A 44634-nucleotide genomic window follows, 5' to 3' on the forward strand; every position below is an offset into this window, starting at 1 on the left:
CGCCCAAGACCGCGCCCACCGCGTGGCCGCCGAACGCCGCCAGAATCGAAAAGAGCGCATCGCCGCCACCGGCCCCCCCGACAACGAACCCCCACCCTTTTAGCTGGGCGGCCGGTCTCACGAGGCGACGGTGAACAGACGCCAGTCGCCCGGTACACCCTTGACAGCACCGGGCGTCAAGCAAGGTATGCCAGTCACGGTCGCCCACCTCCGCGGCCCGGCGCGTCGAGTCCACGATGTCGGTGAACAACGCCGTAGCCAGCACCCGATCATCAAGCAGCTGAGCCTGCTGACCAGTGAGAAACTCCGCGACCACCCGGAACGAATCCCGCCGACGCCCTATATGCGACGCGCAAACCCCAGTTCAGCGCGTAGCGCGTCTCGGAGAGCATTGCGGAAGTGCAATGGCCCGCGGAAGTCGCTACGCCGTTTGCTCAGCGGCCCGTAGGGTACCCCTCAGGCATGGCACGGTTCGGTTATACCTTGATGACGGAGCAGACGGGCCCGAAAGAGCTTGTGCGCGATGCAATTTCGGCAGAGCAGCGGGGCTTCGACTTCGAGGTCTGCAGCGATCATTTCTCACCGTGGCTGGCTTCGCAGGGCCATGCACCCAACGCGTGGGCGGTGCTGGGGGCGGTCGCGCACGCCACCGAACGTGTAGACCTGTACTCCTACGTGACGTGCCCCACCATGCGCTACCACCCCGCGATCGTCGCGCAGCAGGCGGCCACCGTCCAGATCCTCGCCGACGGACGATTCACCCTCGGCCTGGGCAGTGGTGAGAACCTCAACGAACACGTGGTCGGCCAGGGCTGGCCGACCGTCGAGCGCCGCCAGGACATGCTCCGCGAGGCCATCAAGATCATTCGCGAACTGTTCGGCGGCGAACTGGTGGACTGGCGGGGCGACTACTTCCAGGTGGATTCGGCGCGTTTGTGGGACGTGCCCGACGTGCCGCCTGGAATCGGCGTGGCGATGGCCGGCCCCAGGGGCGTGGAAAAGTTCGGCAAACTGGCCGACCACCTCATCGCGGTGGAACCCGACCAGGAATTGGTCGATGACTGGCGGACCGCACGTCAAAGCGCCGGCTGGCCCGGCGTGGGTCGCGTCGTCGGGCAGCTGCCGGTGTGCTGGGATCCTGACCGCGACAAGGCAATCGCCCGTGCGCACGATCAATTCCGGTGGTTCGCCGGCGGATGGACGGTTAACGCGGACCTGCCGACGCCTGCGGGATTCGCCGGCGCCACGCAGTTCGTGCGACCCGACGATGTCGCCGAGAGCATTCCGTGCGGGCCGGATCTGGACGCGATCGTCGAAGCCGCAAAGTCCTACTGGGAAGCGGGTTTCACCGACATTGCCCTCATCCAGATCGGCGGGGAGTCCCAGGAACAGTTCCTGAAGGAGGCCGCCGAACCCCTGTTGGACGCGCTGCGAAGTGCCGCCGGTTGAGGCGCCGCAAACGTTTGGGTGACCGCCGCGCGGGTATGTGGACAGCACCCGACGAACGTCGCAAAAGTACAGCGACGCAAGGAGTTTGACCGATGAATGATCCCGCAGCTGGCAAGACCGTGACGCTGGTCAAAGGGCTGGGGGTAGCAAGCCTGACCCTGGGCCTGTCCGAACTCGTGGCGCCCGGGAGGATCGCGGCGCTTGCCGGCGTCGACGAGACTCCGCGATCGCGCGCCGTCATCCGCGCCCTGGGCATGCGCGAATGTGGGCACGGCGCAGCGCTGTTGGCCGGTCCAGACCAACTGGTCTGGACCCGTGTCGCCGGCGACGTCCTGGACGTCGCCTTCCTGGCGGCCGGAGTGATCCGCCGTGCACCCGGCAGGCGCCGGCGCGGCCTCGTCACCGCCGCCGCGCTCACCGCGATCGGCGGGGCGGACCTGTATGCCGCTCTGCGTACCACGCGCACAGATACCGCCCGCCACGCGGGCGCTCAGCCGCACCGCACCCTGCGCGCCGCAATCACCGTAATGCGTACTCCGGAGCACGTTTACGGCTTCTGGCGGAATCTGGAGAACCTGCCTGAGTTCATGTATCACCTGCAATCGGTCACCAACGCCGATGACGGGCACTCACATTGGGTTGCCAACTCACCCGTGGGGCAGCCCGTGCAATGGGACGCCCAGATCATCGAAGACCTGCCCGGCAAGCGAATCGCCTGGCAATCGTTGCCCGGCTCGGGAATTGAGAACAGCGGAAGCGTCGACTTCACACCTGACCACTCCGGCAAGGGCACCGAGGTGCGCGTCACCATGGCCTACCGGATGCCCGGCGGCGCACTGGGCAAGGCGGCAGCCACCTTGATGGGCGAGTCTCCGGAGCAGCAAGTCAACGATGACCTCCGCCGCTTCAAGCAGATCATGGAAACGGGCCAGGTTCTTCGTTCCGACGGCTCTCCGGACGGCACCGTCGCGCGGCAACAGCTTCATCAACGGGCGGCTCAGCCGTCGGGCAAGGAGGCGTGACCATGCGAGCGACTGTCTGGGCGGGACGCAATAGTGTTGAAGTGCAATCGGTTTCGGACCCGAAGATCCTCAACGACCGGGACGCGATCGTGCGGGTAACCTCGACCGCGATCTGCGGTTCGGATCTTCACATCTATGACGGCTACATCCCGACCGTCAAACACGGCGACATCCTCGGCCACGAATTTATGGGTGAAGTGGTCGAAGTCGGCAAGGCGGTCGGCAATCTCGCCGTCGGTGACCGAGTAGTCGTGCCGTTTCCGATCTCTTGCGGCGCGTGCTCGGCTTGTGACCGCGACCTGTATTCGCTGTGTGAGAACTCCAACCCCAACGCGGGAATCGCCGAGAAACTCATGGGCCATTCCCCGGCGGGTCTTTTCGGCTATTCCCACATGCTCGGCGGATTCGCCGGTGGGCAAGCCGAATACGCCCGCGTCCCGTTCGCCGACATCGGCCCGCTGAAGATCGAGGACGACCTCACCGACGATCAGGCGCTGTTCCTCTCCGACATCCTGCCGACGGGCTACATGGGCGCCGAGATGTGCGGCATCACTCCTGAAGACGTGGTGGCCGTGTGGGGCGCCGGGCCGGTCGGCCTGTTTGCGGCGGTCAGCGCCCGCTTGTTGGGAGCGTCGCAGGTCATCGTCATCGACCGGGTGCCCTACCGATTGGAGCTGGCCGAGCGGCTGGGTGCCACGCCGCTGAACTTCGCGGACACGTCGGTGCTCGGCGAACTGCAAGAAATGACCGCCGGACGGGGCCCGGACCACTGTATCGACGCGGTGGGCATGGAGGCACGCAACGGATCGACCGTGGTGGATGTCTACGACCGGGTGAAGCAGGCAGTGCGAATGGAAACCGAACGGCCGCATGCACTTCGGGAAGCCGCGATGAGTTGTCGCAACGGCGGCACCATCTCGATCGTCGGCGTCTACGGCGGAATGATGGACAAGTTCCCGATCGGAGCGGTGATGAACCGTTCGTTGACCATCAAGGCCGGCCAGTGCCACGTGCAGCGGTATATGCGTCCACTGCTCCAGCGGATCCGCAACGGCGAAATCGATCCGACGGCGATCATCAGCCACCATTTGCCGCTGGATCAGGCTCCGCAGGGGTACGAGATCTTCAAACACAAGCGGGACAACTGCACGAAGGTTGTCCTCAATCCCTAAGGAGTTGGTACCAATGAATCTGGCCGGCAGAAGAATTGCCATCCTGGCAGCCGACGGCGTCGAAAAGGTGGAACTCGAGCAACCTCGCGACGCGCTGCAACAGGCCGGTGCGCGGATAGACATCGTGTCGCTGAAAGACGGCGAAATCCAAGCCCGCAACCACGACCTCGAGCCCGCCGGGACAATAAATGTCGACCGTAAGGTGTCCGACGCCTCACCCGCGGATTACGACGGGCTGGTGCTGCCCGGTGGCACCGTGAACCCGGACAAGTTGCGTGCGGACGAGTCCGCAGTGGCGTTCGTGCGGGACTTCGTCGACAGCGGAAAGCCGGTTGCCGCAATATGTCACGGTCCGTGGACCTTGGTGGAAGCCGGTGTCGTGGCCGGACGCAGACTCACGTCATACCCGAGTATCCGCACGGATCTTCGCAACGCGGGTGCGCGGGTGGTCGACGAGGAAGTGGTGGTCGACAAAAACCTGATCACCAGTCGGTCCCCAAAGGACTTGCCGGTCTTTTGTTCAACGATTTTGCGGCTATTCGCTCAAGTGTCCACTGATTCGTCCAGTTAACGACAAACTCCTGAATTCGGTTTCAACGCACCATTTTGGGGGCATTAAAGTGCCGAGCCGTGATCGCCACGGCGCGTTCCTCCGACGGGTCGAGAAAGGCTTGACGTGACGACCACATACCCAGCGCCAGCCGAATCTCTGGTCGCGGAGCGGGTTTACCAACCCCAATACGACTCTTACCTGCTCGTCGACACCATGCGACGAACCGGTCTGATCCCACAGCGGCGGGTGCTCGATCTGTGCACCGGCTCTGGATTCGTCGCGATAGCGGCTGCCGAGATGGGTTGTGCCAGTGTGACGGCCTACGACATCTGCCCGTCCGCGGTCAGCTACTCGCGCGGCAATGCCGCCGGCGCTGGCGTGGATGTTGATGTGCGGCAAGGATCCTGGGTCAAGGCGCTGGGCCACGGCCCGTTCGACGTCGTGGTATCCAACCCGCCATATGTGCCGACCCCGCCCCTGGACGACACGGGCGCGATCGCGTCCATCGCCGGGCCGTCCCGTGCCTACAACGCCGGCCCGGACGGCCGGCTGGTCCTGGACCCGCTGTGCGGGTCGGCCGGCAAACTGTTGGCCGACGGCGGATCGCTGTTGCTGGTGCACTCGGCTCTCGCCGGTGTCGAGCAGACGCTGGAAGCCCTGCGGGAGACCGGACTGCACGCCGATGTGGTTGCATCGCAGCTGATTCCGTTCGGACCGGTGTTGACGGCGCGCGCACAATGGTTGGAGCAGACCGGTCTGATCGCGCGCGGCTGCCGGAAGGAGAAGATCGTGGTGATCCGGGCAGACAAGCCGTGAGCACGACTCGCGTCCAGGTGATACCCAACGGGCCGGTGCTGGTTTCTGGCCCGGCCCGCATCGAGACACCCAGCGGTGAGGTGGTGGAGTCCGACCGTTTCATGGTGGCGGTGTGCACATGCCGGCGCAGCCAGGACTACCCGCTGTGCGACACCAGTCACCGCAGATGTCGCGGCCCCAAGGTCGAGCGCTTACTCAACGCCGAGAGCTGAACTCAAATCGGCCGCCGCAGCGACGACCGTCCCTGCTGCCAGGCCGACATCAGCGCTTCGGCCAGCCGGTCCTCGACCGCCGCGTGGGCGCGAATCCCGAAGACCACGTCGCTGTCCAGATGCGGTTCACGGGCCAACAGGTCGCCGACCACGTCGATTCGCACCACATGCTCATGCACGGCGTCGGCTTCTACATGCTCGCGGTAGAACTTCGCGCAGGCCGCCGGCGCCTGCATCCGCTGCAGCGCATCCACCATCCGCCGGGAACCCGGCGGCGAGGTGATCTCGATGGACGCGAAGTGTCCCACCGCCGCCCCGCGCAACCGCCGGTGCAGCCCGAACATCGACATCAGATTGACCGCCGCCAGCGACTCGGCCGGTACCGCGTCCAGATAGCCCAGATAGGTTGAATCCAGGTCCGCCGCGTCCAGCAGGTCCGCGAACAGCTGCTGATGCATCTCCGGGCCCCGCCCGGCGCCGTACTCGTCGAACTCGATCGCGACGAATGCCGCCTTGGCGGTCCCCATCAGGCGCGGAATCGCAAACGCGTGCGGATCGCCCTCTTTGAGGTGGTACAGCGAGCGGTGCACGAAGTACTCCCGCATCTGCTCCCACGTCCCGCTGTCCCGTAGGTACCAGGACGGACCGGAACCATCGCGCGGTTCTATGGTCAGCGCTTCCATCTCGGCCGCGGCGGTGTGGCCCGCATCGATCGGCCCGACGTCACGGCGCACGCCCGACAGGAAGACCCGCTCCAATTCGGCGCGCAGCGCCAGCAGCCCCGGATTCCACTCCCAGTTCGGGTCCACCGACGCGAAGCCGCGGTAATGCAGCTCGTAGCACATGTACAACGCCAACTGCAGGTCCAGGCCGTAGGGATCGGAGTCACGCACCGACGCGCCGACGCGGCCCGACGGCTCACGTGAGGCCGGCGTGGTCAGAATGCGGCGCACAGCCGTCGACAGCGGACCGTGTGCCGCCGGCAGAGCCGGTTCGACGGTGATCGACGTGTGGGTCACCACAATCTTTTACCCCGCTAGCCCCTAGGCAAACGAAAGATGATGTCGATGGTGGTGCCGTCCGGGCGGTCGTCGATCCGCATGGACTCGCTCATGACCTTCATCAGCGGCAGACCGCGGCCGCCGTTGCCGGGATCGGCGGCCGGCGGCTTCCATGTCCCCGAGTCGGTGATTCGCGCCCTGATCTCCCCGTCCGTCGCCGTCATCTCGAGCAGCATGGTCCCGACCTCATGTCCCTGGTAGGCGTGCTCGACGCAGTTGGTGCACGCCTCGCTGATCACCAGCACGATGTCGGCCGCTTGCAGGTCTGAGACGTCGGCGGCGCGCAGCCAGGACGTCAGCGCCCGCCGGACAGGCGCCAGGTTCTCCGCGGTGGCCTCGGCCTCGATACGCAGCGGCGCCAGCTGATGCCGATATACGACCATGGCGACGTCGTCGTCGTAACCCCCGGCCGGCGCCAGCTGTTCCAGCACCGCATCGGCGACGGCACTGATCGGCAGTCCGATCGCATCGGTCAGGACGTCGGCGACGCGGGCGAGCCCGTCGTCGATGGACTCGTGCCGGCGCTCGACCAACCCGTCGGTGAACCACATCAGCATCGACCCCGGATACAGCGCCTCGGCTGCTTGCGGCCGGGTTTCGTTGCGCCGCACGGCAAGCGGCACCGAACTGGCGTTGGTGAGCAGCAAGGTCTCGGGTGGCGAGCCGGCTTCGGTCCGGACGAGCACGGCGGGCATGTGACCGGCGTTGCTGTATTCGAGCACGCCGGTGCCGGTGTCGAGGATCGCCAGGAACACCGTGGTGCAGTACGCGTCGGGAATCAGCGACGCCGCGGCATCGAGTTGTTCGAGCAGCACGGCCGGTTTGGCGCCGGTGAGCAGCAACGCCCGCGCCGAACTGCGCAGCTGACCCATGATCGCGGCGGCCGGCAACCCCCGGCCGACACAGTCCCCGACGACGATGCCGATCCGGCGGTCGTCGATCGGCAACACGTCATACCAGTCACCGCCGATCTCCAGCGGCGGCACCGCGGGTTCGTACCGCACCGCAAATCCGGGGGGCGGCGTCATCGGCGGCAGCATCGCCCGTTGCAGCGTCATCGACGTCACCCGCGCGGCCTCGAACTGCCGGACGTGCTGGATGGCCAGACTCAGGTGGCCGATGAGCATCGTCACCAGCAGCTTGTCCTCCGCGCTCACCCAGCGGGGTGACCCGAGTTCCAGCCACAGGGCCACGTCCCCGGCACCGGAGAGCATGGCGACCAGACCCCGTGCCCGGCCGGGACTGTCCGGAGACCCGACTGTCTTCGCGGTGAGCGGCAGTTGGTGACGAGCGTCCTGGAAGATCTCGCGCAGCGTAGGTTCCATTGTGCGCCAATTGGATTCAGGGGGATCGCCGGCCACCACGACAGTCGGTTCACCCTCGCCGGCGGGCCACATCACCGCGACCACGCGATGCACGTCGACGGCGCTGCGGCTCTCTTCGAGGGTGATCTCGAGCACCTCGGCCACGCTCTTGGCCACACTGACGGACGTGGCCAACCGCATCACCGCGCTTTCCCGGGCGGCGAAGGCCCGCTGCGCGGTGACGTCGCGGACCGTTCCGACGTACATGTCCGCCCCGCCGTCAGGCTCGCGAACGGCGTTGATACTCACCGCCACCCAGGCCAGATGTCCGTCTTGATGGCGGACCGGGATCTCGTACTCGGCACTGCCCTGGTCGCGCACCCGCTGCTGCTCGGTGTAAGTGCCCTCGCGATCCACCAGCCACGGCTGCGGCCACGGATACGGTAAACCGTCCTCGCCGTATCCGAGAATATCGGCGAAGGCGTTGTTGACCTCGACCACGGCGCCGTGCTCGTCGGCGACGAAGAATCCCTCCTGCAACGAGTTCACCAGCGCCGTCCGGAACCTGTCCCGGTCGGCAAGGTCTTCGGCGCGTGCCCGTTCCTGTGCGTATCGCCTTGTGCCGTCGATGAATCCGCGAGTCGCGACGTCCAGGGGCGCCAGCGTCTGCAACACGAATTCCAGCGCGGTGCCGCGGTCGACCGGTTCGGTCTTCGAGAATTCGTCGAGTAGCCAGAATGTGTTCTCGATGATGTCGAGCATGCTGATCTGTTCCTGCAGAGCCCTGCGACCGAGTTCGTGCCCGACCGCCAGGCTGTCCTCGTCGCGCGTTGCGAGGTAGTTTCGCAGCGCCGCCCGGTACTGATCGTGGAACTCGTCGGTGTAGGTCATGTCGAGATACCCCGGTGACGTGCGGTCAGCACCATGGCGTCGTCAGTTTCCTTGGCGTGCTTCTCGAGTACCTGCTCGGCGATATCGGCAGCGGAAGCGGCGAAGTCGATCTGGTCGACGTAGTCGTCGGAGATGCCGTCGCTGGTGATCACCACCAGATCGCCGGTGCGTATCGAAACCACCTGCGCGGGCCTGGGTTCCGGGATCCGGTAGCCGACGATGCCGCCCACCAACCGGGCGCTGGAACGGACTTGTACGCCACTGACGCTCTTGGCCACCAGGTTTGCGCGCACATTGCCGATCCCGGTCCAGGTCAGCTTGCTGGTCTGAAAATCTATGCGGGCCAGCGACATCGCGGCGCCCCGCGTGCCTGTCAGCACCCGGTGGCAGAGCGCGACCAGCACCTCCAGCCGCTCCGCACGAGCCTTCGTGAGCGCCTCCACGCCCGCCAGCGCGGCACCGGCGGCAGCAGGACCGTGGCCCAGACCATCCAGCACGCCGAACAGCGCAGCCACGCCGTCAACGTCGACCGCGACGGCCTGGTCGCCGCACAGTTGCTCGCCCGGGCGGGGGCGACTTGCCGTCGCCCACTCGATCGGTCCGAACCGACCCGCCGACCGGGCTCGGTCAGGCACGGGCCGGAACCCATTTCCACATCTCGATCACCGTCCCGCGACCGAGTGTGGACTCGACGATCAGGCGATCCATCAGCCGCCGCGCTCCCGGCAGTCCCATGCCGAGACCGCGACCGGTGGTGTAGCCGTCCTCCATCGCACGGTCTATGTCGGCGATCCCGGGGCCTTCGTCCTCGGCCCGGACCACAAGTGCCCGGCGGCCTTCCCGGTCGGCCACTGCGACGCGAACCTCGCCGTGTCCGGCATAGCTGGTGATGTTGCGGGCGATCTCGGAGATCGCGGTGGCGATCATCGTGACGTCGGTAAGGGTGAACCCCAAGTCCATAGCGAGCTGGTGGCCGGCTTTGCGGGCCGCGACGATGTCGTCGGAGGTGTTGATGGCGACCACGGTCTCAGCCGCCACCGTCGCGCCCGATCATCGATTTACCCAGCCCCAATTGCTTGTTCAGCAGCGCTATGCCCTCTTCGAGATCGAGCGCGGTGCTCATATCGTCGAAGGCCAGCCCCAGCTGCACCATGGCGAACGCCACCTCTGGTTGCAGACCGACGATCACTGTGGTCGCCCCGCGCAACCGGGTCATGTGCGCGATCGTGCGAAGTGACCGGGCCGCGAACGAGTCCATCACGTCGATGGCCGTGACATCGACGACGATCCCCTGAGCGCGGAACCGGCTGACCCGCTCCATCAGGTCTTCGCGCAACCGCTCGGTGTCGGAGTCAGTCAGGGCGGCTTGCACGGTGGCGATCAAGATCGCGCCCTGCTTCAAGATGGGTACGGGCATGCGTTACTCGCCGGGCTATTCGCCGGTGCGGGTGACTTCGTAACCCAGCAGGCGCTCGGCCTCTTCGATGCCGCCCTGCAGGTCGCCGACGGCGTTCATCTTCGACAGGTCCAGCCCGATGGTCACCAGGGTCAGCGCGATTTCGGAGGACAGACCGGTGATAATGACGCTCGCACCCATCAGCCCCGAGGCATCCACCGTCTGCACCAGGTGGTTGGCCACCGTGGAGTCGATAGTGGGGACACCGGTGATGTCGATGACGACCACCTTGGCGCGGTTGGCGCGGATGGCACGCAGCAACTGCTCGGTCACCTGACGGGCCCGCTGGCTGTCCAGCACGCCGATGATCGGCAGAATAAGTAGCTGTTCGCGGACCTGCAGCACCGGCGTGGACAGCTCGCGGATGGCTTCCTGCTGCTGGCGGATGATGCGCTCGCGCTCCTGCACGAAGCTCACACCCACGGTGTTGGCGATCCGGTTGGCAGCCGGCTCGTACGCGTCCAGCACCCGGTTGAGCATGTCGAATTCGGCCTGGTACTTCTCGAACAGCGACCGCGCCAGCACGTCGCGCAGCAGCAGCACGATGCCGAGCACCTCGTCGGTCTCCACGCCCCGCGGGATGATGCGTTCGGAGAGGTCGCGCGCATAGTCCTGCAGCGCCTCGACGCTACCGGTCTCGAGCACCTCGACGTAGTTGTCGTAGACGGCGGTCGCCTCGGAGAAGATCTCCTCCGGCGTCATCGCGGTGAGCAGTTCGGCCTCGGTGATCCGGCGGGCCCACTCCTCGCGCAGCGCGGTCCGGTTCCGCCGGAGGTGCTGGACCAGCTGCGGTAGCAAACCCTCGGAGGAGACGCTGTTGCCGGTGCTGCTGGATTCTGACGGCAAATCTGACATGTGCCCCTCCAAGCCGCTACAAGCCCACCGCAGGCCCTTATGGGGAGAGTAGCTTGAGCTGTGACGAGGGACGTGTTGAGGTCTTCCACTTCTTGCGGTAGGCACGGCAGGTTAGGCTTGCAGCACACTCGCCGACTCGTGAGGCCCGGACTGAAGGATCGCCAGTTGTCAGCTCCTGATTCGATCACCGCCACGGTCGCAGACCATGACGGAGTCGTGGTACTCAGTATCGGCGGCGAAATCGACCTGGTCACGGCACCGGCCATGGAAGAGGCCATCGGCGGCGTCACGGTGGACAACCCCTCAGCGCTGATTATCGATCTGTCTGCCGTGGAGTTCCTCGGATCGGTCGGATTGAAGATTCTGGCGGCGACCTTCGAGAAACTGGGCGATTCGGCGGAGTTCGGTGTGGTGGCGCGCGGGCCGGCGACCAGACGGCCCATTCACCTGACCGGCTTGGACAAGACGTTCCCCTTGTATCCGACGCTGGACGACGCCCTGACCGGTGTGCGGGAAGGCAAGCTCAACCGCTAGCCGGCGCCCCTGCGGATAACGTTTTCGTCACGAAGCAGATCACGATCTCTTAAGAAACTGCAGCGTTCTCTAAGCGTTCTTACGTTCAAGCGACTTTTCTAGGATATTTGCTCGACTAAATATGCCTCTTGAGTTTCTTGCGTCACACGGTTTTCGCACTCCGCCCAGGGCTTCGTTTGGTGTCCGAAAGCGGCGCCGGAGAACTGTTTTGGCTTTTCGCTACCTTGGATTTCAGGGCATCGGGACCCTCACGACCGGTTCACTCATTCGGAGGAACAAACATCATGAAATTCAGCAGTATCGTCGCTCGCCACCGCGTTGCCGGTATCAGCGCCGGTTGTCTGCTCGGGGGAATCGCCATGGGTATCGTCGGCGCGCCTTCGGCAGCGGCGGCACCTGACTGCAGCCCGGAAGGCGTCAACTCCACCGTCATGTCGGCGCGGGGCGCGGCAGAGCAGTACCTCGCCGGACACCCGGGTGCCAACCAGGCGGTAACCGCGGCATACGGGCAGCCGCGCGGCGAAGCCGCCGCCAACCTTCGCGGTTACTTCACCGCGCACCCCAACGAGTACTACGACCTGCGGGGAATTCTGGCGCCGATCGGCGACACCGAGCGGCAGTGCAATGTGTCTGTCCTGCCGCCGAACCTGGAATCGGCCTACCACGAATTCATGGCCGGCTGATTCTGCCGTCACGCTCGTAACGACCCGCCACAACGGAGTGGCGGGTCGTTCGGCATTCAAAAGTGCAATGATCACCGATATGGATGTCGATCATCCAGAACGCGACCAGCAATGGGATCGCCGCGAGCGGGGAGAAACAGAACTCGAACGGCTGGACCGTAACTGGGCGAGTCTGCTGCAGGAACTGCGCGTGGTGCAGACCGGTGTGCAACTGCTGACCGGTTTTCTCCTGACGCTGCCGTTCCAGGCCCGTTTCCAGGTGCTGGGCCCGGACATGCGGGTGGTGTATCTGGTGACGGTCGGTTGTTCGGTGGCCGCCACGGTTTTCCTGATCGCGCCGGTGGGTTTGCACCGCTTGCTGTTCCGGCGGCACCGGATCTCGGTGCTGGTGTCCGCGGCGCACCGGTGCGCCTACGTCGGTCTGCTGCTGCTGGGTCTGGCGCTCACGGGCGTGACGGTGCTGATTTTCGACACGGTGGCCGGCGCCGTGGCCGGGCTCATCGCCGGTGCCTGTGCCCTGGCACTGTTCGCGGTGTCCTGGTTGTTCGTGCCACTGCTGCTACGAACCCGTGGCCGGAAGGTGTGAGTGCTCACCGAGCGGGTTATCCACCGGTCAGCCGACGTGACGTCGGGGACAGCGGAGGATTTCGATGCGGCTGCGCCGCAGTGTGCTGACCAAGCCGGGTATCACCCGCAAGCGCCGGGGCAAGGGCTTCGCCTACTACGGTCCGGACGGCGAGCGGCTGACCGATCCCGCGGCGCTACAGCGGATCAAGGACCTCGTCATCCCGCCGGCGTGGAAGAAGGTGTGGATCGCGCCCTATCCGAACGGACACATCCAAGCCGTCGGCACCGACGCGGCGGGGCGCCGGCAATACCTCTACCACCAGAGTTGGCAGCAGGAACGGGCGGAAGAGAAGTTCGACCGGGTGCTGGAGATGTCCAAGGAACTGCCGGCGTATCGCGAGCGCATCGCCCGCGACCTGGCGGGCCGTGGCCTGACCCGCGACCGGGTTCTCGCGCTGGGTCTGCATCTGGTCGACCTCGGGTACTTCCGCGCGGGCGGCGAACAGTACGCCGAGGAGAACGAGTCCTACGGTCTGGCCACCCTGCTGTGTGAGCACGTGACCGTACGCCGCAACGCGGTCGCCTTCGATTACCCCGCCAAGAGCGGGGTGCGCCGCCAGTACGAGGTCGAGAACGCCGAGGTGGTGCGGGCGGTGCGCGCGCTGTTGCGCAGAACGGAATGCAGCGGACGTTTTCTGGTGTGGCGCAATGCCTCGGGGTGGGTCGACGTGCACAGCGACGACCTCAACGCCCGGTTCAAGGAGCTGGTCGGCTCCGACTACAGCGTGAAAGATCTGCGGACATGGCATGGCACCGTGCTGGCCGCGGTGGCCTTCGCCGACGCCGACCCTGCGGTATCGCAGCGGGTGGCCAAGCGCGTGGAGGCCGCGGTGATGCGGGAAGTCTCCGAGGAGCTGGGCAACACGCCCGCGGTGGCGCGCAGTTCCTATGTGGATCCGCGGGTGGTCAGCGGCTACCGCGAAGGCGTCACCATCGCGGCGGCGGTGCGGCGAGCCGCGCGTTCGGACCGCCCGGACGCCGCGCAAGGTGCGCTGGAGAAGGCCACGCGGGAGATGATCCGCCGGATAGCCAAGGGTGATAACAAGACTCGGTCATCTGCGCTGGCCAAGACGGCCTAGCCTCGTCACTTTCGCTTTCTGGCTTTTATCCGGAAAGCGAACCGAGCGGCCACCGAAGTTCAACCATGGCGCGCCGGTCGGAATATCATGAGCATGGTGTGCGCAGATACGCGGCGAAAGAGGGGTCGCCGGTGGCCACTGGTGGGGAGATTTCGCTACCTGGCCCGTGAGGACCGTTGGGAGTGGTCGGAAGAGGTTGCCCGAATGCACGGCTATGAGCCGGGCAGCGTGCAGCCGACGACGCAGTTGCTGCTCAAACACAAACATCCCGACGACAAGCCGACCGTCCCGGAGCTCATCGAGCAGGTGCGCCGGCATGGCGCCGCCTTCAGTAGCAGGCATCGGATCGTCGACACCCGCGGTGAGACACATGTGGTTGTTGTGGTGGGGGACCGGTTCGGCGGTCCCGACGGCCGGCTGCTCGGTATCGGCGGGTTCTACATCGACGTCACCGATCAGTTCGACGCTGACCTGCAGAAACACCTGAGCGAGGCGCTGCTGGCCGTCGATTCGCGGCGGGCGGTGATCAACCAGGCGATGGGGATCCTGATGCTGCGCTACGGCGTCAACGCCGAGTCAGCGTTCGATCTGCTGGTCAAGCTCTCGCAGGAGTCGAACGTCAAGTTACGCGACGTCGCCGAGCGGGTGGTCGACGAGATCACCGCTCAGGACGTCCTGCATGACAACGCCGCCGACCGGGTCGACCGGCTGCTTCGTGCCCGGGACGGGCTCTAGCAGCGGTTACTGCTGAAGCGTGGCGTGCGGGCTCTGTCCGTAGGTCTTGCGATACAGGGCGGCGAACCTGCCGGTATGGGCGAAGCTCCACCGGTGTGCCACTTCACTGACGGTGGTGCTGGACCGGTCGCTGTTGATCAGTTCCTGATGTGCCCGGTGCAACCGGACGCGGCGCAGGTACTCGGTGGGCGTGGTGTCCAGGTGCTGCCGGAACAGGTACTGCACCGCGCGGGAGGTCATGCGCAGCGCGTCGGCGATGTCATTGACCCCGATGCCGTCACCGGCGTGGCGGTGAATGAACGAGATCGCGCCTTTGAGGGTCGGTGGCACCGACGGGTTGCGAAGCACGTCCTGGCCCTCGCTCATGTTGGATGGCCAACCCTCGAGCAATGCGGCACCGAGCAGCTGGGCCGCCGCATTGACCATCAACGGCTGCTGTGCGGTTTCGGCGTAGGAGAAGCTGGCGATCACGTAGTCCAGTGCCTGGCTCCAAGCCCGCGCAACGGCAGCCGAGCGGGGCCGGCAGTTGGCGAACCGGATCTGCTGAGGTAGTGGCCCGGTCTTGTCTGCCGCGACCTGCGTGAGATGCCGCAGATCCATCCGCACGACGTTGAACCGCGCCGTGTTGGCCTGGATAGCGCACGGTAGGCCTTCGGCGGCGATCACCGGGGTGTCCATCCTGTTCCCGGGGTCACCGGCCAGCGTCAGCGAGCCCGCTCGCGGGTGGATCACCAGAACCGCGTCGTGGGCGTGGATTTCGCAGCCAACCCGGCCCTCGATCAGCACCTCGTCGATGGTGACGGCGTCGGACTCGAAGCGTTGATGGGTGACCGACGAGCCACCGGTCAGGCTGCTGGTCCGCCAGCCTGGCTGGTATGCCTGGGCGAAAAACTTCCTGGCCGCCTCGGATTCGCCGGTATGGAACTTCGCGTATCGGACGGCGTCCGGCGCGCGTGTCTCCGCCGACCGGTCGGCGGTCTCCTCGGGGTGGTAAGGCGCGGTTGTCATATTTTTCGGTGTCCTAGGCTATGGCGCTGGTTTTCACGTGACTCGCCTGTTGATAGATGCTCAGCGCGTCTTGGGCGATCCGGTCCCAGGTGAAACGTGACATCGCCCGGGAACGACCGGCCGAACCCATGCTCTGGCGTGCAAAGCGTTGCTGCTGCATGCTTTTCAATGCGCCGGCCAGCTCATGCGGTCTGGTCGGGGACACCAGCAGGCCGGTGACATTCCCGATCACCGCGTCCCTCAGGGCGCCCACCGCCGTTCCCACCACTACGCGTCCGCTGGCCATGGCCTGTAACGCCGCGGTGGCGCGCGGGGCCAGCCGCGGGGTGCAGGCAACGACATCGGCGGACCAGAGCAACGGCGGAATATCCTCGGGCGCAACGCAACCCGCGAAGTGCACCCGGTTGCTCACCCCCAGCTCGGTGGCCATGCGCTTGAGCTTGGTCCGCTCCCTCTTGTTGCGGGCGTCGGTGGCCGACGTCTCGGCGATCACCAGCTCGCTGTCCGGCACGTGCGGTAACACCCGGATGGTTCTGTCAAAACCATTGCAGGGCTGCAGGTTCGGCGCGCATTGCACTATGCGGTAGGTATCGTTGTTCACCCATTTGGGATCGGTACAGGTGTAGCGTTCGGCGTCGATTCCGGTCGACAGGACCGAGGTGCGGGCCCGGTTGCGACGCAATCTGGTCAGCACATCGAGTTCTTCGGTGCTGGCGCCCGTCACCCAGGCCGCGCTGCGAATCAGCAACGGTTCGAGGCGGGCGCGTTCGGAATCAACCTGCGGCGCCGCAGCCACACCTGAAGCCGCTGCGGCCAGACCGTAGAAACTCTGGACGGTAACCAGTTGGTTTCTGCGTGCCGCCAGCTGTGCGGCCAGGCCGCCCAGCCACCCGAAACTGTGCACGATGTCGGGTGGTTCGCTGGACCAATGTCGCGACAGCTCCGCCGCCCAATCGCCGACGAACGGCAACACCTTGGCCGGTGTTACCGGCGCGGACGGTCCGACACCCTCCCGCGGGTAGACCGTCACGGTGTGACCTTGGGCGACCAGCGCCGCGCAGAACCGGACGAACTCGTCCCCTATATCATTTCCGACGAGATCCGGGTAATCAGCACAGACGTCGTCGCCCCAGACAATGGCGATCCTCACGAGTGGTTGGGTTGCCTGGCCCGGTACCCCGCAAACGGCGCGGAGCAAGCGATTCGCTTACTGGACAGGGCGTGCGGAGGCCGGACGGGCCCTGAATCAGGCCGGCATCAGCTCACGACTTCCATCAACAGCAGCGACCCGCCGACACCTCCGTCGGTGTCGGGAAACGGCGTGCACGTCACTCGCACCCGCGTTTGACGGCCACGCCTGTTGACCGCATCCACCACTATTTCGCCTGCGCTGTCGGGATTGACGAACGCTTGTCCGATCAGTGGCTGCACCGTTTCCACTGGCAAGCCGATATCCAGCGCGGACAGCTTCTTGCCGATCGTTTCATCGGATCGAAGGCCCCAGAGATCTTCACAGGCCCGGTTCCACACCACTACGCGCAGCTCGCGGTCCACCAGAATTAGTCCGCGCCGTACAGCGTTGATCAACGCATCGAGGAAATTCTTCGCCTCGTCGAGTTGACCGCTGCGTTCGCGTAACGCGTCGTTGGTGGTCTGCAACACGTCGTTGGTGGATTGCAGCTCCTCGTTCATCGTCTCGAGTTCTTCGTTGGTGGACTGCAACTCCTCGTTGGTGGTTTCCAATTCCTCGACCGTCGACTGCAGCTCTTCGTTGGTGGTTTCGAGTTCTTCGTTGGTGGACTGCAGTTCTTCGTAGGCCGCTTCGAGTTGCCGATTGGTATGCACGACCTTGTCGAGCAGGGTTCGGGTCGCGGTGACGTCGAAGAAGGCGATCGAAACGCCGAGCAGGCCGTTGTCGGCGTCGACGAGCGGATTGACGTGGATTTCCAGCCACACCGTATCCATTGCCGGCCGTTGCCATTTGATGTCTGGGATGCGTGCCGGACGCCGCTCGACCTTGGCCTGCTCGAGGTAGAGGCGCAATTCGACTGGGCGATAGGACACCTCGAGATCACGGAGCAATCGGCCGATGTCTCGCGCCGACACCCCCAGCAAGGTCTCGGCCTGCTGGTTGATCATCGCGACGGTGTCCTCGCCGGTGACCACGATCTGAGCCACTGGGCTGGCGCGATAGGCAATCTCGCGCAATCTCGTCAGGTCCGACACGTCGCCCTGACGTTCGTAGAAAGCCACGGTGGGGTCCTGGCGGTCCAGCGTGTTGCGCGATCCGGCGGCCTTCACGAACAGCCGGTTTTCCAGGTTCAGCGGGGTGAACTTGTGGGTCTGGCTCAGCAGCATCTCGGCCCGCCCGAGGAACAGGATCCCATGCGGCGCCAGGGCAAAGTGCAAGCGGTTCAACACATTGCGCTGCGTCTCGGCATTCAGGTAGATCAGGGTGTTGCGGCAGACCAGCAGATCCACCCGCGAGATAGGTGCGTCCTTGACGAGGTCGTTGCGCCCGAAAATCACCGACCGGCGCAGGTCCGTGTGAAACACGTACCGGTCATCCACGCGCTCGAAATAGCGGTCCAGGAACTCCGGGGGCACCGACTCGACGGCCCTGGCGTCGTAGGACGCCAGGCGCGCCTGGCGAAGCGCGTCCTCGTCGATGTCGGTGGCGTAGATCTTGACGCGTTGCCGGAAGGCGTCGGCGCCCATCGCCTCGACCAGCAGCATGGTCAGCGAGTACGCCTCCTGTCCTGACGCGCAACCGGCACTCCACACCCGAACGGGGTCGTCGGGACCGCGGTTGGCCAGCAATCGCGGAATGACGTCGCTGGCTACGAAGTCCCATGCCGGTGGGTCGCGGAAGAACGCGGTGACGTTGATCAGGATCGTGTTGAACAGCGCAGCGAACTCGTCGGAACTGGCCTGCAGCACGTCCAGGTAGTCCTCGAAGCTGACGCAGCCTGCTTGTTCCATCCGGTAGCGGACGCGACGCATGAGTGATGCCCGTTTGTAGCCGGTGAAGTCGAAGCCACGGGAATCGCGCAGGTAACGCAGCAGCGCTTCGAAAGACTCGTCAGTGGGGTCGTTCATCGAAGTGCCGTCCGTCTAGCGTTTGCCGAAGGATCTGAACACTACCCGCGTGCGTCACAGTTCATTTTCGGATCCCACCAGTGCCCACACCGTCTTGCCCGACGATGTCGGCGTGCTGCCCCAGCGGCGGCAGAGAACCGAGACGATGGCCAGGCCGGATACGACGTCCGCGCCGTGGCCGGTGTCTTCGTGGTGGGCCGCGGGAAGGTGGCTGCAATCCTCCACGGCGACAGTCACGGTGTCTTCACAGTTCTCCACGACCAGGACCGGTGCGCTGTCGGTGTGCTCCAGGACGTTCTCGATGAAGACGGTCGCGACGGTGCTCGCCACCGGTATCAATCGCTCGCACGACCACGCGGTGAGCCATTCTTCGATCATGGCGCGGGCCAGACCGATGCTGACCCGGCTGGACGGGAGCTCGGTGCGTCCCCGTCGGCGACTGTGCCGGGTGAAATCCGCGGCGGCGACAAGGGCGGCAGCACAGGTGGGGTGCACCGGGACGTATCGCGCCACGCCGCACTGGGCGATGGCCCGGCGGTGATGAATGTCAGCGGAGACCAACAGGATCGGTACGTCCGGCCAGATGTTGACATGCCAGCGGGCGCTGGTGAATACCGACCAGGCGGACTGGCTCGGTACCGCCAACCGATTGACGTCGACGATGACCGCTCTCGGCTCGTCCAGCGCCGCCTTGATCACGCTGTCGCGCAACCCGCGGTAGGTAGAACTGTCCAGCACGCCTACCGCCCGCAGGATCGACGCGTCACCATGGCGGTCGGTGGCGATCAGGACGGCGGGGCTGGGATCAGCCAACTGCGTCACCGTGGTTCGTGGTCAACGAACCGAGTCGCTCGCTGAGCACGGCCAGTGCCCGGTCCGCTTCGTCGGCGATCTGGGTATAGCGCCGGTGCATCAGGCCATGCCCCACCCGGTCAGCCAGCTTCCTGGCCAGGCCGGCCTTTTCCCGCAGGCTTCGTAGGGCCACCCAGAGCGCGGTTTCGACTTCGTCGTCGCGGGCGGCAAGTAGTGACTCGGGCGACCAGGCATGTCCGACCCGGCAGCGAAAGTGGTGATCCCCTAGTGCGGACAGCGACCCATTGCAGTCCGGACACGTATACCCAGACGCCGGACCCAAATCCGCGGCGTCGAACTGGGTGGCTAAATGCGAGGCCATGGCGATCCGGTTCTCCAGCTCCAACGTTATGTCCGGTTCGGTGTTCGTGCGGGTGGTGTCGCGCCGCGCCAGTTCTTTTAGCAAGGTTCCGACATCCGCGGCGCTGACCTGGTGATCGAGTACCCCCGCGGTGGCGGCGTTAGTCGGCATTGCGGGGAAGAGTGCGTCATCCGGTGTCTGGCCGATCGTCACGCCGCCGCGGGCTTGGATCGTCCCGAGGCCCGACACCCCGTCATCGAGTACCCCGGAGAGCAGCACCCCGATGGCACGCGGACCGAAAGACAGGGCCACGGAACGAAACAACGCGTTGATTGCGGGCCGGTGTCCGTTCTCGGTCGGCCCGCGCGACAGCACTACCCGGTGGTCGTCGACCAGCAGATGGTAGTCCGGGACCGCCACATAGATGTGCGCCGGTTCCAGTTCGGTGCCCTGCTCGGCGGTGACCGCCGGCAACGGACCGCGACGGTCGACGATGCGCGCCAGGACGCTCGGCGCCGTGGGAGGCAGATGCAGGGTCACGAGAAACGCGTAGGGGAGATCGGCGGGCAGCCCTGCCGCCAATTGCGTCAGTGCTTCGACGCCTCCCGCAGACGCGCCGATCGCCACTACGCCGGCGAGGCCACCGCTTTCATTACTCACGCGCATTGCACATGTCGTACCCGCTCAGAACAAGGAAAAACTGGGCGAACAGAACCGTTTAGCGAATCACCTTTAGGGTATTTCGCTCGCCATGCCCGAGGCTAGTGGCGCAGCGTCAACGATCAGGAACGTGCTGTTGTGGCACGTGCACGGCGCCTGGACACAGTCGTTCGTCTCGGGACGGCACCGCTACCTGATACCCGTGTCCGCCGAGGGCGGTGCCGACGGGCGGGGCCTGGCCGGGCGTCGCTGGCCGAACGCCGTCGAGATCCAACTCGATGAACTGGGCCGTCAGGACATCGATCTGGTGGTGCTGCAGAATCCGCACGAATCGACGCTGCTGCACAGGTGGGCGGGACTGCGGGCCGGGGCCGACGTACCCGCGGTCTATGTCGAACACAACGCGCCGCGTCCGCACCCCGTAGCGAGCCGGCATCCGCTCGCCGACCGCGGCGACATCCCACTGGTGCATGTCACCGATTACAACCGGCTCATGTGGGATAACGGTCAAGCGCCCACCACCGTGATCGACCACGGAATCGCCGATCCGGGCCAGCTGTACACCGGGGAAATCCTGCGCGCGGCAACGATGATCAACGAACCACAACGCCGCGGCCGGGTGGTGGGTACGGATCTGCTGGCGCCACTGTCACGGTACGGAGCCATCGATGTCTGGGGGATCGGCAGTGCGGCATTACGCGGTGACCGCGGCGCAGTGACCGGACGTGGCGACGTCGCCACGCCCGAACTGTGGAACGAGGTGGCCCGTCGGCGGGTGTATCTGCACACCGCTCGCTGGACGTCGCTCGGCCTTTCGCTCATCGAGGCGATGTTCCTCGGTATGCCGGTGGTGGCGGTGGGTTCGACCATGGCGCCGTTCGTGGTGCCCGGCGAAGCAGGCGTGGTCAGCGCGAACCTCGACAGGCTCGGGCTCGGGTTGCGCGACTTCCTCAATGACCATGCCAGGGCGCGGGCGGCGGGCAAAGCGGCGCGGGACTACGCCGTGGCCCGCTTCGGGCTCGGACGCTTCCTCGCCGAATGGGACGACGTTATCGAAAAGCAGTGCCGCTAACCACGAAAGGAGCCCGCATGAGGATCGCCATGATCTCCGAGCATGCAAACCCTTTGGCGCACCTGGGGGGAGCGGACGCGGGTGGCCAGAATGTGCATGTCGCCGAGTTGTCGGCCGCCCTGGCCCGGCGGGGCCACGACGTCGTGGTGTACAGCCGGCGGGACGACCCCCGTCCGCCGGAGCGGGTGCAGACCGAGCAGGGCTACTGCGTCGTGCATGTGCCCGCCGGCCCGCCTCAGGTCCTTCCCAAAGATGCTCTGCTGCAATACATGTACGCCTTCTCCTATCACCTGCGCGTTGCCTGGGCCGAACAACCGCCTGACGTGGCGCACGCGCACTTCTGGATGTCCGGTGTGGCCACTCAACGCGCGGCCCGACAGCGGCGAATTCCGACCGTGCTGACATTCCACGCGCTGGGATCCGTGAAGCGCCTGCATCAGGGCTGGCAAGACACCAGCCCGGACTGCCGGTTGAGGATGGAAGCCGACATCGCCCGAGGAGCGAACTGGGTCGCCGCGACCAGCACCGACGAGGTTTTCGAGTTGGCCAGAATGGGACGCGCCCCGGCCCGCACCTCGGTGGTGCCGTGCGGCGTCGACACGGATGCTTTCACCCCGGACGGCCGAAAAGCGCCCGGCGGCGAGCGTCCGCGTATCGTCTCGGTGGGGAGACTGGTGCAGCGCAAGGGATTTGACACCATTATCCGAGCCCTGCCCAGCATCCCGGCCGCCGAGTTGGTGATCGTCGGGGGCCCCGACCGCGCGGCGCTGGCCGAAGACGCGGAGGCCCAGCGGTTGAGCCGGCTGGCCGCGGACCTGGGCGTGGCCGACCGGGTGCGGCTACTCGGATCGGTCACCCGGGAGCAAATGCCCGCGATGTTGAGGTCCGCGGACCTGGTGGCCTGCACACCGTGGTACGAACCTTTCGGCATCGTGCCTCTCGAGGCCATGGCATGCGGAGCACCCGTGGTGGCAACGGCGGTCGGCGGAATACGCGACACCGTCGTCGACGACGTGACCGGCCGGCTGGTGCCGCCCAAGGACCCGGTGACGCTGGCCGAAGCGATCAACGAACTGCTGGCCGACCGGGCGCGGCGGCGGGCGCTGGGTACCGCCGGCCGGGGACGTGCCCGGGCCCGGTATACCTGGGATCGGGTGGCCGCCGACACTGAGCGAATTTACGAGAAGTTAGCGCCCGTCCGGCGCGGTATGGCCGCCCCCAGTAGTCGCTCGGGGTGAGCGGTGTTGGCGATCAACGGGTTTCCAGCAGGCGCACCGATTGCTCGACGTGGTCGGGTAGCCGGTGGCGCGCGCGGATCACATCCGGTAGCGCGGCTGCCGCCTCGCGCAGCGCCTGCGTGTAAGCGCCGTCCTGGTTGTGGCGACATGCCGCCCAAACCAGGGCCGCGCCGGAGCGCAAACATCGGCTCAGCGGCCTGCGCAAACCTGCGGAGAGAGCGGTATTGCGCAGCACCCGTGCCTGTTCGGTGTGGCTGGTCTCGCGCACCGTGGACGGTTCGTGGTAGGCCACCAGCGCCCGGCAGAAGCACAGGTCCCAACCCCCCGCGGCGAGATCCCAAGCAAGCAACTCTTCTTCGCCGCGGAAGTGCAGGATCGGGCTGAACCCGCCGGCCGCCTCGAAGGCGGTCTTGCGTACCATCGCCGAGCAGGCCTGGAAACCAAGAATCGACGGGCCGGGCAACTGAGGGTCGCGCCCGAGAGGGCTGTCGGCAAGCTGGGCGACCAACGGGTCGTCGCGGTGCTGCGGATACACCACGGTGCGGGCGGCGAGCAACGCCACGGTGGCATAGCGGTCGAATACGGCCTCAGCCAGCCCGATGGCGTCGGGATCCCACCAGGAGTCGTCGTCACAGAACGCGACGTACGGTGTGTTGCATTGGGCTACACCGATATTGCGGGCCACCGCGCCTTCATTGCTGTCGAGGCACACGGTGGTCACCCGCCCGGGATGCTGGGCCGCCACGCGGCGGACGGCGGCCACCGAATCATCCCGCGATGCGTTGTCCACCACGATGATCGGACATTTCGTGGTGCTCAGCAGCCGGTCCACCACCACGCGCAATTGCTCGGAACGGTCGCGTGTCGCGATGACGAATGAGGTTCGGGGCCGGCCCTTCATGCTCGCGGCGGCTACCCGGGGAATCTTCGCTCGAAACCTGCGTTTCAGTGGGCGACTGCCGGGTACCACAGGCCGGTGCGTCCAATCTCGCGTGTTCTGGTCACCGGTGGTGCCGGATTCCTGGGCGAGCACCTGTGCGACCAGTTGCTCGGCGCCGGGGTCGAGGTGGTCAGCGTCGACGACCTGTCCACCGCGCGCGCGGCCGCCCCGCGCAGCAAGGCGCCGGGCTATCGTTTTGTGCGCCATGACATCTGCGATCCGGCGATCATCACCGAAATCGGGACCGCGTTCGACACGGTGTTCCACCTGGCGTCGCCGGCCTCGCCGGTTGACTACTACCGGCTGCCCATCGCCACGCTGCGGGCCGGCTCGGCCGGCACCGCCACCGCGCTGGAAATCGTGCAACGCGGCGGCGGGCGGCTGATCCTGGCGTCCACCAGTGAGGTCTATGGGGACCCCCAGCAACATCCGCAAAACGAACTATATTGGGGCAACGTCAATCCCGTCGGCCCGCGCAGCGTCTACGACGAAGCCAAGCGGTACGCCGAGGCGCTGGTATTCGCCTATCTGCGCGAGGGGCTGGCCGACATCGGCGTGGCGCGCATCTTCAACACCTACGGTCCCGGGATGCGCGCGCACGACGGCAGGATGGTCCCGACGTTCTGCCGCCAGGCGCTCAGTGGTGAACCGCTGACCGTCTCCGGGACCGGGCGCCAGACCCGGTCGCTGTGTTATGTCGACGACACGGTCGCGGGTCTGATTGCGTTGGCGCGCAGTAGTTTCAGCGGCCCGGTCAACATCGGTAACCCGACGGAGGTGACGGTATTGGAGATCGCGGAGTTGATCCGGGACTTGGCGGGCAGCTCGGCACCCATCGAGTTCACGGCCGCGGCGGTCGATGACCCGCAGCGCCGCTGTCCCGATATCACTCTGGCCCAGGAACAGCTGGGCTGGGAGCCGACGGTTGAGTATCACGCGGGGCTGGCGACCACACTGCAGTGGTTCCGGATGACGACCGGGGCCGACAGTGCCCGGTTGGTGATGTAGGGGGCGGCATGCGAATTCTGGGTGTCAATGCGGTATTTCACGACTCGGCGGCGGCGCTGGTCGTCGATGGGCGGGTGGTGGCGGCCGCCGAAGAGGAGCGGTTCTCCCGGCGCAAGCATGGTAAGCAGGCGGTCCCGTTCTCCACCTGGGAACTGCCGGTAGCGGCCATCAACTGGTGTCTGGCCGAGGCGGGGCTGGACGCCAACGACATCGACGCGATCGGGTACTCCTACGATCCCACATTGATGTACGAGGAGTTGACAAATACCGACGGGTTGGACCGGGACTGGGAGTTTCTGCGCACCTTGTATGCCCAACGGGCGCCGCGGTTCCTGGCTTCAGCGGTGCCAGGCCTGAACCCGGCTCTGGTGCGTCATGTCCGCCACCACGTCGCCCACGCCGCGTCCACGGCCTTGGCCTCCCCGCATCCCGACACGGCGGTGCTGGTGGTCGACGGCCGCGGCGAACGGGCGTCGATGCTGGCCGGGGTGTACCGCGATGGCAAGCTCGATGTGCTGGCCAGTCAGGAGCTTCCGCACTCACTCGGGCTGCTGTACGAAAGCCTCACCGAGCACCTGGGTTTCGTCCGTTCCAGTGACGAGTACAAGGTCATGGCGATGGGCTCCTATGGTCGCCCGCGGTTCGTAGACGACGTGCGTCGGTGTGTATACGCCTGTGCTGACGGCGGATTTCGCACCGAACCGATCGACTGGGAGGCGCTGGCACCGCGGCGCCACCCGGGCTCCGAAGAGCTCGACCCGATACACGCGGATCTGGCCTGCAGCGTGCAGTGCGTGATGGAAGAGGTGTTGCTGGACCTGGTCGCCTGGCTGAGAAGCCGCACGGACGAGGATGCGCTGTGTCTGGCCGGTGGAGTGGCGCTGAATTGTGTTGCGAACACCCGTATTCACGCCGAATCCGGGTTCGACCGGATCTGGGTGCAACCGGCTGCCGGTGACTCGGGCACCGCGCTGGGTGCGGCGCTGAGCGTGGCCGCGTCGTGTCGGGAGCCGATCGTCGCGATGCCGACGGCGCAGCTCGGCCGGGGCTGGAGCGACGATCAGATCAGGGCAACGCTCGATGAGGCCGCCGTGAAATATGAACGGCCGCAGGATTTCCCGGGGGCGGTCGGCGACTTGTTGGCCGACGACAAGCTGATCGGCTGGTTCCAGGGCCGAGCCGAGTTCGGCCCGCGGGCGCTGGGGGGTCGCTCGCTGTTGGCCGACCCGCGGCGGTCCGCCAACCTCGAGCGGCTCAATGCGGTGAAGGGGCGCGAGCAGTTTCGCCCGGTCGCGCCCATGGTGCTGGCCGAGCGGGCCGGCGAGATCTTCTCCAGGGGCCCGCTGCCGAGCCCGTTCATGCTGTTCGTGCACGACGTCGCGCCGGGGTGGCGGGACCGCATCCCGGCGGTCACTCACGTCGACGGCACCGCCCGGATCCAGACCGTCGACCGGAAGGACAACCCGCGCCTGCACGCGACGATCAGTCGCTTCGCGCAGCACACCGGGGTGCCGGTGGTGGTCAACACCAGCTTCAACACGGCCGGCCGGCCGATGGTGGACACCCCCCGCGACGCGCTCGAGGTGTTCGGGTCGTCGCCCATCGATGCGCTGGCCATCGGCCCGTACCTGGTGAGGAGGCAGTGGTGACGCTCGACTACGCGATCGTGATCCCGAGCATCGGACGTGAGTCGTTGCGCTGCCTGCTGACGGCTCTGGCCAAGGGGTGCGGGCCCCCGCCGACCGAGGTCGTCGTGGTGGATGACGGGCGGGAGCCGGGCTCCGTTGCCGCCGTGGCCGGCGAATTCCCGGTGCGGGTGGTCTGCAGTGGTGGGCGGGGACCGGCGGCGGCCCGCAACGTCGGTTGGCGCGCAACCACCTGCCCGTGGGTGTGCTTCCTGGACGACGACGTGGTGCCTCATCCGCTCTGGAAGGCGGTGGTGGTTGCCGACCTGGAGGCGGCCGGGGCGGTCGGGGCGGCGGCCTCCCAGGCGATCATCGAGGTCCCGCGGACGGGTTCCGGCAGGCCATCCGATGACGAGCGACGCACCCTGCAGCTGGCCGAGGCGCAGTGGATCACCGCCGACATGGCTTACCGCCGCGAGGTGCTGATCGCCGTCGGCGGCTTCGACGAACGTTTTCCCCGCGCGTACCGCGAGGACTCCGATCTGGCGCTGCGGGTGGTCGCGGCCGGCGGCACCATCGTGGGCGGAGATCGCCGCTGCACACACCCGGTCGCCCCGGCGACCCGGTGGTCGAGCGTGCGGGCGCAGATAGGCAACCGCGACAACGCCCTGATGCGGCGCAAGCACGGACCGGCCTGGCGCACACTTGTCGGCGAGGGACCGGGCAGAATGCCCGAGCACCTGGCCACCACGACCGCCGGTGCCCTCGCCCTCGGAGCCGCATTGTTGCGTCGTGGACCACTGGCGCGCCGCGCGGCCACGGTGTGGTCGCTGCTCACGGCGGATTTCGCGTCGCGGCGCTGGCTGAACGGGCCGCTGACATGGCGCGAGGCCGTCCGGATGTTGGTCTCGAGTGCGGCCATTCCGCCGGTGGCAGTATGGCACCGGCTGGCCGGTGAGTGGACGTTCCGCGGGGCCCGCCGCGATCCGCCGCTGGCAGTGCTGCTCGACCGCGACGACACGATCATCGTCGACCGGCCGTATCTCAACGACCCGGCCGGCGTCGAGCCCACTCGCGGCGCCGATCGCGCACTGGGCCGCCTGCGCCGGCGCGGTCTGCTGCTCGCCGTGGTCACCAACCAGTCGGGCGTGGCCCGCGGCCTGATCAGTCCGGAGCAACTCACCGAGGTCAACGCGCGAGTCAACGAGGTGCTGGGCCCCTTCGATTCGTGGCAGGTCTGCGTGCACGGCGAGACCGACGGGTGTCGTTGCCGCAAGCCGCAGCCCGGGATGGTGCTGGCCGCCGCCGAAGCCCTGGCGGTGCCCCCGTCGCGGTGTGTGCTGATCGGCGACACGGGTGGGGACGTGCAGGCGGCACTGGCCGCCGAGGCTCAGGCGGTGCTGGTGCCCACCCGACGCACTTTGCCGGCCGAAATCGAGCACGCGCAGACGTCGGCCCGGGTGGCCGCGTCGCTGAACGACGCGGTCTCCCTGGTACTGCGGGAGTGCCGGTGAGCACGGCGGTGGTGGCGCGCCTCGACAGCGCCGGCGACGTGCTCATCGCCGGCCCGGCGGTGCGCGCCGTCGCGGCCCAGCACGACCGGGTGACGTTGCTGGTGGGTCCGCGCGGCCGGGCCGCCGCGGAACTACTGCCGGACGTCGACGAAATCGTGGAGTGGCAGGCGCCGTGGGTCGACTTCGACTCACCGGAACTCACCGCCTCCCACGCCGAAGCCCTGATCAAACAGCTGCGCGACATCGCGCCGGCGCGGATGTACATTTTGACGTCGTTTCACCAGTCGCCGCTGCCGCTGGCGCTGCTGGCCCGGATGGCCTCGGTGCCGTGGGTGGGCGCCATCTGCGTCGACTACCCCGGCGCTCTGCTGGACCTACGGCACCAGGTGCCCAGTGGTGTCCCGGAGCCCGAGCGCGCGCTGTCCCTGGCGCATGCCGCCGGGTGCGCGTTGCCGGCGGGCGACGACGGCGCCTTGCGGATCCGATCCCTGGATCCGTTGCCGCCGGAGCTGGCGGCCGCGATCGGCACCGACCCGTTCGTGGTCTTCCATCCCGGAGCCGCGGTGGCGGCGCGGCGGCCCAGTGAGCGGCGCAGTGCGGCGATGGTGGCCGCTCTGGTCGCCGACGGCTATCGGGTGGTGGTAACCGGCGGCGCCGATGAGGCCGAGCTGACCGCCGCGGTCGCGGCGGACCTGGCCGTCGACCTCGGCGGGCGAACCAGCCTCGCCGAACTGGCGGCGGTGTTCGCTGCGGCTGGCGTCGTGGTCGTTCCGAACACCGGTCCCGCCCACCTGGCGGCGGCGGTCGGGGCGCAGATCGTGTCGCTGTTCGCCCCCGTGGTCCCGGCGGCGCAGTGGGGCCCGTACGGGCGGCGGGTCACTCTGCTGGGCGACCAGGACGCGCCGTGTCGAGGCAGCCGCGCGCGGGAGTGCCCGGTATCAGGTCATCCATGTTTAGACGGAATCACCGATGCAGAACTGCTTGCGGCGGTGCGGCGTAGAGGAGGACAGCCATGATCGAAGCCCATTTCGGCGCCTTGCGCGAAGCGGTCAGTCGTACCAGTGCGGACGCGACCCGGTTGCGTTGGTGGGGGCGGCAGCTGGCGGCGGTGCTGTCCGGTGGCGGCCGGTTGCTGGCGTGCGGCAACGGGGGAAGCGCCGCCGAGGCGCAACACCTGACCGCCGAACTCGTCGGACGATTCCAAGGCGAGCGAGTTCCGTTGTCCGCCATCGCGTTACACGCGGACACGTCGGCGTTGACGGCGATCGCCAATGACTACGGCACCGAGGAGATTTTCGCCCGTGGCGTTCGTGCTCATGGCCGGCCCGGGGACGTCCTGGTGGCCTTGTCCACCAGTGGCAGCAGCCGGAACGTGCTGGCGGCGGTGAAGGCCGCCCACGACATCGGGATGGTCACCTGGGCGCTGACCGGTCCGGCGCCCAACCAGCTGGCTGCCATGTGTCATGAGGCGATCTGCGTCGACGCTCCGTCGTCGGCCACCGTGCAGGAAGTTCACCTGGTGCTGGTTCACGGCCTGTGTATGGCGGTCGATGACGTAATGCTGGCATCGGAGTCATCGTGACTTCGCTTGTCATCGTGGGTGATTCGATGCTCGACATCGACATCGAGGGATCGGCGAGCCGGCTGAGTCCGGAGGCGCCGGTTCCGGTGGTCGATGCCGAGCGCGTCGCGCAGCGCCCGGGTGGGGCAGGCCTGGCCGCGCTGCTCGCAGCCCGGACCGAAACCGGGGTCGTGCTGATCACCGGCATTGCCGAGGATGATGCGGGCCGGCAACTGCGCGCGCTGCTGAGCACCGCCGGAGTTCGGGTACTCGGACTGCCGGTGAGTGGAAACACGGTGACCAAGACCAGGATTCGGGCCAGGGGCCAGTCGATGCTGCGACTCGACCGCGGTGACGGCACCGCGGTCAGCCGTCCGCTGTCTCGCGAGGTGTCCGAAGCGCTCGCCGGCGCCGGGGCGATCTGCGTCGCTGATTACGGCGCCGGAATCACCGCGCTGCCCGAGATCCGGGAGGTGTTGACCCGGCTGGCTGCCGAGATTCCGGTGGTCTGGGATCCGCATCCGCGTGGTGCCGCACCGGTGCCCGGTTGCGCGATGGTGACACCGAATCAGGATGAAGCACAACGCTTTTGCACAGAACAGCGACCCGGCGAGATGGGCGAAGTCTTGCGGCGGCGATGGGACGCCGACGCGGTATGCATCACCCGCGGCTCCCGCGGCGCCGAGCTGCACCGCCGGGACGGGGGTGCGCACCGCATCGGTGTCGGACAACTCGCCGCGGCGGGCAGCAGTCCCTCCGATGTCTGCGGAGCGGGCGACCGGTTCGCAGTCGCCCTCGCCACGGCGTTGGGCGGCGGCGCCGATCCGGAGGCGGCCGCGACGACCGCGGTAGCCGATGCCGCCCGGTTCGTCGCCACCGGCGGCGCCGCCGCGGTCGCGACTGCGGTACCCGCACGAGGGCCCGATCTTGTGGTCGCGCAACGTCAACGACAGGACCCGATGGAAGTCGACGCGGTCGCTCTGGCGGCACGGCTGCGCCGGGAGGGTCGCACGGTGGTCGCCACCGGCGGTTGCTTCGACCTGTTGCACACCGGGCACATCCGGCTGCTTCGACAGGCCCGTGATCTCGGTGACGCCTTGATCGTGCTGGTCAATTCCGACGCGTCGGTGCGCGCCTTGAAGGGAGCCGGGCGCCCGGTGATGGGTGACGCTGACCGCGCCCGGGTGCTGGCGGCCCTCGCGTGTGTCGACGCGGTGGCACTGTTCGACGGTCCCACCCCGGAGCACCCGTTGGCGTCGCTGCGTCCTGACATCTGGGTGAAGGGTGGCGACTACACCGCCGACGATCTGCCGGAGGCCGCCGTAGTGCGCCGGTTCGGCGGCGAGGTCGTCATCCTGCCCACCGTCGCCGGCTACTCCTCATCCCGATTGATCGCGGCGGCCAGTGCGCCGTCCACCGACGAAAGGCAGTGACATGAACGTACTCATCACCGGGGGCTCGTCCGGGCTGGGCGCCAGCGCCGCGGCCGCAGTGGTGCAGCGCGGTGGAGTGCCGCTGATTCTCGACAAGAAGCCGCCGGCCGCCGACGTCCCCTATGTCGCCTGCGATCTGGCCGACACCGCGGCCGTGGAAGCCGCCGTCGAGTCGCTGGCCGATCTCGTCGACGGCCGCATCACCGGGCTGTTCACCGCGGCCGGAATCGATTCGTGCGGCACGCTGGAACAGGTCCCGGCCAAGGAGTGGGAACAGGTCATCGCCGTCAACCTGGTCGGCACGGCCGCCGTCGTCCGTGCCGCGCTGCCCTACCTGAAAGCCACCAACGGGCGCATCGTGACCTGCGCCTCCACCCTGGGCATCAAGGCGGTCAGCGATGCGACCGCTTACTGCGCGTCCAAGTTCGGGGTGGTCGGATTTACCCGGGCGCTGGCGGCCGAACTCGCCGGCGAGGTGGGCGTCACCCTGCTGATCCCCGGCGGCATGCACACCCCTTTCTTCGACGGGCGCACCGAGCAGTACAAGCCACCCGCCGACGCCAAACTCAACCAACCCGAAAACGTCGCCGAGACGGTACTTTTCGCGCTGTCTCAGCCAGCCGGTTGTGAGATCCGTGAGATGGTGGTGTGCGCCCCGACGGAGTCGTCGTGGCCGTGAGTCTGCGCGACACCGTCCTGGTGCTGCGCGCTCTCGGCCTCGGTGACCTGTTGACATCCGTCCCGGCCTTGCGTGGCCTGCGGCGGCACTATCGCGACGCCACGCTGGTTCTGGCCGCTCCCGCCCGGTATCGCGAACTGGCGCTGCTGACCGGCGCGGTCGACGACGTGCTGCCCACCGAATCTCTCGGCGACCTGGCGACCCTGCCCGCCCAGCCTTCGGTGGCGGTGAATCTGCACGGCTGCGGCCCGCAGAGCCACGACCATCTGCTGGCCTGGCGGCCCAGATCCGTGATCACTCACTCCCATCCCCGGTACCCGAGATTGTCCGGGCCGTCGTGGTGCGCCGAAGAGCATGAGATCAACCGTTGGTGCGCGTTGCTCGAATGGTCCGGGATCCGTTGTGAGTCAACTGATGTGTTGATCAGCCGGCCCGAGGTAGAGAACGGTGAAACCGATGCGGTGGTGATCCATCCGGGCGCGTCGGCACCGGCGCGACAGTGGCCTGTGGACAGGTTCGCCGCGGTGGCCGCCGCGCTGCGCAATGACGGGCACGACGTCTTGATCACCGGATCGGCAGCGGAATTCGACCTCGCCCACGCAGTGGCCCGGGCCGCTGGCCTACCCCGCACGGCGGTGCTGGCCGGATTACTGGACCTGCCCGCACTGACGGCGCTGGTGTGCGACAGCACGTTGGTGATCTGTGGTGACACGGGCATGGCGCATCTGGCCGCGGCCACCGGCACCGCGTCGGTGGTGTTGTTCGGCCCGACCGCTCCGAGCCGATGGGGTCCGCGCGGACCGGCACCCCATGTCGCGCTATGGGCCGGCAGAACCGGTGACCCGCACGGGGCTGTTCCGGACCCGAACCTGTTGCGGATCGACACCGCCAGCGTGCTTGCGGCAAGCCGCCGCATGCTGAACGAGGCCGCATGAGCACCACCCCGCGGGTAGGCGTAGTGGGAGTCGGCTACGTCGGTCTGACCACTGCGGTCTGCATGGCGGGCCGTGGTCTGGACACCGTCGCCGTCGACGTCGACGCCAACCGGGTCGCCAAACTCGCTGCCGGGACACCAATCATCGACGAACCCGACCTGCCCCGCCTGCTGCGCGACGGATTGTCCGCCGGCCTGCTGAGATTCAGCGTCAGCTTCTCCGACCTGGTCGACCGCGACGTCGTCTTCATCTGCGTTCCCACACCCACTGGCGAGGAAGGGCAGGCCGACCTGACGGCGGTGTGCTCGGTGGTCGATCGGCTGGGCGAGGTGCTGCGCCGCGGCGCCATCGTGGCCATCAAGTCGACCGTCCCGGTAGGAACCACCTCCGCAATGGCAAAACGACTACAGGGCAGAGGCATTCGGGTGATATCGACGCCGGAGTTCCTGCGCGAGGGCCGGGCGGTACATGACTTCCGGCACCCGGACCGGGTGGTGATCGGCACCCACGACGACGGTGCGGATCAGGTGGTACGCCATGCCTACGGCACGGATGCCGAACCGGTTATGCGAATGACTCCGGAAAGCGCGGAACTGGCCAAGTATGCCAGCAATGCCTTTCTGGCCGTGAAGCTTTCCTACACCAATTCCCTGGCCGCACTGTGCGCACGGGTCGGCGCCGACATCAACGACGTGACCGGCTGCATGGGCGCCGACAGCCGGATCGGGCCCGAGTTCCTGCGTCCGGGCCCGGGCTGGGGCGGATCGTGCCTGCCGAAAGACACCGCCGCACTTCTGCATACGGCACGCCAGCATGGGCTGTCCGTCGCCGAGGTCGACGCGGCACGCATGACCAATACCGCCCAGGCCGATCGCATCGCCTCGACCCTGCAGCACGCGGTGGGCCGCAGCCTCGAGGGCTGCCGAATCACGGCTCTTGGGCTGACATTCAAGGCCTCCACCAGCGACACCAGGGACTCACCGGCTCTGGCCGCCTGCCGTGAGCTGTCCCGGCGCGGCGCGCAGGTGCTGGGTTACGACCCGAGGCTGCACAACATCGATCCAGCGGAATTGCACGATGCCGGGGTGACTGCCGTCGACGAACCCTACCGCGCCGCGAAGGCCGCCGACGCCATCGTGCTGTTGACCGAATGGTCCCAGTTCGCGGAACTCGACTGGCAGCCGATCGCACGCGAGGCGCCGGGCGCGGTCGTGTTGGACACCAGGAATCTGCTCGACCCGGCGACGGTCCGGTCGGCCGGACTGAGATATCTGGGAAATGGTGTGGCGTAGGGCGTCTCAGAATGGGTGCGGCCCTGGCCGACTGGCCAGGGCCGCTGCAGGAGAGCCCGCTTACTGGTTGGACTTCTGTCGTTCCTCGGCAGCCTCGGCGCCACCGCGTGCGGATTCGGCTTCCGCCTCTTTCTTGGCGACGTCGCGCTGCGCGTCGGCCTTGTCCTGCTGAGCCTCGCCCTCATTCTTCAAGTCGTCGCTGCCGGTAACGGTGCCGACGGCTTCCTTGGCCTTGCCTTTGATTCCCTCGGCGACACCTTTGACGCCTTCTTGGGGTCCACTGTCCTTGTCGCTCATTCGCTTTCCCATCTATCGGTAGTCACCGCGATTGCGCGGCAACGCAGCTTCGGGTTCCCGGTATCCGCTACCTGAAACAGTGGCGGCCGCGTCGGACGACGCAATTGGCCAATGCGCGAAAACAATCGGGCTCTACGACCGTATACGTTTGGCCCCGCCTGCCCCGGGTAGCACCACGCTAGCGCGGACCTGGGAGACTGTTGATGACTGCAAGATTAGCCTTGATTACCGGTGCCAGCTGTGGCGTGGGCTTCGCATTGGCCGAACAGCTTGCCCGGCGTGGTTACGACCTCGTCATTGCCGATCGATACGACGAAATACACACGGCAGCAGCGGCGCTCACCGTGTTCGGCACCGAAGTGCAGGCCGAGCAGATCGACCTGTGCGAGGCCGGTAACGCTTACGTGCTGCACCGGCGCGTGATGGCGGCCGGCCGGCCGGTGGTAGCGGCGGCGCTGACCACCGCGGTCGACGATGCCTCGTTCTCCGACGGCACCCTCGATGGCGCGCTGGGAGAAGTCGACAAGTGCGTGCGTGGGATCATGGCGCTGGCCCGCCGTCAAGCCGAGCGGATGGCGATGTTCGGGCGCGGCCGCATCGTCTTGACCGCCTCCCCGGAAGACCGGAAGCCGGGCATGGACACCGCGGTGCACTTTTCCACCGCCGCGTTCCTGCAAGCGTTCGCGGACCAACTCAATACCGAGCTCAGTGACGCCGGCGTCGAAGTCGTTGCACTGATGCCGAAACCGAACACTCGGGACATCGCACCGCTCACCCGACAAGCCCTGGAGGCCCTCACCGGCGACGACAAGCAGGGAATCGCGGCCCGGGCAACCGGCGCCATGACCGCGCTGGCCGAACGATTCGTTCCCGACCTCGTCAAAAACCCGGTCCGGCAGATCATTTCACCGACCGGGCAGGCGGTTTGATAGAGGTCGATTGGGGAATGCACTCAGCGAGATCAATGTAGGAGGTGGCTGCTATGCCGAATTCGTCGATCAAGAACGAGAAGCTGTACAAGGACTTGCGGAAGAAGGGTGACTCGAAAGAGAAGGCCGCGCGGATCTCCAATGCGGCCGCCGGCCAAGGGAAGTCCAAGGTCGCGAGCAAGGGCGGTAAGTCCGGATCGTATGGGGACTGGACCGTTCCGGAGCTGAAGAAGCGGGCCAAAGAGCTGGGCATTTCCGGCTATTCCGGCCTGACGAAGGACAAGTTGGTCCAGAAGTTGCGCAACCACTGATCAGCCGGGTCAGTCCGGAGGCTCGTCCTGCGGTCCCCGCACCGGAGCATCTTCCCGCTCGGTCGCATTGCCGGGCACCTGTTGGTCCCGGCGTTCGTCGACGACGTTCTGCTGGAGTTCGTCGACCACATCTTCGAGGTCCTCGTCACGGCGGAGTCCACGACTCGGTTGCGGTTCCATGGTTTTGGGAGGTACCCGTAATCGGCGGTTTTACCCACGCCCCTCAGTTCCGCAGACCGAGGCGGTCGACGAGCACCAGGAAAGCCGCGGCGAAATGGTTCTCCGCCGTCTCGCGCGCGATTCGATCCCAGTCAAGCTGCTCCCTGACGGCCCTGGCGGCCGGAATCAGTTTGGTGAAATCGCAATAGTGCTCGGTGAGGGCACGGAGTTTCTGGATGAACACGGTCGTGGGCGGCAGCACCGGAATCGAGATCGCCAGCACCACGCGCTGCTCGGCGCACGACAGCGCCTCGGGAGTCACCCGCACGCCGTTGACGCGGTGCAGCACATCGACCATCGTCTCGCCGAGGTGGGCCTTGAACAGCCAGTCCTCCGGCGGACGTGCTATCCGGAATCCGGCCTTGCCCAAAGTGGTGGCCGCGAGCGGCACGTCCGCTTCGGCCACCACGATGTCGACGTCATGCGTCGGCTCGGGGGCGCCGTAAGCCCACAGCGCGTAGCTGCCCGCCAGCGCGAATGGCGGGCCGTGCTCTTTGAGTGCCGACACCGCAGAACGCAGTGCTTCGCGAAGTTCGGTACAGGACGGGTCGGGGGTCGAATTCATGGTCGCTACGGCATACCCGGCGGTGGCCAATGGCAACCGGGGGCCGGGTTGTGCTGTCGCTCAACCGTTTAGTCGGTATCGAAAAGGGAAATCAGATGCATTATGTCAGCCGCAGTGTCGCGTACGGATGTTGACTTGGCGTCGCGCTTCCAGCATGCTGACAACCACATTTGCCGAGACGCCGCACGGTCGGTCGTTATTTCGGCACGAATCCGGGCTCGGGCGCCACACGGATTTGCTGATCACAATAGTTCGCTTTCTGAAAGCGCGACGGGGGATGTCGCATGACGGCCGGATTGGTTCAGCACTGGCTGGACTCGGGACGATTGGAATTGCCGTTGCCGGCAGCGGGCTATACCGCTGAGCGCCTGCAGCGGTTGGCGCGTTTGGCGCAAGACGACATTGCCGCGGCTCGCATCGCGGAAGCCCATGTGGACGCCGTCGCGATCTTGCACGAACTGGGTGGAAAGCCGCCCGAGGCCGGCCAGCTCTGGGGTGTGTGGGCGGCCGAAAGTGTAGAGGCGAAGTTGACCGCCACCAGCATCTCTGGGGACGAGTTCGTGCTCAACGGCACCAAGGTGTGGTGCTCGGGCGCCGGGTTCTGCTCGAACGCCCTGGTCACCGCGCACCTGGAGGGCGGTGAGCAGGGTCTGTTCGCGGTCACCCTCACCGACGTCGGGGTCAGGCCGCTGCCCAGCACCTGGTGGAACCCGGGCATGGCGGGCAGTGACACGCGGTCGGTGCAGTTCAGCAACGTGCACGCCATCCTGGTCGGCGAGCCGGGCGATTATCCGACCCGTGCGGGGTTCTGGCATGGGGCGATCGGGGTGGCCGCCTGCTGGCTCGGCGGCGCCCGCCGCGTTGCCGATCCGTTGTATCGGTGTGCCCGCAGCGAATCGGCGGACGCCTATGCCCTGGCGCACCTGGGTGCCGTCGATGCGGCGCTGGCCGCCGGGGACGCGATGCTGGGTGGGGCGGCGGCGCATATCGATGCCGACCCGTTCGACCGGACCGGTAACGCCCAGTTGCTGGCCCGGCGTGTTCGCGCGGTCGTGGAACACGCCGTCGACGAAGCGATCACCCGCACCGGACGGGCCCTCGGGCCCGGCCCGCTGTGCGAGGACGGCAGGCACGCCCAGCGGGTGGCCGACCTGACCATCTACATCAGACAAAGCCACGCCGAACGCGACCTGGCGGAACTGGGCCGGTTGGCCGGGCGGCGCAGCCGTTGAGGGCCACGCGGGGGCGGGCTGGGTTCTGGTGCGGATAGCGACGTTCAACATCCTGCATGGCCGAACCCTGGGGGACGGGGTTGACCCGCGGCGACTCGAGGACTGCGTGCGGAAGCTGGATCCCGACGTGCTGGCCTTGCAGGAAGTGGATTTCGACCAGCCCCGCTCCGGCCGGACGGATCTGACCGCGGCCGCGGCGGAGGTGATGGGTGCGGTGGAGCATCGGTTCGTGGCCGCCATCTCGGGCACTCCTGGAGCGACCTGGATGGCTGCCACCGGCCGCGAACAACCCGGGACCGCGGCCTACGGGATCGCGTTGCTGTCGCGGTTCCCGGTGACCAGCTGGCAAGTGGTGCGGTTGCCGCGCATCCCGATGCGCTTTCCGATGTATCTGCCGGGTCCCAACAAGGTGATGATTGTCGACGAGGAGCCGCGCGCGGCGGTTATTGCGCGGGTGCGTACGCCGCTGGGGCTGATGACGGTGGCCAACACCCACTTGTCTTTCGTGCCGGCGTGGAATGTGCGGCAGCTGCGGCGCCTGGTGCGCGATCTGCGCGGCCTGCCGGGGCCACGGCTGCTGATGGGTGACCTGAACCTGACGCCCGCACCCGTGCACCGCTGGACGGGTATGCGGCCACTGGCGTCGGCAGTGACGTTTCCCGCCGATGCGCCGACTCGTCAGCTCGACCACATCGTGACCGACGACAAGCAACTGCGCGCGGGCGCGACCGTCGCCGAATTGATGCCGATCTCGGATCACCGGCCGCTGGCAGTCGACCTGCACCGCTGAGTCAGTCCTGCTGGCTGCGCGCCTCCGCGCCCGTCATCCCCGCATCGAAGTCGTCATCGGCGGCCGTGCGTCCCACGTAGTCACCGTCGTCCTCGCGTCCTTCGCGGGAGTTGGCGACGTGCTCGTCGCCCTCCACGTCTTCTTCGCTCTTTTCCTTGCCGCCGGTCATCGCGACCTCCTTCGGTCTTCGGGGGTGGTTGGCTGCGGTGCCCGTTATGGCAGGCAGTGTTCGGCTTTCACGAGCTCGGCGCTCATATTGCGTTCCATCATCTTCAGCGCGGCCGAACCCAGTTCGTCATCGATGTGTGCGACCGCGTCGGACGGCACTACCACGTCGTAGTGGCGCAGGTAGCCGTCCAGCGCGCTGTAGAGGATGCACTGCTCGGTGACCTGACCGGCGAGTACGAGCCGTTGAGTCTTCAGGCGATCCAGCAGATAGTCGAGCGCCGTGGAGTAGAAGACGCTGTGCCGGACCTTGGTGAGCAGGTAGGTGTCGGATGGCGGCACCAGCGGCTTGACCAGCTCGGGCCGCTTGCCGTCCAGCGCGCTGGAGATGATGGCCTGGCGGTCGGCGGTGAAGTTGCCGTGGTTGTCGTTGACGTAGATGAGGTCGACGTCGTCGTGGTTGCGGGCGGCGTTGACCAGGCCGACCAAGGGATCGATGATGCCGGCGACGTTGTCGGCCAGCCGATCGGCGTCGGGATGGTCGTAGTCGTTGAACATGTCGATGATCAGCACGGCGGTATCACTCACAGACGACTTGTACCCCATCTCCGGGAACTCAACAGGATGCTGAGCGATCCTAGGGATCCACCGCCAAAATTGGCTAGTGCGGAAACTATATCCGTAGGATATAGTGACCTCAACAAATCTTCCTACGTCTCTTGGAGTGAGCATGGTTTACATCGGGACAGGCCCGCTCGTTCACCGGCCGGCTGCGACCAGCGACTCCAGTGAGCACGCCGTGAGCGTGCCGGGCGTGGTGGCTGCCGTGACGTGGGCGGTCGGTCTCGCCATCGGCCTCGCCGCCATGTCGGCCGGACATGAGCTCGTGGCCGGCGTGTCCTTGGTGCTGGCCATCATGTCGCCCTGGCTCGGCCTCGCCTGGGTCGCCCGCAACCAGCGCGCCGACATGCGGCGCCAGCGCGCCCTTGCGGCCCAGACGGTGCTGTACCCGGAGGGTTGGCCCGCGCTGCAACTGACCGCGCGCTGACCCTTATCACATCTGGGAATTCCTTTTCGGCGAAGGGGTGTGGGCCGCACCGGAATGGGGTACTGCCTGTGCCAACGGGCGACCATCAGATGGGCAGCCCGGCCCTCCGCAGGAAGGAACTGCCATGACGACCGTCAGCGACTACGACGCACGCCGCGTGACCGATGCCGACGCCGCGGACCGGTCCACGCTTCGTGAGCTGGGACCGATGCCGAAGCTGGCCACGACGGTTGTTGACGACGACCCTAACGACTCGCTCTTCTTCGAGCTGCCGGGTGCGGACCTTTCCAGCGAAGAGCTGTCGGTCACGGTGATCCCGCAACGCTCTGACGAGTTCACCTGCTCGAGCTGCTTCCTGGTGCAGCACCGCAACCGGTTGCGCGACACCAGCGGCGGGCGGCAGATCTGCGCCGACTGCGTGTGACGCTTCGCTCTCGTCGCGGCGAGGAGGACAATCGCTGCGCGTGAGCCCGCCACCCGGACTGCCCGCTCCGCGCGGCTTCCGCAGCGTCTTTGCGGCGGCGTACGCGCTGGCTTACCTGGTCGGCGGCGAGCGCCGGATGATGCGACTGATCCGCCGGTACGGGCCGATCATGACGATGCCGATTCTGAGCCTGGGCGACGTGGCGATCGTCTCGGAGCCGGGGCTGGCCAAGGAGGTATTCACCGCTCCGACGGATGTGTTGCTCGGGGGCGAAGGGGTGGGGCCGGCGGCGGCCATCTACGGGTCGGGCTCGATGTTTGTGCAGGAGGAGCCGGAGCATCTGCGGCGACGCCGGCTGTTGACGCCCCCGCTGCACGGGGCCGCGCTGAACGCGTACGTGCCGATCATCGAGGCGTCGACGCGCGCGGCGATGCGCGAATGGCCCGTCGACCGCTCGTTTGAACTGCTACAGGCGGCGCGGGCACTGATGCTGGACGTGATCGTCCGGGTCATCTTCGGCGTCGAGGACCCCGGCGAAGTGCGGCGACTGGGCCGCCCGTTCGAGCACCTGCTCGATCTCGGCGTATCCGAGCAATTGACCGTGCGCTATGCGCTGCGGGGCCTCGGTACGTTGCGGGTGTGGCCGGCCCGCGCCCGGGCCAGGCGCGAGATCGACGAGGTCGTCCTGCCGCTGATCGCCGCGCGCCGGGGCGACCCGTCATTGTCCGACCAACGCGACGTCCTGGCGCTGCTCATGTGCGCCCGAGGCGAAGACGGAAAAGGGCTGTCGGACAGCGAGATTCGTGACGACCTCATCACCCTGATGCTGGCCGGCCACGAGACCACCGCAACGACGCTGGCGTGGGTCTTCGACCTGCTGCTGCACCATCCTGATGCACTGGCCCGCGTTCGGGAGGAGGCCGTGCATGGCGGTGAGGAGTTCACGACCGCGGTGATCGATGAGACGCTGCGCATCCGCCCGCCGGCTCCGTTGACCTCCCGGGTCGCGGCGCAACCTTTCCGGCTGGGCGGCTACCAGGTTGGCGCCGGCACGCGGATCGTCGTGCACATCATCGCGATCAACCGCAATCCGGCCGTCTATGAGCGTCCCCACGAATTCCGGCCGGAGCGATTTGTCGGGGCCCGGCCTCAGACCTATGCGTGGCTGCCATTCGGCGGTGGTGTCAAACGCTGCCTGGGCGCCGCGTTCTCGATGCGCGAGCTCGTGACGGTGTTGCATGTGTTGTTGCGCGAGGGAGAGTTCAGCGCCGTGGATTCCCGGCCGGAGCAGGTCGTGCGCCGGTCGATCATGCTTGCTCCGCGCCGCGGCACCAGGGTCCGGTTTCGGCCCGTCAAAGACGGCGGGAGGCCAGTGCGGCGCTGGTGATATCGGCAAGCTGGCTCGCATCAGCGGTGACGCTGCAACACGTGCATTCGATGTAAATCTGTGACACTGCATTGTGATTGGACGCACATATCGCGGGGTACACCCAACTTGGATCTGCCAATTAGACAGCGTTCAACAGAAGGGGCGCGACGTGATCATCCTGGGAATTATTCTGCTGCTGATCGGCTATTTCGCCGGTATTCCAATTCTGTACACGATCGGCGGCATTCTCGTGCTCGTCGGTGTGATTCTGTGGATTCTGGGTGCGGTTGGGCGCCCGGTAGGAGGCCGAAGAGTCTGGTTCTAGCGCACTCATTTTGCGCGCTGGACTAGTTGCGTCGGACCGGAACCGTGGAAACGCGGTTTCGGTCCGACGCATTTTGGTCGGTTATGAGTTGGGGTCGCGGCAAATGACTGCGCCAAGTCTCAGGCTTGGCGAGGCTCCTTGAGAGTCCAGCGTGAAGCCAAGGTGTCGCAAATGGTGAGTTCCTCGATCTCATTCAGGTCGTGCATAAGGAGTCCTTCGACGGTGAAGATGCCGATCATCACTTCGGCTTCCACCGTCGAAGACGAGACTCCCGCAGTCTCCAACTCGTAGCGGAACATACTGCCGGTGATCAGATGGAAGTTGCGATGCCACTCGGCGATGGCGGCCGAATGTTCGACGCGTGCGTGCACCGTCGTCACTAGGCGGCTCATCTGGTGTAACTGGCGAACCACCCACAGCAGTCGAGCGGGGATCGGTTCGGTCGCAACTTGTCGGTACTGCGGCCAGATGTCTGCCATGACGGAGTCGAGCACAGCGATGAGAACGTCGTCCTTATCCCCGAAGTACCAGTAGATCGTGTTGGGTGCGACCACCGCACCACCCCCTACAACACCCGACCCAAAGCCACCCCAAGCCAACGCCTCGACACCCACAACCGCGTCCGCACCGACCGCATCGACCAATACGGAAAACTCACCCTCCGCCACGCCGGCCGACTCCACCACATCGGCATCCGCCGAACCCACGCCCGCACCCGCGTCCTGATCCTCATCCAAGACCTCAACATCAGAATCATCCACGCCGCCACCGGCGAACTCCTCCGCCAGCTAACACTGGACCCCACCAGGGACTACCAACCCCGCGGCACCCCCACCGGCCGACCAAAGAAAAAACCCGAACCCTAAAACGAGGGTTCAGGCTATTCCGATGTCTTGAGACATCACAGGGTCGGGGTGGCGGGATTCGAACCCACGGCCTCTTCGTCCCGAACGAAGCGCGCTACCAAGCTGCGCCACACCCCGCTTGAAGCCTCGACAGCCTATCGCACCGGACCAGCGACCTCCCAAACGGCAGGTGGGCGGCTCAGCTCCACCGGCAGAAGCGCTCGAATTCGGCCAGCGCCCGGGCCGCATCGCTGGGATCGAGCCCCTGGCCGGCCACCCACTCGTCGTCGAAGTAGGTGTCGGCGTAGCGATCGCCGCTGTCGGCCAGCAGCGTGACCACCGAACCTTGGCGGCCGTCTGCGACCATCTCGGCCAGCAGTCCGAACGCGCCCCAGAGATTGGTGCCCGTCGACGGGCCCACCCGGCGCCCCAGGACGGCGCTGACGTGGCGGGCGGCGGCGATCGACGCCGCATCGGGCACCGAGACCATCCGGTCGACCAGCGACGGCAGAAACGACGGCTCCACCCTCGGGCGGCCGATGCCCTCGATGCGCGACGACGCGCCGGTCACGACGTCGGCCCGGTGCTCCACATAGGCCGGGAAGAATGCCGAATTCTCCGGGTCGACGACGCACAACCGGGTCGCGTGCCGTCGGTACCGGATGTAGCGACCGATCGTCGCGCTGGTCCCACCTGTGCCGGCGCCCACCACGATCCAAGCCGGTATCGGGTGTGCCTCGTATTCCATCTGCAGGTATATCGACTCGGCGATGTTGTTGTTGCCGCGCCAGTCGGTGGCGCGCTCGGCGTTGGTGAACTGGTCCAGGTAGTGGCCTTCCGTCTCCGCGGCGACGCGGGCCGCCTCGGCATAGACCTCGCTCGACTTCTGCACGAAGTGGCAACGGCCACCTTGTGATTCGATCAACGCGATCTTGGCGGCGCTGGTGGCCGCCGGCATCACCGCGACGAACGGTAGTCCGAGCATCGCCGCGAAGTAGGCCTCGGACACCGCGGTGGAACCCGAGGACGCCTCCACCACCGTGGTGCCCTCACCGATCCATCCGTTGCACAGCGCGTAGAGAAACAGCGAGCGGGCCAGCCGGTGCTTGAGGCTTCCGGTGATGTGCGTGGTCTCGTCCTTGAGGTAGAGCTCCACGCCGGCCTTCTCGCCCCAGCTCGCGGGCAAGGGGTAGCGCAGCAGGTGGGTGTCGGCGCTGCGCCGGGCGTCGGCCTCGATCAACCGGATCGCATTGTCGGTCCAGCCCCGGGAGAGACTACGACCCGCGATGCGGGTCTGCGTCAACGCACGGACACGGTTGGCTGCGAGCGTCCCAGGTTGCTGGTCGAATCCCGGCCACCCATCGGGGTGGCGATGAGCGTCAGCAGGGTCGCCTCGGGCCGGCAGCAGAACCGCACCGGCGCGAACGGTGAGGTCCCGATTCCCGCGGACACATGCAGCCGGGTGTTGGAGCCCCACTGGGAGGCGCCCTTGGCCCGCGAGCGGTCCAGGCCGCAGTTGGTGACCAGCGCGCCGTAGAACGGCAGGCACAGCTGTCCGCCGTGGGTGTGGCCGGCCATGATCAGCTGATAGCCGTCGGCGGCGAAACGGTCCAGCACCCTGGGCTCCGGCGAGTGCACCAGCCCCAGGCGCAGGTTGGCCGCCGGGCTCGCCGGCCCGGCGATGGTGTCGTAGCGGTCCCGATCGATGTGCGGGTCGTCGACGCCGGCGGCGGCGACGTGCAGGCCCGCCACCTCGAACTCACGCCGGTTGTGGGTGAGGTCCAGCCACCCGCGCTCGGTGAAAGCCGCACGCAGGTCCTGCCACGGCAGCGGCTCTCCCTTGATCCGGTGATCCGGGTTGGTCAGGTAGTTCATCGGGTTCTTCAGGCGTGGACCGAAGTAGTCGTTGCTGCCGAAGACGAACACACCCGGCCGGGACAGCAGATCGCCCAAGGCCTGCACCACCGCGGGCACCGCCTTGGGATGGGCGAGATTGTCACCGGTGTTGACCACCAGGTCGGGATCCCAGCTGGCCAGCTCGCGCAACCAGGCCTGCTTGCGCCGCTGGTTGGGTGTCATGTGCAGGTCGCTGATGTGCAACACCCGCAGCGGGGTGGAACCCGGACTCAGCACCGGCATGGTGATCTCGCGCAGCACAAACGCGTTGCGCTCGACGAACGCGGCGTAGCCGATCCCGGCCACCGCTGACCCGAGCGCCGCGGCGCCGGTCCTTAACACGACGGGGAGTACCTCAGCCATGTCAGGCAGTTTACTGCCGGGGGCCGACTCGACGCGCGTCTCTTCGTGTGATCAGCGGCTACGGGGGCGGGGCCGGTGGCGGAGGCGCCAGCAGCGGAATGGTGATCGGCGGCAGGCCCGGAATCTCGACGACCTGGGACCCGACTACCTCCGGCGGCAGCCCGCCATCCGGCGGCGGCGGGGGTGGCGG

Annotated in this window: 50 protein-coding genes, 1 tRNA gene and 1 pseudogene; 30 read left to right on the plus strand and 22 right to left on the minus strand. The window is 66.8% G+C overall.

Annotated features, from left to right (window positions below; all coding sequences use genetic code 11):
* Window positions 1-172 precede the first annotated feature (172 nt).
* Window positions 173-331: pseudogene (locus AWC08_RS38745) on the minus strand (adenylate/guanylate cyclase domain-containing protein); the annotation flags it as partial.
* Window positions 332-462: 131 nt separating this feature from the next.
* Between AWC08_RS38745 and AWC08_RS28975 the strand changes: the two are divergent.
* The 6 genes from AWC08_RS28975 to AWC08_RS29000 all read left to right on the plus strand — a co-directional run bounded on the left by AWC08_RS28975 (window position 463) and on the right by AWC08_RS29000 (window position 5224).
* Entirely contained in the window at window positions 463-1449 is a 987-nt protein-coding gene (locus tag AWC08_RS28975) for an LLM class F420-dependent oxidoreductase (RefSeq protein WP_069435034.1), read from the plus strand.
* A 92-nt stretch (window positions 1450-1541) separates the two neighbouring features.
* Window positions 1542-2471 (plus strand): SRPBCC family protein, encoded by a 930-nt coding sequence (locus AWC08_RS28980; RefSeq protein WP_069435035.1) that lies wholly within the window; start codon window positions 1542-1544, stop codon window positions 2469-2471.
* Window positions 2472-2512: 41 nt separating this feature from the next.
* Window positions 2513-3643: a zinc-dependent alcohol dehydrogenase gene (locus AWC08_RS28985; RefSeq protein ID WP_372513510.1), complete on the plus strand. Its 1131-nt coding sequence runs from the start codon at window positions 2513-2515 to the stop codon at window positions 3641-3643.
* 13 nt (window positions 3644-3656) lie between these two features.
* Window positions 3657-4214 carry a type 1 glutamine amidotransferase domain-containing protein gene (locus tag AWC08_RS28990; protein WP_069435036.1) on the plus strand — a complete coding sequence of 186 codons (558 nt, stop codon included), beginning with the start codon at window positions 3657-3659 and terminating at the stop codon, window positions 4212-4214.
* A gap of 105 nt (window positions 4215-4319) precedes the next feature.
* The gene (locus AWC08_RS28995) at window positions 4320-5012 is read left to right on the plus strand and encodes a HemK2/MTQ2 family protein methyltransferase (protein ID WP_069435037.1); all 693 of its coding nucleotides are present in this window, start codon (window positions 4320-4322) and stop codon (window positions 5010-5012) included.
* Window positions 5009-5224 (plus strand): CDGSH iron-sulfur domain-containing protein, encoded by a 216-nt coding sequence (locus tag AWC08_RS29000; RefSeq protein ID WP_065132432.1) that lies wholly within the window; start codon window positions 5009-5011, stop codon window positions 5222-5224. The genes AWC08_RS28995 and AWC08_RS29000 overlap by 4 nt, the downstream gene beginning before the upstream one ends.
* Before the next feature lie 2 nt (window positions 5225-5226).
* Here the strand turns inward: AWC08_RS29000 and AWC08_RS29005 are convergent, their stop codons facing one another.
* The 6 genes from AWC08_RS29005 to AWC08_RS29030 are packed head-to-tail and all read right to left on the minus strand — an operon-like array spanning window position 5227 to window position 10791.
* Complete coding sequence (locus tag AWC08_RS29005) at window positions 5227-6243, minus strand: iron-containing redox enzyme family protein (protein ID WP_069435042.1); 1017 nt, start codon at window positions 6241-6243, stop codon at window positions 5227-5229.
* A gap of 17 nt (window positions 6244-6260) precedes the next feature.
* Window positions 6261-8480 carry a SpoIIE family protein phosphatase gene (locus tag AWC08_RS29010; protein ID WP_069435038.1) on the minus strand — a complete coding sequence of 740 codons (2220 nt, stop codon included), beginning with the start codon at window positions 8478-8480 and terminating at the stop codon, window positions 6261-6263.
* On the minus strand, window positions 8477-9076 hold the full coding sequence (locus AWC08_RS29015) for a SpoIIE family protein phosphatase (protein ID WP_069435043.1): 600 nt from the start codon (window positions 9074-9076) through the stop codon (window positions 8477-8479). The genes AWC08_RS29010 and AWC08_RS29015 overlap by 4 nt, the downstream gene beginning before the upstream one ends.
* A gap of 31 nt (window positions 9077-9107) precedes the next feature.
* Window positions 9108-9518 carry an anti-sigma regulatory factor gene (locus tag AWC08_RS29020; protein WP_065132434.1) on the minus strand — a complete coding sequence of 137 codons (411 nt, stop codon included), beginning with the start codon at window positions 9516-9518 and terminating at the stop codon, window positions 9108-9110.
* Window positions 9508-9897 carry an STAS domain-containing protein gene (locus AWC08_RS29025; protein ID WP_065132435.1) on the minus strand — a complete coding sequence of 130 codons (390 nt, stop codon included), beginning with the start codon at window positions 9895-9897 and terminating at the stop codon, window positions 9508-9510. The genes AWC08_RS29020 and AWC08_RS29025 overlap by 11 nt, the downstream gene beginning before the upstream one ends.
* Window positions 9898-9912: 15 nt before the next feature.
* On the minus strand, window positions 9913-10791 hold the full coding sequence (locus tag AWC08_RS29030; protein ID WP_065132436.1) for an STAS domain-containing protein: 879 nt from the start codon (window positions 10789-10791) through the stop codon (window positions 9913-9915).
* 165 nt (window positions 10792-10956) lie between these two features.
* Here AWC08_RS29030 and AWC08_RS29035 point away from each other — a divergent pair, with 165 nt between their 5' ends.
* The 5 genes from AWC08_RS29035 to AWC08_RS29055 all read left to right on the plus strand — a co-directional run bounded on the left by AWC08_RS29035 (window position 10957) and on the right by AWC08_RS29055 (window position 14449).
* On the plus strand, window positions 10957-11325 hold the full coding sequence (locus AWC08_RS29035; protein WP_065132466.1) for an STAS domain-containing protein: 369 nt from the start codon (window positions 10957-10959) through the stop codon (window positions 11323-11325).
* A gap of 284 nt (window positions 11326-11609) precedes the next feature.
* Window positions 11610-12008 (plus strand): heme-binding protein, encoded by a 399-nt coding sequence (locus tag AWC08_RS29040; protein ID WP_069435039.1) that lies wholly within the window; start codon window positions 11610-11612, stop codon window positions 12006-12008.
* Between the two features lie 79 nt (window positions 12009-12087).
* Window positions 12088-12594, plus strand: a complete 507-nt coding sequence (locus AWC08_RS29045) for a DUF6328 family protein (RefSeq protein WP_065132467.1) — start codon at window positions 12088-12090, stop codon at window positions 12592-12594.
* 64 nt (window positions 12595-12658) lie between these two features.
* Complete coding sequence (locus AWC08_RS29050; RefSeq protein ID WP_065132438.1) at window positions 12659-13714, plus strand: DNA topoisomerase IB; 1056 nt, start codon at window positions 12659-12661, stop codon at window positions 13712-13714.
* 141 nt (window positions 13715-13855) lie between these two features.
* Window positions 13856-14449: a PAS and ANTAR domain-containing protein gene (locus AWC08_RS29055; RefSeq protein ID WP_065132439.1), complete on the plus strand. Its 594-nt coding sequence runs from the start codon at window positions 13856-13858 to the stop codon at window positions 14447-14449.
* Window positions 14450-14455: 6 nt separating this feature from the next.
* On the opposite strand, the gene AWC08_RS29060 is transcribed toward AWC08_RS29055, so the two are convergent.
* The 5 genes from AWC08_RS29060 to AWC08_RS29080 all read right to left on the minus strand — a co-directional run bounded on the left by AWC08_RS29060 (window position 14456) and on the right by AWC08_RS29080 (window position 20369).
* Window positions 14456-15457, minus strand: coding sequence for a helix-turn-helix transcriptional regulator (locus AWC08_RS29060; RefSeq protein WP_083271152.1), 1002 nt, complete (start codon window positions 15455-15457; stop codon window positions 14456-14458).
* A gap of 13 nt (window positions 15458-15470) precedes the next feature.
* Window positions 15471-16607: a glycosyltransferase gene (locus AWC08_RS29065; RefSeq protein ID WP_069433747.1), complete on the minus strand. Its 1137-nt coding sequence runs from the start codon at window positions 16605-16607 to the stop codon at window positions 15471-15473.
* Between the two features lie 107 nt (window positions 16608-16714).
* A complete protein-coding gene (locus AWC08_RS29070) occupies window positions 16715-18556 on the minus strand; it encodes a CheR family methyltransferase (protein ID WP_069433746.1) in 1842 nt (613 codons plus the stop codon).
* Between the two features lie 54 nt (window positions 18557-18610).
* The gene (locus AWC08_RS29075; RefSeq protein WP_142283874.1) at window positions 18611-19369 is read right to left on the minus strand and encodes an STAS domain-containing protein; all 759 of its coding nucleotides are present in this window, start codon (window positions 19367-19369) and stop codon (window positions 18611-18613) included.
* Window positions 19362-20369 carry a chemotaxis protein CheB gene (locus AWC08_RS29080; protein ID WP_232007868.1) on the minus strand — a complete coding sequence of 336 codons (1008 nt, stop codon included), beginning with the start codon at window positions 20367-20369 and terminating at the stop codon, window positions 19362-19364. The genes AWC08_RS29075 and AWC08_RS29080 overlap by 8 nt, the downstream gene beginning before the upstream one ends.
* A gap of 91 nt (window positions 20370-20460) precedes the next feature.
* On the opposite strand from AWC08_RS29080, the gene AWC08_RS29085 reads away from it, so the two are divergent.
* A complete protein-coding gene (locus AWC08_RS29085) occupies window positions 20461-21441 on the plus strand; it encodes a glycosyltransferase (protein WP_174900795.1) in 981 nt (326 codons plus the stop codon).
* Between the two features lie 17 nt (window positions 21442-21458).
* Window positions 21459-22679, plus strand: coding sequence for a glycosyltransferase (locus tag AWC08_RS29090; RefSeq protein ID WP_069433744.1), 1221 nt, complete (start codon window positions 21459-21461; stop codon window positions 22677-22679).
* Between the two features lie 13 nt (window positions 22680-22692).
* Here the strand turns inward: AWC08_RS29090 and AWC08_RS29095 are convergent, their stop codons facing one another.
* The gene (locus tag AWC08_RS29095; protein WP_069433743.1) at window positions 22693-23580 is read right to left on the minus strand and encodes a glycosyltransferase family 2 protein; all 888 of its coding nucleotides are present in this window, start codon (window positions 23578-23580) and stop codon (window positions 22693-22695) included.
* 75 nt (window positions 23581-23655) lie between these two features.
* Between AWC08_RS29095 and AWC08_RS29100 the strand changes: the two genes are divergently transcribed.
* From AWC08_RS29100 to AWC08_RS29140, 9 genes are read left to right on the plus strand one after another with little or no spacing between them, the layout of a single operon-like run.
* Window positions 23656-24627 (plus strand): NAD-dependent epimerase/dehydratase family protein, encoded by a 972-nt coding sequence (locus AWC08_RS29100; protein WP_065132445.1) that lies wholly within the window; start codon window positions 23656-23658, stop codon window positions 24625-24627.
* A gap of 8 nt (window positions 24628-24635) precedes the next feature.
* Complete coding sequence (locus AWC08_RS29105) at window positions 24636-26276, plus strand: carbamoyltransferase family protein (RefSeq protein ID WP_069433742.1); 1641 nt, start codon at window positions 24636-24638, stop codon at window positions 26274-26276.
* Entirely contained in the window at window positions 26273-27766 is a 1494-nt protein-coding gene (locus tag AWC08_RS29110) for an HAD-IIIA family hydrolase (RefSeq protein ID WP_232007867.1), read from the plus strand. Before AWC08_RS29105 ends, AWC08_RS29110 begins: the two co-directional genes overlap by 4 nt.
* The gene (locus AWC08_RS29115) at window positions 27763-28782 is read left to right on the plus strand and encodes a glycosyltransferase family 9 protein (RefSeq protein ID WP_197522001.1); all 1020 of its coding nucleotides are present in this window, start codon (window positions 27763-27765) and stop codon (window positions 28780-28782) included. Before AWC08_RS29110 ends, AWC08_RS29115 begins: the two co-directional genes overlap by 4 nt.
* Window positions 28779-29348: a D-sedoheptulose-7-phosphate isomerase gene (locus AWC08_RS29120; RefSeq protein WP_065132448.1), complete on the plus strand. Its 570-nt coding sequence runs from the start codon at window positions 28779-28781 to the stop codon at window positions 29346-29348. Before AWC08_RS29115 ends, AWC08_RS29120 begins: the two co-directional genes overlap by 4 nt.
* Entirely contained in the window at window positions 29345-30760 is a 1416-nt protein-coding gene (locus tag AWC08_RS29125) for a PfkB family carbohydrate kinase (protein WP_167544995.1), read from the plus strand. The genes AWC08_RS29120 and AWC08_RS29125 overlap by 4 nt, the downstream gene beginning before the upstream one ends.
* Window position 30761: 1 nt before the next feature.
* Window positions 30762-31439: an SDR family oxidoreductase gene (locus AWC08_RS29130; RefSeq protein ID WP_065132449.1), complete on the plus strand. Its 678-nt coding sequence runs from the start codon at window positions 30762-30764 to the stop codon at window positions 31437-31439.
* On the plus strand, window positions 31430-32374 hold the full coding sequence (locus tag AWC08_RS29135; protein WP_232007866.1) for a glycosyltransferase family 9 protein: 945 nt from the start codon (window positions 31430-31432) through the stop codon (window positions 32372-32374). Before AWC08_RS29130 ends, AWC08_RS29135 begins: the two co-directional genes overlap by 10 nt.
* The gene (locus tag AWC08_RS29140; protein WP_069433740.1) at window positions 32371-33666 is read left to right on the plus strand and encodes a UDP-glucose dehydrogenase family protein; all 1296 of its coding nucleotides are present in this window, start codon (window positions 32371-32373) and stop codon (window positions 33664-33666) included. Before AWC08_RS29135 ends, AWC08_RS29140 begins: the two co-directional genes overlap by 4 nt.
* Before the next feature lie 60 nt (window positions 33667-33726).
* Here the strand turns inward: AWC08_RS29140 and mbp1 are convergent, their stop codons facing one another.
* Window positions 33727-33963 (minus strand): microaggregate-binding protein 1, encoded by a 237-nt coding sequence (gene mbp1 / locus AWC08_RS29145; RefSeq protein ID WP_065132451.1) that lies wholly within the window; start codon window positions 33961-33963, stop codon window positions 33727-33729.
* Between the two features lie 203 nt (window positions 33964-34166).
* On the opposite strand from mbp1, the gene AWC08_RS29150 reads away from it, so the two are divergent.
* Together AWC08_RS29150 and AWC08_RS29155 are read left to right on the plus strand one after the other, a co-directional pair.
* Window positions 34167-34892: an SDR family NAD(P)-dependent oxidoreductase gene (locus tag AWC08_RS29150; protein WP_083271150.1), complete on the plus strand. Its 726-nt coding sequence runs from the start codon at window positions 34167-34169 to the stop codon at window positions 34890-34892.
* Between the two features lie 53 nt (window positions 34893-34945).
* Window positions 34946-35203 carry a DUF7218 family protein gene (locus tag AWC08_RS29155; RefSeq protein ID WP_069433738.1) on the plus strand — a complete coding sequence of 86 codons (258 nt, stop codon included), beginning with the start codon at window positions 34946-34948 and terminating at the stop codon, window positions 35201-35203.
* A gap of 9 nt (window positions 35204-35212) precedes the next feature.
* On the opposite strand, the gene AWC08_RS37205 is transcribed toward AWC08_RS29155, so the two are convergent.
* Entirely contained in the window at window positions 35213-35383 is a 171-nt protein-coding gene (locus AWC08_RS37205) for a hypothetical protein (protein ID WP_167544996.1), read from the minus strand.
* A 43-nt stretch (window positions 35384-35426) separates the two neighbouring features.
* Window positions 35427-35987, minus strand: a complete 561-nt coding sequence (locus AWC08_RS29160; protein ID WP_069433737.1) for a nucleotidyltransferase — start codon at window positions 35985-35987, stop codon at window positions 35427-35429.
* A gap of 284 nt (window positions 35988-36271) precedes the next feature.
* Between AWC08_RS29160 and AWC08_RS29165 the strand changes: the two genes are divergently transcribed.
* Together AWC08_RS29165 and AWC08_RS29170 are read left to right on the plus strand one after the other, a co-directional pair.
* Complete coding sequence (locus AWC08_RS29165) at window positions 36272-37219, plus strand: acyl-CoA dehydrogenase family protein (RefSeq protein ID WP_069433736.1); 948 nt, start codon at window positions 36272-36274, stop codon at window positions 37217-37219.
* A gap of 28 nt (window positions 37220-37247) precedes the next feature.
* Window positions 37248-38009 (plus strand): endonuclease/exonuclease/phosphatase family protein, encoded by a 762-nt coding sequence (locus AWC08_RS29170; protein WP_065132456.1) that lies wholly within the window; start codon window positions 37248-37250, stop codon window positions 38007-38009.
* Between the two features lies 1 nt (window position 38010).
* Here the strand turns inward: AWC08_RS29170 and AWC08_RS37210 are convergent, their stop codons facing one another.
* Both AWC08_RS37210 and AWC08_RS29175 read right to left on the minus strand, forming a co-directional pair.
* On the minus strand, window positions 38011-38178 hold the full coding sequence (locus AWC08_RS37210; protein ID WP_162951580.1) for a hypothetical protein: 168 nt from the start codon (window positions 38176-38178) through the stop codon (window positions 38011-38013).
* Window positions 38179-38222: 44 nt separating this feature from the next.
* Entirely contained in the window at window positions 38223-38762 is a 540-nt protein-coding gene (locus tag AWC08_RS29175) for a cysteine hydrolase family protein (protein WP_069433749.1), read from the minus strand.
* 142 nt (window positions 38763-38904) lie between these two features.
* On the opposite strand from AWC08_RS29175, the gene AWC08_RS29180 reads away from it, so the two are divergent.
* From AWC08_RS29180 to AWC08_RS35930, 4 genes are all read left to right on the plus strand, one after another.
* Complete coding sequence (locus tag AWC08_RS29180; protein ID WP_069433735.1) at window positions 38905-39222, plus strand: hypothetical protein; 318 nt, start codon at window positions 38905-38907, stop codon at window positions 39220-39222.
* Between the two features lie 124 nt (window positions 39223-39346).
* A complete protein-coding gene (locus AWC08_RS29185; RefSeq protein WP_065132458.1) occupies window positions 39347-39646 on the plus strand; it encodes a DUF4193 domain-containing protein in 300 nt (99 codons plus the stop codon).
* Entirely contained in the window at window positions 39549-41033 is a 1485-nt protein-coding gene (locus tag AWC08_RS29190) for a cytochrome P450 (RefSeq protein ID WP_372513513.1), read from the plus strand. Before AWC08_RS29185 ends, AWC08_RS29190 begins: the two co-directional genes overlap by 98 nt.
* Window positions 41034-41184: 151 nt before the next feature.
* Entirely contained in the window at window positions 41185-41340 is a 156-nt protein-coding gene (locus AWC08_RS35930) for a hypothetical protein (protein ID WP_120794271.1), read from the plus strand.
* A gap of 119 nt (window positions 41341-41459) precedes the next feature.
* Here the strand turns inward: AWC08_RS35930 and AWC08_RS29195 are convergent, their stop codons facing one another.
* The 4 genes from AWC08_RS29195 to AWC08_RS29210 form a co-directional block, all read right to left on the minus strand.
* Complete coding sequence (locus AWC08_RS29195) at window positions 41460-42101, minus strand: TetR/AcrR family transcriptional regulator (protein WP_174900796.1); 642 nt, start codon at window positions 42099-42101, stop codon at window positions 41460-41462.
* A gap of 148 nt (window positions 42102-42249) precedes the next feature.
* Window positions 42250-42323, minus strand: a tRNA-Pro gene (locus tag AWC08_RS29200).
* A 61-nt stretch (window positions 42324-42384) separates the two neighbouring features.
* Complete coding sequence (cds1, locus tag AWC08_RS29205) at window positions 42385-43488, minus strand: L-cysteine desulfhydrase Cds1 (protein ID WP_069433734.1); 1104 nt, start codon at window positions 43486-43488, stop codon at window positions 42385-42387.
* Window positions 43485-44444 carry a metallophosphoesterase gene (locus tag AWC08_RS29210; RefSeq protein WP_065132462.1) on the minus strand — a complete coding sequence of 320 codons (960 nt, stop codon included), beginning with the start codon at window positions 44442-44444 and terminating at the stop codon, window positions 43485-43487. The genes cds1 and AWC08_RS29210 overlap by 4 nt, the downstream gene beginning before the upstream one ends.
* Window positions 44445-44634: the final 190 nt, after the last annotated feature.

The organism is Mycobacterium gordonae (assembly GCF_002101675.1).
In the GTDB taxonomy this organism is placed as follows: Bacteria; Actinomycetota; Actinomycetes; order Mycobacteriales; family Mycobacteriaceae; genus Mycobacterium; species Mycobacterium gordonae.

Excerpts from the sequence above, each read along its gene's own strand:
- AWC08_RS28980 (WP_069435035.1), top strand. The coding sequence starts at position 1,542 with ATGAATGATCCCGCAGCTGGCAAGACCGTGACGCTGGTCAAAGGGCTG.
- AWC08_RS29165 (WP_069433736.1), top strand. The coding sequence starts at position 36,272 with ATGACGGCCGGATTGGTTCAGCACTGGCTGGACTCGGGACGATTGGAA.
- AWC08_RS37205 (WP_167544996.1), bottom strand. The coding sequence starts at position 35,383 with ATGGAACCGCAACCGAGTCGTGGACTCCGCCGTGACGAGGACCTCGAA.
- AWC08_RS29130 (WP_065132449.1), top strand. The coding sequence starts at position 30,762 with ATGAACGTACTCATCACCGGGGGCTCGTCCGGGCTGGGCGCCAGCGCC.
- AWC08_RS29160 (WP_069433737.1), bottom strand. The coding sequence starts at position 35,987 with ATGAATTCGACCCCCGACCCGTCCTGTACCGAACTTCGCGAAGCACTG.
- AWC08_RS29030 (WP_065132436.1), bottom strand. The coding sequence starts at position 10,791 with ATGTCAGATTTGCCGTCAGAATCCAGCAGCACCGGCAACAGCGTCTCC.
- AWC08_RS29090 (WP_069433744.1), top strand. The coding sequence starts at position 21,459 with ATGAGGATCGCCATGATCTCCGAGCATGCAAACCCTTTGGCGCACCTG.
- AWC08_RS29025 (WP_065132435.1), bottom strand. The coding sequence starts at position 9,897 with ATGCCCGTACCCATCTTGAAGCAGGGCGCGATCTTGATCGCCACCGTG.
- AWC08_RS29120 (WP_065132448.1), top strand. The coding sequence starts at position 28,779 with ATGATCGAAGCCCATTTCGGCGCCTTGCGCGAAGCGGTCAGTCGTACC.
- AWC08_RS37210 (WP_162951580.1), bottom strand. The coding sequence starts at position 38,178 with ATGACCGGCGGCAAGGAAAAGAGCGAAGAAGACGTGGAGGGCGACGAG.
- AWC08_RS29140 (WP_069433740.1), top strand. The coding sequence starts at position 32,371 with ATGAGCACCACCCCGCGGGTAGGCGTAGTGGGAGTCGGCTACGTCGGT.
- AWC08_RS29050 (WP_065132438.1), top strand. The coding sequence starts at position 12,659 with ATGCGGCTGCGCCGCAGTGTGCTGACCAAGCCGGGTATCACCCGCAAG.
- AWC08_RS29040 (WP_069435039.1), top strand. The coding sequence starts at position 11,610 with ATGAAATTCAGCAGTATCGTCGCTCGCCACCGCGTTGCCGGTATCAGC.
- AWC08_RS28975 (WP_069435034.1), top strand. The coding sequence starts at position 463 with ATGGCACGGTTCGGTTATACCTTGATGACGGAGCAGACGGGCCCGAAA.
- AWC08_RS28990 (WP_069435036.1), top strand. The coding sequence starts at position 3,657 with ATGAATCTGGCCGGCAGAAGAATTGCCATCCTGGCAGCCGACGGCGTC.
- AWC08_RS29010 (WP_069435038.1), bottom strand. The coding sequence starts at position 8,480 with ATGACCTACACCGACGAGTTCCACGATCAGTACCGGGCGGCGCTGCGA.
- AWC08_RS29045 (WP_065132467.1), top strand. The coding sequence starts at position 12,088 with ATGGATGTCGATCATCCAGAACGCGACCAGCAATGGGATCGCCGCGAG.
- AWC08_RS29105 (WP_069433742.1), top strand. The coding sequence starts at position 24,636 with ATGCGAATTCTGGGTGTCAATGCGGTATTTCACGACTCGGCGGCGGCG.
- AWC08_RS29210 (WP_065132462.1), bottom strand. The coding sequence starts at position 44,444 with ATGGCTGAGGTACTCCCCGTCGTGTTAAGGACCGGCGCCGCGGCGCTC.
- AWC08_RS29095 (WP_069433743.1), bottom strand. The coding sequence starts at position 23,580 with ATGAAGGGCCGGCCCCGAACCTCATTCGTCATCGCGACACGCGACCGT.
- AWC08_RS29180 (WP_069433735.1), top strand. The coding sequence starts at position 38,905 with ATGGTTTACATCGGGACAGGCCCGCTCGTTCACCGGCCGGCTGCGACC.
- mbp1 (WP_065132451.1), bottom strand. The coding sequence starts at position 33,963 with ATGAGCGACAAGGACAGTGGACCCCAAGAAGGCGTCAAAGGTGTCGCC.
- AWC08_RS29185 (WP_065132458.1), top strand. The coding sequence starts at position 39,347 with ATGACGACCGTCAGCGACTACGACGCACGCCGCGTGACCGATGCCGAC.
- AWC08_RS29150 (WP_083271150.1), top strand. The coding sequence starts at position 34,167 with ATGACTGCAAGATTAGCCTTGATTACCGGTGCCAGCTGTGGCGTGGGC.
- AWC08_RS29085 (WP_174900795.1), top strand. The coding sequence starts at position 20,461 with ATGCCCGAGGCTAGTGGCGCAGCGTCAACGATCAGGAACGTGCTGTTG.
- AWC08_RS29060 (WP_083271152.1), bottom strand. The coding sequence starts at position 15,457 with ATGACAACCGCGCCTTACCACCCCGAGGAGACCGCCGACCGGTCGGCG.
- AWC08_RS29155 (WP_069433738.1), top strand. The coding sequence starts at position 34,946 with ATGCCGAATTCGTCGATCAAGAACGAGAAGCTGTACAAGGACTTGCGG.
- AWC08_RS29070 (WP_069433746.1), bottom strand. The coding sequence starts at position 18,556 with ATGAACGACCCCACTGACGAGTCTTTCGAAGCGCTGCTGCGTTACCTG.